Origin of the sequence: Lentzea sp. NPDC051208 (genome assembly GCF_040682435.1) — a bacterium.
GTDB classification, from domain to species: domain Bacteria; phylum Actinomycetota; class Actinomycetes; order Mycobacteriales; family Pseudonocardiaceae; genus Lentzea; species Lentzea kristufekii.
Map to the genome: position 1 here is coordinate 1 of NZ_JBFBAW010000008.1, position 53,823 is coordinate 53,823.

The 53,823-nt window shown below is 70.2% G+C and carries 63 protein-coding genes and 1 pseudogene (1 of these 64 only partly in view); 34 read left to right on the forward strand and 30 right to left on the reverse strand.

All coding sequences use genetic code 11. The features are described 5' to 3' along the window. Positions 1-198: 198 nt before the first annotated feature. The 3 genes and pseudogenes from AB0M48_RS20320 to AB0M48_RS20330 form a co-directional block, all read right to left on the reverse strand. Positions 199-609 (reverse strand): annotated as a pseudogene (locus AB0M48_RS20320) (MgtC/SapB family protein); the annotation flags it as partial. 193 nt (positions 610-802) lie between these two features. Continuing rightward, entirely contained in the window at positions 803-1,390 is a 588-nt protein-coding gene (locus tag AB0M48_RS20325; protein ID WP_363844031.1) for an SMI1/KNR4 family protein, read from the reverse strand. An 8-nt stretch (positions 1,391-1,398) separates the two neighbouring features. After that, positions 1,399-2,223, reverse strand: a complete 825-nt coding sequence (locus AB0M48_RS20330) for an aldo/keto reductase (RefSeq protein ID WP_363844034.1) — start codon at positions 2,221-2,223, stop codon at positions 1,399-1,401. A gap of 30 nt (positions 2,224-2,253) precedes the next feature. Between AB0M48_RS20330 and AB0M48_RS20335 the strand changes: the two genes are divergently transcribed. Continuing rightward, positions 2,254-2,895 (forward strand): TVP38/TMEM64 family protein, encoded by a 642-nt coding sequence (locus tag AB0M48_RS20335; RefSeq protein ID WP_363844037.1) that lies wholly within the window; start codon positions 2,254-2,256, stop codon positions 2,893-2,895. Positions 2,896-2,965: 70 nt separating this feature from the next. On the opposite strand, the gene AB0M48_RS20340 is transcribed toward AB0M48_RS20335, so the two are convergent. Together AB0M48_RS20340 and AB0M48_RS20345 are read right to left on the reverse strand one after the other, a co-directional pair. Beyond that, complete coding sequence (locus AB0M48_RS20340; protein WP_030475310.1) at positions 2,966-3,310, reverse strand: RNA polymerase-binding protein RbpA; 345 nt, start codon at positions 3,308-3,310, stop codon at positions 2,966-2,968. A 238-nt stretch (positions 3,311-3,548) separates the two neighbouring features. After that, entirely contained in the window at positions 3,549-4,304 is a 756-nt protein-coding gene (locus AB0M48_RS20345; RefSeq protein ID WP_363844041.1) for a thymidine kinase, read from the reverse strand. Between the two features lie 622 nt (positions 4,305-4,926). Between AB0M48_RS20345 and AB0M48_RS20350 the strand changes: the two genes are divergently transcribed. Both AB0M48_RS20350 and AB0M48_RS20355 read left to right on the forward strand, forming a co-directional pair. Continuing rightward, a complete protein-coding gene (locus tag AB0M48_RS20350; protein ID WP_363844044.1) occupies positions 4,927-5,274 on the forward strand; it encodes a PadR family transcriptional regulator in 348 nt (115 codons plus the stop codon). After that, positions 5,271-6,161 (forward strand): hypothetical protein, encoded by an 891-nt coding sequence (locus AB0M48_RS20355; protein ID WP_363844047.1) that lies wholly within the window; start codon positions 5,271-5,273, stop codon positions 6,159-6,161. Before AB0M48_RS20350 ends, AB0M48_RS20355 begins: the two co-directional genes overlap by 4 nt. On the opposite strand, the gene AB0M48_RS20360 is transcribed toward AB0M48_RS20355, so the two are convergent. Further along, positions 6,158-7,570 carry an MFS transporter gene (locus AB0M48_RS20360; RefSeq protein ID WP_363844050.1) on the reverse strand — a complete coding sequence of 471 codons (1,413 nt, stop codon included), beginning with the start codon at positions 7,568-7,570 and terminating at the stop codon, positions 6,158-6,160. The two genes, AB0M48_RS20355 and AB0M48_RS20360, sit on opposite strands and share 4 nt — an antisense overlap. Before the next feature lie 54 nt (positions 7,571-7,624). After that, on the reverse strand, positions 7,625-8,386 hold the full coding sequence (locus tag AB0M48_RS20365; RefSeq protein WP_363844053.1) for a glycerophosphodiester phosphodiesterase: 762 nt from the start codon (positions 8,384-8,386) through the stop codon (positions 7,625-7,627). 296 nt (positions 8,387-8,682) lie between these two features. On the opposite strand from AB0M48_RS20365, the gene AB0M48_RS20370 reads away from it, so the two are divergent. The 3 genes from AB0M48_RS20370 to AB0M48_RS20380 all read left to right on the forward strand — a co-directional run bounded on the left by AB0M48_RS20370 (position 8,683) and on the right by AB0M48_RS20380 (position 11,769). Then, a complete protein-coding gene (locus AB0M48_RS20370) occupies positions 8,683-9,024 on the forward strand; it encodes a hypothetical protein (RefSeq protein WP_030466128.1) in 342 nt (113 codons plus the stop codon). A 72-nt stretch (positions 9,025-9,096) separates the two neighbouring features. Further along, a complete protein-coding gene (locus AB0M48_RS20375) occupies positions 9,097-11,097 on the forward strand; it encodes an EAL domain-containing protein (protein ID WP_363844056.1) in 2,001 nt (666 codons plus the stop codon). Between the two features lie 15 nt (positions 11,098-11,112). Then, positions 11,113-11,769, forward strand: a complete 657-nt coding sequence (locus tag AB0M48_RS20380; protein WP_363844059.1) for a VOC family protein — start codon at positions 11,113-11,115, stop codon at positions 11,767-11,769. 4 nt (positions 11,770-11,773) lie between these two features. Here AB0M48_RS20380 and AB0M48_RS20385 read toward each other — a convergent pair whose 3' ends face one another. Then, a complete protein-coding gene (locus AB0M48_RS20385; RefSeq protein WP_363845145.1) occupies positions 11,774-12,238 on the reverse strand; it encodes a PPOX class F420-dependent oxidoreductase in 465 nt (154 codons plus the stop codon). Positions 12,239-12,248: 10 nt separating this feature from the next. Between AB0M48_RS20385 and AB0M48_RS20390 the strand changes: the two genes are divergently transcribed. Next, the gene (locus AB0M48_RS20390) at positions 12,249-13,094 is read left to right on the forward strand and encodes an alpha/beta hydrolase (RefSeq protein ID WP_363844062.1); all 846 of its coding nucleotides are present in this window, start codon (positions 12,249-12,251) and stop codon (positions 13,092-13,094) included. On the opposite strand, the gene AB0M48_RS20395 is transcribed toward AB0M48_RS20390, so the two are convergent. The 3 genes from AB0M48_RS20395 to AB0M48_RS20405 form a co-directional block, all read right to left on the reverse strand. Beyond that, positions 13,091-14,293: a GGDEF domain-containing protein gene (locus AB0M48_RS20395; RefSeq protein WP_363844065.1), complete on the reverse strand. Its 1,203-nt coding sequence runs from the start codon at positions 14,291-14,293 to the stop codon at positions 13,091-13,093. The genes AB0M48_RS20390 and AB0M48_RS20395 overlap by 4 nt on opposite strands. Positions 14,294-14,509: 216 nt before the next feature. Next, positions 14,510-15,769, reverse strand: coding sequence for an MFS transporter (locus tag AB0M48_RS20400; protein WP_363844068.1), 1,260 nt, complete (start codon positions 15,767-15,769; stop codon positions 14,510-14,512). Between the two features lie 3 nt (positions 15,770-15,772). Then, positions 15,773-17,272, reverse strand: a complete 1,500-nt coding sequence (locus AB0M48_RS20405; RefSeq protein WP_363844071.1) for a carboxylesterase family protein — start codon at positions 17,270-17,272, stop codon at positions 15,773-15,775. Positions 17,273-17,410: 138 nt separating this feature from the next. Between AB0M48_RS20405 and AB0M48_RS20410 the strand changes: the two genes are divergently transcribed. From AB0M48_RS20410 to AB0M48_RS20420, 3 genes are read left to right on the forward strand one after another with little or no spacing between them, the layout of a single operon-like run. Continuing rightward, positions 17,411-18,082 (forward strand): HAD family phosphatase, encoded by a 672-nt coding sequence (locus AB0M48_RS20410; protein WP_363844074.1) that lies wholly within the window; start codon positions 17,411-17,413, stop codon positions 18,080-18,082. Then, positions 18,079-19,083, forward strand: a complete 1,005-nt coding sequence (locus tag AB0M48_RS20415; protein ID WP_363844077.1) for a phosphotransferase family protein — start codon at positions 18,079-18,081, stop codon at positions 19,081-19,083. The genes AB0M48_RS20410 and AB0M48_RS20415 overlap by 4 nt, the downstream gene beginning before the upstream one ends. Beyond that, positions 19,083-20,294 carry an acyl-CoA dehydrogenase family protein gene (locus AB0M48_RS20420; RefSeq protein ID WP_363844080.1) on the forward strand — a complete coding sequence of 404 codons (1,212 nt, stop codon included), beginning with the start codon at positions 19,083-19,085 and terminating at the stop codon, positions 20,292-20,294. Before AB0M48_RS20415 ends, AB0M48_RS20420 begins: the two co-directional genes overlap by 1 nt. 115 nt (positions 20,295-20,409) lie before the next feature. Here AB0M48_RS20420 and AB0M48_RS20425 read toward each other — a convergent pair whose 3' ends face one another. The 3 genes from AB0M48_RS20425 to AB0M48_RS20435 are packed head-to-tail and all read right to left on the reverse strand — an operon-like array spanning position 20,410 to position 22,011. Further along, positions 20,410-20,772, reverse strand: a complete 363-nt coding sequence (locus AB0M48_RS20425) for a VOC family protein (RefSeq protein ID WP_363844083.1) — start codon at positions 20,770-20,772, stop codon at positions 20,410-20,412. Between the two features lie 40 nt (positions 20,773-20,812). Next, positions 20,813-21,526 carry a poly-gamma-glutamate hydrolase family protein gene (locus AB0M48_RS20430; RefSeq protein WP_363844086.1) on the reverse strand — a complete coding sequence of 238 codons (714 nt, stop codon included), beginning with the start codon at positions 21,524-21,526 and terminating at the stop codon, positions 20,813-20,815. Positions 21,527-21,579: 53 nt separating this feature from the next. Beyond that, positions 21,580-22,011 carry an Hsp20/alpha crystallin family protein gene (locus AB0M48_RS20435; protein WP_363844089.1) on the reverse strand — a complete coding sequence of 144 codons (432 nt, stop codon included), beginning with the start codon at positions 22,009-22,011 and terminating at the stop codon, positions 21,580-21,582. Positions 22,012-22,115: 104 nt separating this feature from the next. Between AB0M48_RS20435 and AB0M48_RS20440 the strand changes: the two genes are divergently transcribed. Then, on the forward strand, positions 22,116-22,664 hold the full coding sequence (locus AB0M48_RS20440) for an HSP18 transcriptional regulator (RefSeq protein ID WP_363844092.1): 549 nt from the start codon (positions 22,116-22,118) through the stop codon (positions 22,662-22,664). Here the strand turns inward: AB0M48_RS20440 and AB0M48_RS20445 are convergent. Next, entirely contained in the window at positions 22,638-23,486 is an 849-nt protein-coding gene (locus AB0M48_RS20445; RefSeq protein ID WP_363844095.1) for an LD-carboxypeptidase, read from the reverse strand. The genes AB0M48_RS20440 and AB0M48_RS20445 overlap by 27 nt on opposite strands. Then, the gene (locus tag AB0M48_RS20450; protein ID WP_363844098.1) at positions 23,483-25,369 is read right to left on the reverse strand and encodes a prolyl oligopeptidase family serine peptidase; all 1,887 of its coding nucleotides are present in this window, start codon (positions 25,367-25,369) and stop codon (positions 23,483-23,485) included. The genes AB0M48_RS20445 and AB0M48_RS20450 overlap by 4 nt, the downstream gene beginning before the upstream one ends. A gap of 78 nt (positions 25,370-25,447) precedes the next feature. Here AB0M48_RS20450 and AB0M48_RS20455 point away from each other — a divergent pair, with 78 nt between their 5' ends. The 6 genes from AB0M48_RS20455 to AB0M48_RS20480 all read left to right on the forward strand — a co-directional run bounded on the left by AB0M48_RS20455 (position 25,448) and on the right by AB0M48_RS20480 (position 29,235). Further along, entirely contained in the window at positions 25,448-26,014 is a 567-nt protein-coding gene (locus tag AB0M48_RS20455; RefSeq protein WP_266038803.1) for a DUF3090 domain-containing protein, read from the forward strand. Between the two features lies 1 nt (position 26,015). Next, positions 26,016-26,801 carry an SCO1664 family protein gene (locus tag AB0M48_RS20460; RefSeq protein ID WP_363844102.1) on the forward strand — a complete coding sequence of 262 codons (786 nt, stop codon included), beginning with the start codon at positions 26,016-26,018 and terminating at the stop codon, positions 26,799-26,801. A gap of 97 nt (positions 26,802-26,898) precedes the next feature. Continuing rightward, positions 26,899-27,129, forward strand: a complete 231-nt coding sequence (locus AB0M48_RS20465) for a hypothetical protein (RefSeq protein ID WP_363844105.1) — start codon at positions 26,899-26,901, stop codon at positions 27,127-27,129. A 152-nt stretch (positions 27,130-27,281) separates the two neighbouring features. Further along, entirely contained in the window at positions 27,282-27,710 is a 429-nt protein-coding gene (locus AB0M48_RS20470) for a hypothetical protein (protein WP_363844108.1), read from the forward strand. A gap of 5 nt (positions 27,711-27,715) precedes the next feature. Further along, positions 27,716-28,417, forward strand: coding sequence for a fructosamine kinase family protein (locus AB0M48_RS20475; RefSeq protein WP_363844111.1), 702 nt, complete (start codon positions 27,716-27,718; stop codon positions 28,415-28,417). 11 nt (positions 28,418-28,428) lie between these two features. Next, positions 28,429-29,235 (forward strand): DUF3097 domain-containing protein, encoded by an 807-nt coding sequence (locus tag AB0M48_RS20480; RefSeq protein WP_363844114.1) that lies wholly within the window; start codon positions 28,429-28,431, stop codon positions 29,233-29,235. A 24-nt stretch (positions 29,236-29,259) separates the two neighbouring features. On the opposite strand, the gene AB0M48_RS20485 is transcribed toward AB0M48_RS20480, so the two are convergent. Continuing rightward, complete coding sequence (locus AB0M48_RS20485) at positions 29,260-29,676, reverse strand: DUF3592 domain-containing protein (protein ID WP_363844117.1); 417 nt, start codon at positions 29,674-29,676, stop codon at positions 29,260-29,262. Between the two features lie 109 nt (positions 29,677-29,785). On the opposite strand from AB0M48_RS20485, the gene AB0M48_RS20490 reads away from it, so the two are divergent. From AB0M48_RS20490 to AB0M48_RS20510, 5 genes are all read left to right on the forward strand, one after another. Further along, a complete protein-coding gene (locus tag AB0M48_RS20490; protein WP_363844120.1) occupies positions 29,786-30,211 on the forward strand; it encodes an NfeD family protein in 426 nt (141 codons plus the stop codon). 26 nt (positions 30,212-30,237) lie between these two features. Next, on the forward strand, positions 30,238-31,461 hold the full coding sequence (locus AB0M48_RS20495) for an SPFH domain-containing protein (RefSeq protein WP_363844123.1): 1,224 nt from the start codon (positions 30,238-30,240) through the stop codon (positions 31,459-31,461). Between the two features lie 179 nt (positions 31,462-31,640). Then, positions 31,641-32,063 (forward strand): YciI family protein, encoded by a 423-nt coding sequence (locus AB0M48_RS20500; protein ID WP_363844126.1) that lies wholly within the window; start codon positions 31,641-31,643, stop codon positions 32,061-32,063. Positions 32,064-32,078: 15 nt separating this feature from the next. Further along, the gene (locus AB0M48_RS20505) at positions 32,079-33,362 is read left to right on the forward strand and encodes an RNA polymerase sigma factor (RefSeq protein ID WP_363844129.1); all 1,284 of its coding nucleotides are present in this window, start codon (positions 32,079-32,081) and stop codon (positions 33,360-33,362) included. Between the two features lie 75 nt (positions 33,363-33,437). Then, entirely contained in the window at positions 33,438-34,514 is a 1,077-nt protein-coding gene (locus AB0M48_RS20510) for a hypothetical protein (RefSeq protein ID WP_363844132.1), read from the forward strand. A gap of 36 nt (positions 34,515-34,550) precedes the next feature. Here the strand turns inward: AB0M48_RS20510 and AB0M48_RS20515 are convergent, their stop codons facing one another. Next, positions 34,551-35,975 (reverse strand): amidase, encoded by a 1,425-nt coding sequence (locus tag AB0M48_RS20515; RefSeq protein ID WP_363844135.1) that lies wholly within the window; start codon positions 35,973-35,975, stop codon positions 34,551-34,553. Between the two features lie 50 nt (positions 35,976-36,025). Between AB0M48_RS20515 and AB0M48_RS20520 the strand changes: the two genes are divergently transcribed. After that, entirely contained in the window at positions 36,026-36,538 is a 513-nt protein-coding gene (locus AB0M48_RS20520; protein WP_363844138.1) for a hypothetical protein, read from the forward strand. After that, entirely contained in the window at positions 36,535-36,663 is a 129-nt protein-coding gene (locus tag AB0M48_RS20525) for a hypothetical protein (RefSeq protein WP_363844141.1), read from the forward strand. Before AB0M48_RS20520 ends, AB0M48_RS20525 begins: the two co-directional genes overlap by 4 nt. On the opposite strand, the gene AB0M48_RS20530 is transcribed toward AB0M48_RS20525, so the two are convergent. Next, on the reverse strand, positions 36,660-37,157 hold the full coding sequence (locus tag AB0M48_RS20530) for a CGNR zinc finger domain-containing protein (protein WP_363844143.1): 498 nt from the start codon (positions 37,155-37,157) through the stop codon (positions 36,660-36,662). The genes AB0M48_RS20525 and AB0M48_RS20530 overlap by 4 nt on opposite strands. A gap of 25 nt (positions 37,158-37,182) precedes the next feature. On the opposite strand from AB0M48_RS20530, the gene AB0M48_RS20535 reads away from it, so the two are divergent. Further along, entirely contained in the window at positions 37,183-37,389 is a 207-nt protein-coding gene (locus AB0M48_RS20535) for a hypothetical protein (protein ID WP_363844146.1), read from the forward strand. After that, positions 37,376-37,990 (forward strand): TetR/AcrR family transcriptional regulator, encoded by a 615-nt coding sequence (locus AB0M48_RS20540; protein WP_363844148.1) that lies wholly within the window; start codon positions 37,376-37,378, stop codon positions 37,988-37,990. The genes AB0M48_RS20535 and AB0M48_RS20540 overlap by 14 nt, the downstream gene beginning before the upstream one ends. Positions 37,991-38,257: 267 nt before the next feature. Here the strand turns inward: AB0M48_RS20540 and AB0M48_RS20545 are convergent, their stop codons facing one another. After that, complete coding sequence (locus AB0M48_RS20545; RefSeq protein WP_363844151.1) at positions 38,258-38,785, reverse strand: AAA family ATPase; 528 nt, start codon at positions 38,783-38,785, stop codon at positions 38,258-38,260. 10 nt (positions 38,786-38,795) lie between these two features. Then, complete coding sequence (locus AB0M48_RS20550; RefSeq protein ID WP_363844154.1) at positions 38,796-39,659, reverse strand: sucrase ferredoxin; 864 nt, start codon at positions 39,657-39,659, stop codon at positions 38,796-38,798. A gap of 109 nt (positions 39,660-39,768) precedes the next feature. Here AB0M48_RS20550 and AB0M48_RS20555 point away from each other — a divergent pair, with 109 nt between their 5' ends. Next, the gene (locus tag AB0M48_RS20555; protein ID WP_363844157.1) at positions 39,769-40,140 is read left to right on the forward strand and encodes a DoxX family protein; all 372 of its coding nucleotides are present in this window, start codon (positions 39,769-39,771) and stop codon (positions 40,138-40,140) included. A 4-nt stretch (positions 40,141-40,144) separates the two neighbouring features. Here AB0M48_RS20555 and AB0M48_RS20560 read toward each other — a convergent pair whose 3' ends face one another. Both AB0M48_RS20560 and AB0M48_RS20565 read right to left on the reverse strand, forming a co-directional pair. Then, the gene (locus AB0M48_RS20560; RefSeq protein ID WP_363844160.1) at positions 40,145-40,468 is read right to left on the reverse strand and encodes a hypothetical protein; all 324 of its coding nucleotides are present in this window, start codon (positions 40,466-40,468) and stop codon (positions 40,145-40,147) included. Next, positions 40,465-41,052, reverse strand: a complete 588-nt coding sequence (locus tag AB0M48_RS20565) for a PadR family transcriptional regulator (protein ID WP_363844163.1) — start codon at positions 41,050-41,052, stop codon at positions 40,465-40,467. The genes AB0M48_RS20560 and AB0M48_RS20565 overlap by 4 nt, the downstream gene beginning before the upstream one ends. A gap of 42 nt (positions 41,053-41,094) precedes the next feature. Here AB0M48_RS20565 and AB0M48_RS20570 point away from each other — a divergent pair, with 42 nt between their 5' ends. Together AB0M48_RS20570 and AB0M48_RS20575 are read left to right on the forward strand one after the other, a co-directional pair. Next, entirely contained in the window at positions 41,095-41,793 is a 699-nt protein-coding gene (locus AB0M48_RS20570) for an SDR family oxidoreductase (RefSeq protein WP_363844166.1), read from the forward strand. Between the two features lie 57 nt (positions 41,794-41,850). After that, positions 41,851-42,480 carry a 50S ribosomal protein L11 methyltransferase gene (locus tag AB0M48_RS20575; protein WP_363844169.1) on the forward strand — a complete coding sequence of 210 codons (630 nt, stop codon included), beginning with the start codon at positions 41,851-41,853 and terminating at the stop codon, positions 42,478-42,480. A gap of 22 nt (positions 42,481-42,502) precedes the next feature. Here the strand turns inward: AB0M48_RS20575 and AB0M48_RS20580 are convergent, their stop codons facing one another. Genes AB0M48_RS20580 through AB0M48_RS20590 form a run of 3 tightly spaced genes read right to left on the reverse strand, consistent with a single transcriptional unit; the run spans position 42,503 to position 44,712 of the window. After that, the gene (locus AB0M48_RS20580) at positions 42,503-42,865 is read right to left on the reverse strand and encodes a VOC family protein (protein WP_363844172.1); all 363 of its coding nucleotides are present in this window, start codon (positions 42,863-42,865) and stop codon (positions 42,503-42,505) included. Positions 42,866-42,874: 9 nt separating this feature from the next. Then, positions 42,875-43,624 (reverse strand): ZIP family zinc transporter, encoded by a 750-nt coding sequence (locus AB0M48_RS20585; RefSeq protein ID WP_363844175.1) that lies wholly within the window; start codon positions 43,622-43,624, stop codon positions 42,875-42,877. 2 nt (positions 43,625-43,626) lie between these two features. Beyond that, a complete protein-coding gene (locus tag AB0M48_RS20590; protein ID WP_363844178.1) occupies positions 43,627-44,712 on the reverse strand; it encodes an epoxide hydrolase family protein in 1,086 nt (361 codons plus the stop codon). 52 nt (positions 44,713-44,764) lie between these two features. Here AB0M48_RS20590 and AB0M48_RS20595 point away from each other — a divergent pair, with 52 nt between their 5' ends. Continuing rightward, positions 44,765-45,709 (forward strand): YafY family protein, encoded by a 945-nt coding sequence (locus AB0M48_RS20595; protein WP_363844181.1) that lies wholly within the window; start codon positions 44,765-44,767, stop codon positions 45,707-45,709. A 2-nt stretch (positions 45,710-45,711) separates the two neighbouring features. Further along, positions 45,712-45,978 carry a hypothetical protein gene (locus AB0M48_RS20600; RefSeq protein ID WP_363844184.1) on the forward strand — a complete coding sequence of 89 codons (267 nt, stop codon included), beginning with the start codon at positions 45,712-45,714 and terminating at the stop codon, positions 45,976-45,978. On the opposite strand, the gene AB0M48_RS20605 is transcribed toward AB0M48_RS20600, so the two are convergent. Further along, positions 45,890-48,817: a hypothetical protein gene (locus tag AB0M48_RS20605; RefSeq protein WP_363844187.1), complete on the reverse strand. Its 2,928-nt coding sequence runs from the start codon at positions 48,815-48,817 to the stop codon at positions 45,890-45,892. The two genes, AB0M48_RS20600 and AB0M48_RS20605, sit on opposite strands and share 89 nt — an antisense overlap. 30 nt (positions 48,818-48,847) lie before the next feature. Beyond that, positions 48,848-49,399, reverse strand: a complete 552-nt coding sequence (locus AB0M48_RS20610) for a cadmium resistance transporter (protein WP_363844190.1) — start codon at positions 49,397-49,399, stop codon at positions 48,848-48,850. A gap of 93 nt (positions 49,400-49,492) precedes the next feature. On the opposite strand from AB0M48_RS20610, the gene AB0M48_RS20615 reads away from it, so the two are divergent. Next, on the forward strand, positions 49,493-50,359 hold the full coding sequence (locus tag AB0M48_RS20615; protein ID WP_363844193.1) for an SDR family NAD(P)-dependent oxidoreductase: 867 nt from the start codon (positions 49,493-49,495) through the stop codon (positions 50,357-50,359). A 10-nt stretch (positions 50,360-50,369) separates the two neighbouring features. Next, positions 50,370-50,930 (forward strand): TetR/AcrR family transcriptional regulator, encoded by a 561-nt coding sequence (locus AB0M48_RS20620; protein ID WP_363844196.1) that lies wholly within the window; start codon positions 50,370-50,372, stop codon positions 50,928-50,930. Here AB0M48_RS20620 and AB0M48_RS20625 read toward each other — a convergent pair. Further along, positions 50,919-51,713, reverse strand: a complete 795-nt coding sequence (locus AB0M48_RS20625; protein ID WP_363844199.1) for an LLM class flavin-dependent oxidoreductase — start codon at positions 51,711-51,713, stop codon at positions 50,919-50,921. The genes AB0M48_RS20620 and AB0M48_RS20625 overlap by 12 nt on opposite strands. 65 nt (positions 51,714-51,778) lie before the next feature. After that, complete coding sequence (locus tag AB0M48_RS20630) at positions 51,779-52,273, reverse strand: DinB family protein (RefSeq protein WP_363844202.1); 495 nt, start codon at positions 52,271-52,273, stop codon at positions 51,779-51,781. 782 nt (positions 52,274-53,055) lie between these two features. Between AB0M48_RS20630 and AB0M48_RS20635 the strand changes: the two genes are divergently transcribed. Then, positions 53,056-53,823, forward strand: partial view of a tyrosine-type recombinase/integrase gene (locus tag AB0M48_RS20635; RefSeq protein ID WP_363844205.1) — the 5' portion only. The gene runs 210 nt beyond the window's last position; only the first 768 of its 978 coding nucleotides appear in the window; its start codon is at positions 53,056-53,058; its stop codon lies beyond the right edge, outside the window.

Sequence of the window (53,823 nt, forward strand, 5' to 3'; positions counted from 1 at the left end):
CCAGGTCCAAGTACTTCCCACAACGACCTCAACAACAGCTGCTACCCACCCGCCAAACACAAGCAGCCCCAGAGCCGCTTAAGTTCCAGGCATTGCCCGTACAACCAGTACGAGGACGTGGGGGAGGCACCACGACACACCCGTCTGACCACGAATACACCGGCACCGTTCTGAGCCACGCCACTAGCCCTCGTCGTCCTTGCGGTCGACGGCCCGGCCCAGCTCCCGCAGGCCGACGTTGACCGCGATGATCGCCACGGTGCCGGCCGCGGCCACGGCGTGCAGGCCGGCACCGGCCAGCGAGCCCACCGCGGCCGCGCACCAGAGCGTGGCCGCGGTGTTCAGCCCGCGCACCGACAGCCCGTCGCGCAGGATCACGCCCGCGCCGAGGAACCCGATGCCGGACACCACCTGTGCGGCGACGCGCGTGGGGTCGCCCTGGCCGTCGAAGCCCTGCGCGGACAGCAGGACGAACAACGCGGCACCCACGGCCACGAGGGCGTTGGTCCGCAGGCCTGCCATGCGAGAGCGGTACTGACGCTCGAAACCGATCAACGCGCCGAGGCCCATGCTCTCGGCGATGCGCAGTGTCATGTCGAAGACGTGCATCGTGTGACTCCCCTTAAGTGCAGGGGGTGTGCGTCACACGCCAGAACTGAAGCGTGCGAGGTGGGTTGACCTGCGCGGGCTACTGTCGCCTGGCATGTGTCGCTCACCTCGCTTCCTTGTGTCTGGTTGATGAGACCGGGGACCAACGGTACCGAACCGGCCGTGAGTCCGGGGTGAGAGTGGGACGCGCGTCTCATTCCCAGTGGAAGTCGTTGTGCTCGAACACGATGCGGTGTCTGGTCTCGCCGCGCAGCGCGCCCGACGCCTCGGCGAACATCGCGGTCACGCCGGACCACAGCGGATCGCTGTCCGCGCCGCTGTACCTGCCCCACTCCATCACGCACCCGTGCCGCGGCCCGCCGCGCAGGTCCACGAACAGCTCGTACCCGGAACCGTCCGCGGCGACCGGCAGCCACGCGGGCAGCCAGAGGTCCACACAGGGCGTTCCGGCGGGCTCCCGCAGTGCGGCGGCCTCGTAGTCCTTCTCCTCGCCGAGCGTGGCGAACGCGATGCCGCTGATCGCCCTCATCATCAGCGTCCGCAGGTGCAACGCCCGGTCGAGGCCGTGCGGCTGCCACGTGGGCGGGACGAGCGGCCAGCGCGAGTACGTCACGCCGATGCCGCCGAACCGCCGCCACCACGCGGACAGCTCGGGCGGCAGCGCGTACCCGATGGACTCCTCCGCGTCCGCGACGTCCCCGGCGGACGACGGCGGGAGCAGGGCGGCGTGCAGCGCCGGGGCGCGTTCGCCGATCCAGCCCTCGATGTCGGTCCAGCTCACCCGCGGAACTAAAGCACGGCGAGCGGCGAAGGCCCAGCAGGAGGAGGGAAGGCGCGGTCGAGCTCGGCGAGGTCCTCAGGGGACAGCCGGAGTTCCAGCGCTCGCGCGTTCTCCCGGACGTGGTCCGGCGAGCCCGCCTTGGGGATCGCGTTCACGTGCGGCAGTCGCAGCACCCAGGCGAGCGCGATCTGGGCGGGGGTGGCGCCGTGCCGTGCCGCGACCGACGCCAGCGCGGGGGAGTTCAGCAGCCTGCCCTGCTCGACGGGGGAGTAGGCCATGACCGGGATGCCGGTGGAGGCGTGCCACGGCAGCAGGTCGTGCTCGGGACCGCGGCGGGTGAGGTTGTAGAGGATCTGGTTGGTCTGGCACCGGCCCGGCAACGCCGTGAGCTCGCGCATGTCGTCCAGGTCGAGGTTGCTGACGCCCCAGTGCCGGATCTTGCCCGCGTCCAGCAGCGCCGAGAACCCCTCCAGGGTCTCCTCGAGCGGCACCGCGCCACGCCAGTGCAGCAGGTAGAGGTCGAGCCGGTCGGTGCCGAGACGGCGCAGCGACGCCTCGCACGCGCGCACGGTCGCGGCGGCGGACGCGTGGGACGGCAGCACCTTCGACACCAGGAACACCTCGTCACGCCGGCCCGCGACGGCCTCGCCCACGAGCGTCTCGGACGCGCCCGAGCCGTACATCTCGGCCGTGTCGATCAGGGTCAGGCCGAGGTCGAGGCCGGTCCGCAGCGCGGCGATCTCGGCGGAGCGCCTGCCGGGGTCCTCGGCCATCATCCAGGTGCCCATGCCGAGTGCGGGGACGGTCTCGCCGGAGGGGAGCAGCACGGTCATGCGTTCCAGCTTGCCGGGTACGTTGGTCTGATGCGACGTGCGGGCCTGATGGTGTTGGTGCTGCTCGTCGTGGCCCTGGCGATCACCGCCCAGCTCGTGGACCTGCCCGACGGCGCGGAGCTCCGTGCCCTGGTCGGCCGCGCGGGGCACGCGGCGCCGGTCGTGTTCGTGGCCGTGTGCGCGCTCGGCACGGCGGTGTTCTTCCCGAAACCGGTCCTCGCCACGGCGGCGGGGCTGTTGTTCGGCGTGGGGTGGGGGAGCGCGCTCGCCGTCGCGGGGTTCACGGCGGGCGCGATGATCGCGTTCGCGATCTCCCGCAAGCTAGGCCGTGCCGCGGTCGAGCGCCGGCTCGGGGAACGGCTGGCGGTGCTTGAACGGGTCTTCGAGCGCAGGGGGGTCGAGGCGACGCTCGTGATCAGGTTGTTGCCGATCCTGCCGTTCGCCCTCGCGAACTACGGCGCGGGCGTGACGTCGGTGCGCGGCCGGGACTTCGCACTCGGCACGGCGCTCGGGCTGGTGCCCTCGACGATCCTCGCCGCGGTGCTGGGCGACGCCCTGAGCGATCTCGGCTCACCGCGCTCGATCGTCGCGTTGTCGATCTGGGCCGTGCTGGCGGCAGTGGGCGTGTGGTGGGGCAGGAAATTGATCACAGGGGCCGTACGGGCCTCCTAGACGCCCGTACGAGGTGCGCAAAAAGCCGCCCCGGCGGGAGACCGGGACGGCTTGACGCGTCTGGTGTGGATCAGGCCGTGCGGGTGCGGCGTCCGCGAAGCTCTTCGAGGCGCTCGTCGAGCAGCTCCTCGAGTTCGGGGATCGACCGGCGCTCCAGGAGCATGTCCCAGTGCGTACGCGGCGGCTTGACCTTCTTGATCTCCGGCTCGACCCCGTCGATGATCTTCGACTCGGTGCCGTGGAGACGGCATTCCCAGGTCGGCGGCAACTCGGCGTCGTCGGAGAACGGGACCTCGAAGTCGTGTCCCTTCGGGCAGGCGTACCGCGCTGCCCGGCGCGGAGCGAGATCGTGGTTGCGGTCGGTCTCGTAGCTGACTGCTCCGAGCCGGCTTCCACGCAAAACGCGGTCGGCCATGGCGGTGTCCTTTCGCTCGGCTCAGGGCCGGGGCCCAGGCTTCTTGCTCACCGTGTGCAACGCCCGGATTGCTCCGTTTGTTTCCGGTTCGCTCTCATGGTCGCCCACAGTGACGTCGTTCACTCGTCAACGAAGGCTTCCTACTAATGGATGCGATCGCCACAGGATCGTGACGCGTTATCAAGCTCCTGCGCTCATGCATCACTCTAATGGCCCAGTGGACCCGGTGGGTAGTCGCCTAGGCCAACCGAAGCTGACCACTTTGTGCGACGTCAGGGCCCAGGTCGCCCAACCTAAAGTGACGCCTGCAGAGCACTTGATAACGGACAGTAGTTTCCGTGGCGTCGGTTACATCGTTGCTCTCCGTACCCGATCGGTGCTGTTCCGTGTCCGACGCCGTATCGGCGACCAGAACCGTGTCGCCGGCACGAATCACTCGTCCGGCCCGCACCCGCGCGTTGAACCGTCCCGGCACCCCGCACCAGCACAGCACCTCGACCTGAATCGCCTTCAGCTCGTCGGCGAGTTCGAACAGCCGCTGCGACCCCGGGAACATCTCGCCGCGGAAGTCCGTGGCGAGCCCGAAGCAGTACACGTCGACCTGGACGTCGTCCGCGAGCTCCGCCAGCTGCTCCACCTGATCGGGTGACAGGAACTGCGCCTCGTCGACGATCAGGTAGTCCACGCGCCGGCCCTCGGCCCACTCCGCCCGCACCATCTGGCGGAGATCGTCGTCGCTGATCTCCGCGGCCTCGCGGGTGATGCCGATGCGGCTGGAGATCTGAGGCTTGCCCGAACGGTCGTGCCGCACCAGCAGCAGCCCGCGCCGGCCCTGGCGCGAGTTGTTGTGGTCGATCTGGAGCGCGAGCGTCGACTTGCCGCAGTCCATGGGACCGAAGAAGAACTTGAGGTGCCCGACCACCGGCGTCGAGCGCCGGGAACCAGCGACAGGTACAGCGGAGAGGGCGTCTGTCGGATCGGGAAGGGCGTCCACGGCGGGTCACCCTAGTGCCTGGATCCCGATCATGAGGAATCCCCACGGTCTGCCTCCCTCCTGCCTCCGGTGATTCGAGTGCGACCTGCTGTTTCGGGACGACATAGCCGCTGCGGGGGACGCTCAAACATCACCTCGACTCGGATCACTCGATAGTTTCAGTGTTGACTGAGGGACGATCCTTCGGTGAGTGGTGAGGACTCGGTGGGGGAGAACGACGCATCGATGAGGGGGGAGCCGGCCCCGCCTCGCGTTGTCGCGGAGGAGACGGGGCGTGCGGTGAGGTGGGGGAGCGGTGTGACTCGGCCAAGGCGCCGCGCATCGCGAGGTGGCTTGGCCGAGGGGAGTGCGCGGGCCGAGGGGAGTGCGCGGGCCGAGGGGAGTGCGCGGGCCGAGGGACGTCTCCGGGTCCCGGCGCGGCCGCCGAATCTCATGCCACCGTCGGCCACGCCGACAAGCCGTCGGCCACGGCCGCCCAACCCGCAGTCCGGCCGCCAGCTACATGGCCGAATCCCCCACCACGCCTCCTCGACCAACTCGATAACTTCAGTGTTGCCTGAAGTCAACCCATCCGTGTTGATCCGCTTCCCGATATAGCTCGCGCCGCGATATATTCAACGACATGAGTGGTCGGATCATGTCCGAGCAGACGTTCCTGGTGCTCACCGCGCTGGCGGAGGAGCCGCTGCACGGCTACGCGATCGTGCAGGCGGTGGAACAGCTGTCCGAGGGACGGATGGTGTTGCGGGTCGGCACGCTGTACGGCGTGCTGGACCGCCTGGTGGCGGACGGGTTCGCCGAGCGCGACCGGGAGGAGGTGCACCAGGGGAGGCTGCGGCGCTACTACAAGCTCACCGACTCCGGTGTGCGGGCGTTGCAGGCGGAGGTCGCGCGGCTGAGCGCCAACGTGCGTGCGGCGAGTGCGGTGCTGAAGGGGAGGGGAGTCCAGGCGTGGGCGGGTCGGGCATGAGGAATCTGGAGCGGCGGTACCGGACGCTGCTGAAGGTGTTGCCGCGGTGGTACCGGCGGGACCGCGAGGAGGAGATGGTCGGGATCTTCCTGGCCGAGCGGGACGACGACCTCGACCTGGAGCACAGCTGGCCGGGGTGGGGGGAGACGTGGGCGGTGCTCGGGCTCGCGGTGCGCACGCACCTGGCGGCGGGGGCGGCGCTCACGAGTGTGCCGGCGAAGGTGGTGTGGCGCGGCGAGGTCGTGCGGGCGCTGGGGATGCTTGGGTTGTTGCTGGGCCTGTACTACGCGACGTCGGCGGTCGTGCAGGTCTTCACGCTGTTCGGTGGGCCGTATGCCGCGGGGGTGGCTTGGTGGCGTGTGGTGGAGCTGGCGTCGTTCGTGGCTTTTCCGGCGTTGCTGAGCGGGCGGCGGACGCTCGCGAAGGTGGCGGCGGGGGCGCCGGCGTTGCTGTCGGCGGTGGCGCTGGGGCAGCCTGGGCCTGCCGCACTGATGTGGACGGTGTTCCAGCTGCCTTCGCTGGTGACGTTCGCGTGTCTGTGCCTGGGTTTCCACCGGGACGCGCCGGTCCCGCCGGCACGCAGGTTGCTGTGGTGGGGTGGGGGAGCGGTGGTGCTCGGGGTGGTCGGCGGCGTTGCGGCTGGGACCGGGTTGTTGGTGCTCGGCCTGGTCACGGCGGGAGCGCGTGTCTTCGCGTTCGTGCGGGGTGACGCGGTGTTCGGGCGGGCGTTGTCGTTGTTCGCGTTGCTGCAGCTGGTTCCGCTGGTGTTGCTCGCCGTCGCGTGGGACGAGGTCGTGATCTCGCGGACCGTGCTGGCGGCACTGCTCGTGCTGACGGTGGTGTTGCCGGTGCGGCGCCGCCCGAAAGCGGCGCCGCAGGTGATCTAGACGAGTGCGGGTTCGTTGTTGCCCACGGCTTTGATGGCGCGGCGGACGGGCACGAAGATCAGCAGGACGAAGCCGGCGACGAAGAAGATGATCAGGGCGAGGATGGCGGGCCGCAGGCTGCCGGTGGCCTGGCCGACGCCGGCGAAGACCAGCGGGCCGAGCCAGCTGGTGGAGCGCTCGCCGACCTCGTAGAGCGAGAAGTACTGGGCTTCGCGGCCGGGCGGGATCATCTGGCTGAACAGGCTGCGGGACAGGGCGTTGGTGCCGCCGAGCACGATGCCGATGCCCGCGGCGACGAGGTAGAACGACGTCTCGTCGCCGGCGTCGACGAAGAACGCCGCGGTGATCACGGCGATCCACACGACGAGTGAGCCGAGGATCGTCTTCTTGGCGCCGACCCGCTTGGCCACGAAGCCGTGCAGCACGCCGCCGATGAACGCCACGAACTGCACGATGAGGATCACCGTGATCAGCGTCTGCTGGTCGAACTTGAGCTCGACGCTGCCGTACTGGGCGCTGACGTTGGCGACGGTGGCGATGCCGTCGGTGTAGATCAGGTAGGTGCCGAGGAACGCGAGGGTGAGCGGGAAGGCCTTGGCCTGCCTCAACGTCGTGCCGAGTTCCTTGAAGCCGGCGGAGATCACCGAGGCGCCCTGCTCGCCGCCGTGCGGGCGCTGGTGCTCGGTGAGGGCGCGCAGCGGGATGATCGTGAAGGCGGCCCACCAGATGCCGGAGATGACGAACGCGATGCGGGCGGCGTCGCCGGAGCTGATGCCGAGGGAGTCGGCGGACAGGGTGATGCCGAGCTGGATCGCGAGGGCGACACCGCCGCCGAGGTAGCCGAACGCCCAGCCGCGGCTGGAGACGGCGTCGCGTTCGTCGGGTGTGGCGATCTCGGGCAGGAAGGCGTAGTAGACGACGACGCTGGCGCCGTAGCAGATGTTCGCGATGATGAAGAGGCCGACGCCGAGCTTCCAGTTGGTGCCTTCGACGGTCGCGAGCGCGATGGTGGCCGCGGAGCCGGTGAAGGCGAAGAAGCCGAGCATCTTCTTCTTGTTCTGGGTCCGGTCGGCGATGGCGCCCATGACGGGCAGCACGATGACCTGGACGACGGTCGCGATGGAGAGCAGGTAGCCCCACAGCGAGCCGGAGGGGAACTGCAGGCCGAGGATCGTGACGTCGCAGTGGTCGAAGGCGTTGTCGCCGGCGCACGGGTTGGCCCCGTTGAGCGCGCTGTCGGCCTTGGCCGCGTTGGTCGCGATGCTCGTGAGGTAGAGCGAGAGGAAGACGGTGATCACGGACGTGGGGAACACGGAGTTCGCCACGTCGTACCAGACCCAGCCGCGTTGTTCTTTCTTGCGGCGCCCGGCGTTGTTGGCGTCGGCGGCGTCGTCGCCCTTGACCTTCATGTCGGCGGACTGTACTTGTCCGCCGACACGTCCAATGATCGACTGTCCAAGCTGTTACCAGCTGTTGCGCGACTGGAGAACTTCGCGCAGGACGTCCGGCCTGTCGGTGACGAGTCCGTCGACGCCGAGGTCGAGCAGGGCGCGCATGTCGGCTTCGTCGTCGATGGTCCAGACGTGGACTTCGAGCGACCTGCGGTGGGCGGCCTGGACGAAGCGGCGGTCGACGATCTGCAGGCGTCCCTGGTTGACGGGGACCTGGGCGACCTGGCCGCGGACGGCGAGTCCGGCGAGGGGGATGCGTCCGGCGGCCCAGAGCGCGCCGGCGGAGCGGGGTCCCATGGAGGTGAGCAGGTCGGGTCCGGCGAGCCTGCGCAGGCGGGCGAGGCGGTTGTCGGAGAAGCTGGCGAGGCAGACGCGGTGCAGTGACTTGGCTTTGCGCAGCAGGGTGATGATGGGTTCGACGGCGTTCTCGGACTTGACGTCGATGTTGAAGAACGTGTCGGGGAGTTCTTCGAGGACGTCGGCGAGGCGGGCGATGGGTTCGCGGCCGCCGACGCGGGCGCGCTGGACCTCGGTCCAGGGCAGTTCGGAGACGGTGCCCTGGGCGTCGGTGGTGCGGTCGAGGGTGTGGTCGTGGTGGACGACGACCTGTCCGTCGCTGGTGGCGTGGACGTCGGTCTCGATGTAGCGGTAGCCCTCCTGCACGGCCCGGCGGAAGGAGCTCAGCGAGTTCTCCATGCCGGTGAGGTCGTCGACGTGCCAGCCGCGGTGGGCGAAGGCGCGGGGGCGCGGGCCTGTGAGGTAGGGATGTGTCACGTGCTGGAGTGTGCCTTCCGGCGATGGCTCCGGGGTGGACGGTGGGTGGCGTCACACTTTCTTCTTGATCTCTATTGCTTCAGTGTTGACCGAAATCAAACATTCCGATCTTCGGGTTCCAGCACAACCACTGATCAAAACCCGCAAAAGACCGGAGGAATCCAACGGAAGTTGATCAAACCCCACCCGAAAGCGACACGAACGGCCCTGCGGGTACTGTCCGGTTCCCTACGAAGGTCGGGCTTTCTGGCGCGTCGCTGGAGACCACCCACCACCATTCGCTACCGTCGCGCGCCATGGAGCGCTCCATGGAGGCGGATGAGCCCAGGCACTGTGCGTGGTGCGGGAGGCGGTTGCCCGGGAGCGGGCGGATCGGCCGGCCGCGGCGGTACTGCGCACAGCCGTGTCGTCAGCGCGCGTACGAGCGCAGGGCGGCGTTGCAGCGGGGTGGGTTGCCGGAGGACGCGGTGGTGCTGAGCACGGCCGAGTTGGCGGATCTGCAGGACAGGTTGTTCCAGCTGCGGTGTGCCGCGGAGGATGTGGTGACGGCGGCGCAGGACGGGGCCGAGAACGACGAGCTGAGGAAGCTGGCCGCGGAGCTGGTGGAGTCGGCGAAGGGTTTGGAGCGGCTGAGATAGCCGTTCGCACATCAGCGAACTGACCGGCGTAGCGGGTTGCTTACGTCCGGTGATCGGACGATCATGACGCGCGTGACCTCCTACTGCCGCACGGTGCTGGACCGAGCGGGTGTCGGCTATGCCGTGACGGATTCGCGCGGGAACCTGTTGTGGTGCAACCGCGCCTTGGGTGCTGTGCTGGGGGTTCCGGTCGAGCAGGCGTACGGGCGGTCGTTGCCCGCGCTGCTCCCGGGGGTGCCCGAGGTGCCCGCTCCGGTGCGGGAAGTGCTGGTGCCGGGGCCGAAGTGGCTCGAGGTGCGGTGCTCGAGGCTGGGTGACGACCTGATGTACGAGGTCGTGGACGTGTCGGCGTGGCGTGATCGTGAGTTGACGGTGACGCAGGAGGCGGACGCGTTGCGCCGGGCTCAGGCGCTGGGGCGGATGGGGACGTGGGAGTGGTCGATCCGCGAGGACCGGGTGACGTGGTCGGACACGTTGCTGGAGATGTTCGGGTTCGCGGCGGGGACGGCGTTCGACTTCGAGATGTACTCGCGGCTGGTGCATCCGGACGATCTGCCGATGATCGAGGAGACGCTGGACGCGGCGCTGAAGACGGGGTCGGTGTTCACGTACACGCATCGGATGTTGCGGCCGGACGGCAAGGAGCGGGTGTTCGAGTGCTTCGGTGAGGTCGTCGTGGGGGATGACGGCACTCCGTTGCGGGCGTTGGGGACGGCGCACGACGTGACGCAGTCGTCGCGGGTGCATGACGAGCTCGTGCGGATGGCGGAGCAGGATCCGTTGACGGGTCTGCCGAATCGCCGGGCGTTGACGCGTGCGCTGGAGCAGGAGCTGGCGAACAACGGTTCTGGTGCGTTGCTGGTGCTGGATCTGGACAACTTCAAGGACGTCAACGATCTGCGTGGTCATGCGGTGGGTGACCGGGTGATGCGGATGCTGGCGAGTGCGTTGCAGTCCCGTTTGGGTGACAGGTTGATCGCTCGTCTGGGTGGTGATGAGTTCGCGGTGGTGTTGCCGGGGGCGTCGCCGAAGGACGCGTCGGAGGTGGCCGACGGGTTGCGGGACGCGGTGGCGGGTTTTCCTCTGGCGGGGATCGGGACGCCGGCGCGGATCACGGTGAGCACGGGGCTGGCGGAGTTCGGGCCGGGTGATTCGTGGGAGTTGGTGCTGGCGAACGCGGATCTGGCGTTGTACGCGTCGAAGGCGGCGGGCCGGGACCGGGTGACGGTGTACGAGCCGAACCACTATGCGGACACGGTGAAGCGGGTCAGTGTGCTGGACCGGTTGCGGGCGGCGCTGGCGGGTGGCGGTCTGGCGTTGTACGGCATGCCGATGGTGGAGTTGGCGACGGGGCGGACGCTGGGGCATGAGTTGTTGCTGCGTCTGGAGGACGGGCAGGAGCCGTATCTGGGTCCGGCGGACTTCTTGCCGGTGGCGGAGCGGTCGAACCTGATCCTGGAGGTGGACCGGTGGGTGCTGACGACGGCGATCGACGCGTTGGTGGCGCAGCCGGATCCGGAGTTGCGGTTCAACGTGAACGTGTCGGGGCGGACGTTGGAGGACCCGGATTTCGGGAACTTCGTGCTGGACAAGCTGGGGTCGGCGGGGGTGGCTCCTGGCCGGTTGGGTCTGGAGATCACGGAGACGGCGGCGGTGACGAATCTGGACGCCGCGGTGACGCTGGCGACGCAGCTGCGCAGTTTCGGGTGCCGGATCACGCTGGACGACTTCGGGTCGGGTTTCGGGTCGTTCGTGCACCTGAAGCATCTGCCGATCACGGGGATCAAGATCGATGGTGAGTTCGTGAAGGGCATCGAGACCAACGACGCGGACGCGGTGCTGGTGTCGGGGATCGTGCAGATCGCGAACGGGCTGGGGTTGTCGTCGGTGGCGGAGTGGGTGGAGCGGCCGTCGCAGGTGGACGCTCTGCGCAAGCTGGGTGTGCGGGTGGGGCAGGGTTTCCACCTGGGCAGGCCGGTGCCGTTGCGTGACGTGGTGAGTGCGGAGCGCATGCCGCCGAATGGCGCATTGTCGTCTCAGGTGGTCGGAGCAGAGGATGGTGCGCGCTCCTGATTCCCGCCCGATGGGATGCCTGTGTCGTCTTGTGGTCTTCGTCGTCTTGAGTTGAGTGTTGCCGAGCCTGAGTTGTCGGTGGATTTCTTCGCCGGTGTGCTCGGGTGGACGGTGATCGCGGAACCGGGTGGGTCGTTCTCGGGCTGGGTGGGTGATCGGCTGGCGGCTCAGGTCGTTGCGGGGGAACGTGGTTGGCACTTGTTCTTCGGTGGTGACGAGCCGCGTGGGCTGACGGACGATTCCTCTGTGGACGCTGGCCGGGTGTTGCACGGTCCGTGGGCGCCGCCGCCGCGCAATGGTGAACCGTGCTGGGTGGAGTACTTGACGAGTACGCCGGAGGAGAGCGACGGGTACTGGAAGCGTGAGCTCGGCTGGGAGACCGCGGCCGGGGACCGGGGTCTGGGGTTGTACACGTCGTCGCGGCACGGTGATCCGCGGCCGGTGGCGGGCAGCATGTCCTCGAGTTTCGCGGGGTTCGCCGGTTGGAGCGTGTACTTCGCGGTCGACGACGTCGAGGCGGCGTGTGCGCGGGTGTCCGAGTTGGGCGGTGAGGTGAGCGTGGGGCCGTCGCGGCTGCAGATCGGGGTGATCGCGTCGATCGAGGGCCCGCACGGCGGCTCGTGCGGGTTGCTGGAGAAGCCGGCGGGCTGGGGCGGGGCGTGGTCCGGCTAGCGGGTCACTGGTCCAGTTCGGGTGGGAAGCCGCCGGTGGCGATGGGGCCCCAGCTGTCGATGGTGATCCGGATGAGGGATTTGCCCTGGCGGAGCATGGCGGCGCGGTATTCGTCCCAGTCGGGGTGTTCGCCTGCGATGCAGCGGTAGTACTCGACGAAGTCGTCGAGTGCGTCGGGGAGGTCGAGGACTTCGGCGGTGCCGTCGATCTGGACGTAGGCGTCGTTCCAGTCGTCGGAGAGCACGCACATCGTGACGGAGGGGTTGCGGCGGGCGTTGCGGACCTTGGCGCGCTGCGGGTAGGTCGCGATGACGATGCGGCCCTGGGTGTCGACGCCGCAGGCGACGGGGGAGACCTGCACGCCGTCGGTGGACGAGCGGCGGGTGATGAGGACGCCGTGGTGGCGGGTGGAGAGGAACTCGAGCAGCTGCGGCCGGTCGACGAGGTCGGCCGTGGCGATCTTCGGCATGATGTGCAGCATGGCACGCTTCACCTCGTTCGACGGCACGGAACTCGCCTATCGGGAAATGGGTGAGGGGGTTCCGCTCGTGGTCCTGGCGGGTGGTCCGGGCAGGGCGTCGGAGTACTTGGAGACGCTGGGTGGTCTGGACGCGTCGCGGCGGTTGGTGGTGCTGGACAACCGGGGGACGGGGTCCTCGGACGAGCCGGCGGATCCGTTCACGTATCGGCGGGACATGCTGGTGCGGGACGTGGAGATGCTGCGGCGGCATCTGGGGTTGGACGTGGTGGACGTGCTGGGGCATTCCGCCGGTGCGGGGATCGCGATGGGGTATGCCGCGGACTTCCCTGGTCGGGTCGGGAAGCTGGTGCTGCTGACGCCGGCGTTGCGCAGTGTGGGGTTGTCGCCGGAGCAGAGCGACTGGGACGTGTTCCTGGCGGCGCGGGCGGGTGAGCCGTGGTTCGAGGCGGCGACGTCGGCGCTGGCGCGCAACGCGGCGGGGGACGACTCGGTGGAGAACCGGGTGGCGGCGTCGCCGTTGCTGTACGCGCGGTGGGACGAGCGGGCGCGGGCGCACGCGAACGCCGAGCTGGGGCAGTGGAAGTACGAGGTGGCGCTGGGGTACAACGCCGAGGGCGCGTTCGTGCCGGGGGTGTTGCGGCGGGCGTTGACGGAGTTCGACCACCCGGTGCTGGTGTACGCGTGTTCGGAGGACCCGATCTCGCCGGTGCGGCGGTGTGTGCAGCTGGCGGAGTTGTTCCCGGACGTGACGTTGTACGTGCACGAGGGTGTGGGGCACTACCCGTGGGTGGAGGACCCGGATCGGGTGTCGGCGCGGATCGCGGCGTTCCTGGACGGGGTTTAGAAGACCTGGGCGGTGGCGACGCGGTCGCGGCCGTTGCTCTTGGCCTGGTAGAGCGCTTCGTCGGCGGCGAGCAGCAGGGGGCTGAGCTCGGTGGCGGTGTCGGGGTAGACGGCCGCGCCGACGGAGGCGGTCAGGCCGGCGACGACCTGGCTCTCGCCGAGGCGGTCGAGGACGACGATGTGCAGGCTCGCGATCTCGAAGCGGATGCGTTCGGCGGTGGCGCGGACCTCGCCGTTGCTGACGCCGGGCAGCAGGACGGCGAACTCCTCGCCGCCGAACCGGCCGACGAGGTCGTAGGAGCGCACGGAGTGTTTCAGGGCGTCGGCGACGGCGCGGAGCACTCGGTCGCCGGCGAGGTGGCCGTAGGTGTCGTTGATGAGCTTGAAGTGGTCGAGGTCGATGATCAGGACGCCGACGGTGGAGGTCAGGCGGCGGGCGCGTTGCAGTTCGCGTTCGGCGACGTCGTGCCAGAACGTGGCGTCGACCAGGCCGGTCTTGGAGTCGGTGCGGGCGGCGACGCGGAACTGGGGCAGCAGCAGGCCCATGTGCAGGGCCAGGACTGTGAGCAGCAGCATCGGGGTGAGCCAGGGCCGCCAGTTGAGGATGATGGCGACGCCGGAGCCGAGGCCGACGGAGGCGAGCACGATGAGCACGTCGGAGGCGTTGCCCAGGGCGGTGCGGACGGGGTTCTGCCGGTTGGTGAAGTAGATCGCGGTGACGACCAGCGCGTAGTTGATGAACCAGTACAGGAAGCCGGCCGTAACCAGTGCTAGCAGGCCGAGTGGGCCGTCGACGTCGACGGCGCGGTCGGGGAACCATCCGAGGACGAGTTGCGCGGCGGCACTGCCCAGGACGACAGTGGCCGCGGAGAAGACCTTGCGGAACAGGACCGCCCGCCGCTTGTAGACCCGGAACCACGAGTGCGTGTAGCTGATGACGATCAGCGCCACGAGGAGTGGCATCGGTAGTACGAGCACGCCCGCGAACAGCCACACGGACTGCATGTGGGCGTGTGGCGATCCTTCGGCGCCGATTTCGCGGATCCGTTCGATTCCCCGTGCCGCTTCGAGGTGCAGTACCGCACCGCCGGCGAGCAGCAGGAACCAGGTCGGGTTCAAGGCCTCGGCAGGGGTACGCCATGCGGTGGCGAGCGTGACGAGGGTCGCCGAAACAACCACCGTCGCGACATAGGCCAGCACCACAGGAGGAAGCGACCATAACTTCCACCGGCGCGGGTCGAGCCAAGGCACGCTGCCACCCCCACACCACCGTCCAGGAACCAACCACTGTAGCTACCGGGTCACGCAAAGTCGTGGCTCCATGTGGGGGACCTCACCGTGAGTAGTCCTCACAGTTCGTGCCCTCAATTCCCTTCGCAGTTGACGCACAACGAACACCCATAGGAGCAGTCATGATCAACCGTGTTTCCGCCGCCGGCCGTCCCGTTCGTCCGACCGACTGGAACCGTCCGACGGACTGGAACCGTCCGACCGACTGGCGTCGCTGAGCCGCCACAGGGTCGCCGCACCGCACGCCGCGAGCACTCCGAGTGCTCCGGCGGCGGCGACGACCAGGTGGGCGGCGACGGTCTCGGCCGCCAGCCCCGCCAGCGCCACGCCCAGTCCCTGGGACACGCGCAGCGCGGTGACGGCCAGGCCGAACGCCTGTCCTCGTGAGGAGTCCGGTACGGCGCGCACGAACCGTGTGTTCGCCACCAGGTGGTAGGCGCTGGCCGCGCCGGACAGCGCGAACATTCCCACGCTGACGACCAGGCCCGGCCGCAGTGCGGCCGGGACGAGTACCGCGCACGCGGCGATGGCCAGCCACGGCATCACCCGCAGCTGTAGCCGATCGTTGAGGTGCGCCACGACGAGCATGCCCGCGGCCGCGCCCGCGGCGTAGGCGCCGAAGAGCAGGCCGACTCCGGCCGGCCCGGCGCCCAGTGACGCGGCGTAGGGCACCGCGAGGGCCTCGCCGACGATGTAGAAGCCCGAGACGCAGGCGAGCGCGACCAGTGCGCGCAGCCGCCGGTCACCCCACACCAGCCTCGTGCCGCCGACGAGGTCCGTCGGCCACGCCCGCACGTGCGCGCGTGCCGGTGCGGGCCTGTCGAGCAGGTACGTCCCTGCCAGCAGTGCGGAGATGCCGAAGGTCAGCGCGTCGGCGACGAGCACCGGTCCTGGGCCGAGCCAGGCGACCAGGGCGCCGCCGGTGAGGAATCCGGCGACCTGCGCGGCCTGGGTCAGGGTGCTGAGCACGGCCTGTCCCAGCGGGTAGCGCTCGTCGGGAAGGATGTGCGGCAGCAGTGCCGCCCGTGCCGCTCCGTGCGGTGCCCCGGCGAACTGCACGAGCACCACCAGCGCCGCCAGTGCCCACAGGGGCAGTCCCGGCACGGCCATGACCAGCAGCAGCGCGGCCCGGACCAGGTCGGCGGCGACCATGACCCGTTTGCGGGCGAACCGGTCGGCGAGCCCCGAGAGCAGGGGCCCGCCGAGCAGGTCGGGCAGGAACGTCAGCGCGTAGGTCATCGCGGTGAGGCCGGCGCTGGCGGTGCGGTCGTAGACGTGCACCGTCAGCGCGACCCTGGCGAACTGGTCTCCGGCCACCGACACCACGTGCGCCACGAGCAGGGCGCGGAACTCGCGATCGCGGGCGAGGTCGCGGTAGCCGGGCATGCGCTACAGGATGGACGACCAGAACCCGCACTGGTGATCTCGGGAGAAATCGGCGGGCCCGATCTTGCCTGCCGCGAGCGACTGCACGTCGGCCCGCCATCCCGGCTGCCCGGTGCGGGCGAAGCGGCCCCACGCGGTGATCATGTAGTCCGACAGCTCCCGCTGGCCCGCCGTGAGCGGCACGCCGAAGTCGAACAGCAGCGGCAGCTCCGAGGCGTGGAACGCGCCGTAGCCACCGGGGAACGGCGGCATGCCGGGAAGGAACATCGGCACGTCCCGGTCGGCGAACTCGTACCCCGACACCCGCGCGTGCCTGCCCAATTCGCGGCGTGTCACCTGCGAGGTGCACGACCACGACTTGTCGGTCAGCAGGCGGGCGATCTCGTCACGGGCGTCGCCGTTGCCGTTGACCGGGTACCGCGCCGCGACCTCGTCCGCGTCCGGGCCGAACAAGGACGTCAGCGTCGCGGCGTACGCCTGCTCGGGGATGGGCTGCGGGAAGGCCAGCGGTGCGAACAGCGTCATCTCGTCGTGCGTCGTGCCCACCATCGTCGGCACCCGGTGCATGCGGCCGGTGCGCTGGGCCACGACCGGGTCCACCGGCAGCAGCGCCGTGTCGTAGGCGGGGGAGGAGAACGTGTCGTGCACCGCCAGCAGCTTCTCCACCGGTTGTGCCCGCAGGCACGCGAGATCGGCGCAGCCGGCCGTGCCCACCCCGAGCCGTTCCACCTCGGCGCGCGGCTTCCACAGGTGCTCGAACGTGCCGGGCCGGGTGGAGGAGGGCGAGTCGACCCCGCACGGCCCGGACTGGATGATCGCCTTGGCGAACAACCCCGCGGCCCGTGGTGAGGCGAGCTGGGCGCAGATGCTCAACCCGCCCGCCGACTCGCCGAACACCGTGACGTTGCCGGCGTCGCCGCCGAAGGCCCGCGCGTTGCGCTGCACCCACCGCAGGGCCGCCTGCTGGTCGGCGAGCCCGAACGTGCCCGAGCCGGGCAGGCCGGGGTGGCCGAAGAACCCGAACACGCCCAGCCGGTAGTTCACCGTGACGACCACGGCGTCGTTGCGCGACGCCAGCCACCGCGCGTCGTACATCGACGCGCCACCGCTGGTGAACGAACCGCCGTGGATCCACACCATCACCGGCCGCCGCTTGTGCGCGTTGCCGGTCGGCGTGGTGACGTTCAAATACAGGCAGTCCTCGGTCTGGGACGGCGGGGAGCCCAGTCCCGCGCCCTGCGCGCACATCGGCGCGGGTGTCGTCGCGTCCCGCACGCCCTGCCACGGCGTCACCGGCTGCGGGTCGCGCCACCGGTTCTGCCCGACCGGGGCGGCGGCGAACGGAATGCTCCCGAACGTCCGCACCTGCTCGGACACCGTGCCGCGCACGGCGCCCTTGTCCGTGCGGACCACCTGAGCGTCGCCTCCGGCCGTCGCCGCAGGCGTCTGGATGACGGTGAACGTCATCGCGGCGGCCAGTGCCACCGTTGCGATCTTTGCCATCAGAACCCCCTTCGGACTCGAACGTATCGAGGTCCGGCAGGCGCGGGAACCGCACGAAGACCACATGTCGGGCCATCGAAAGGCGGACACGGCGATCACCTGTTGCCGACATACCGACCGGTCGGTACCCTCCGAGTCGTGGGTGACACAACAGGCAATGACCTCCCCGGCGTGAAGCGGCCCGAGGTCGACGCGCTGATCTTCGACTGGGGCGGCGTCCTGACCGTCTCCGTGCCCGAGTTCGTCGGCGCCTGGCTGCATGCCGAGGCCATCGACCGCGACGTCTACGGCCGCATCATGCGCGACTGGCTGGGCCGCGACGCGCTCCCGGGCAACCCCGTGTACCGCCTGGAGACCGGTGAGCTCACGGTGCCCGAGTTCGAACGGCTGCTCGCGGCCGAGCTGATCACCACCAGCGGCGCGGGCATCGACGAGAACGGGCTGCTCAAGCGCATGTTCGGCGGCGCCACCCCGGACCCGGCGATGGTCGCGCTCGTCCGCAAGGCCCGCGCCGCCGGCCTGCACACCGCGCTGCTGTCCAACAGCTGGGGCGAGGGCTACCCGAAGGACCTGCTGCTCGAACTGTTCGACACCGTCGTGATCAGCGGCCGGATCGGCCTGCGCAAACCCGACGAGCGCATCTACCACCACACCCTCGAGCAGGTCGGCGTCCCCGCCGAGCGATCGGTGTTCTTCGACGACGCGCCCGTCAACGTCGAAGCCGCCCAGGCCGTCGGCATGCACGCCCTCCGCCACACCGGTGCGGAGAGCACCCGCGCCCACCTCGCCACCCTCGGAGTGAACCTGTGACCGACCTTCCCGGCCTCGACCTGCAGGCGCTGGCCACGCACCTGGGCACGGGCCCGCTCACCGGCGAGCTGTTCCGCGGCGGCCGCTCCAACCTCACCTACCGCATCAGCGACGGCACCCGCACCTGGGTCCTGCGCCGCCCGCCACTGGGGCACGTCCTCGCCACCGCCCACGACATGGCCCGCGAGTTCCGCGTCATCTCCGCGCTCGCCGACACCTCCGTGCCCGTGCCCGGCGCCCACCAGCTGGTCGAGGACACCTCCGTCATCGGCGCGCCCTTCTACCTCATGCAGGAGATGCCCGGCGCCGCCCTGCGCGAACGCGGCCAGTGCCCGTGGCTCACCCCCTCCGACGCCCGCACCCTGTCCGAACGCCTCGTCGACGTGCTCGCCGACCTGCACTCCGTCGACCCCGCCTCCGTCGGCCTGCAGGACTTCGGCCGCCCGGAGGGGTTCATGGCCCGGCAGGTCAAGCGGTGGGGCAAGCAGCTCGACGCCTCCCGCAGCCGTGAGCTGCCCGGCATCGACGAACTGCGCGACAAGCTCGCCGACACCGTCCCGGACTCGCCGCGCGCCGCGATCATCCACGGCGACTACCGCCTCGACAACGCCCTGGTCACCCAGGAGCCGCTGGCCATCAGCGCCGTCCTGGACTGGGAGATGGCCACCCTCGGCGACCCGCTCGCCGACCTCGGCCTGCTCTACGTCTACTGGGCCGGCCTGGGCGTCGACAACGACCCCATCACCGGCAGCGTGCCGTCCCTGCCCGGGTTCCTGACCGCCGACGAACTCGTCGCCCGCTACACCGCCCGCACCGGCACCGACACCTCCGGCCTGGGCTGGTACATCGCCTTCGGCTACTTCAAGCTCGCCGTCATCGTCGAAGGCATCCACTTCCGCTTCGCCAGTGGCAAGACCGTCGGCGCCGGCTTCGAAAAGCTCGGCGCGTTCACCGTTCCCCTCGTGCGGCAGGGACTCGCCGCCGCCCACAAGGAGCTCTAATGGACTTCGCCTACGACGCCAAGACCGAGGAACTGCGCACCAAGCTCCTCGCGTTCATGGACTCCCACGTCTACCCGGCCGAAGCGGTCCTCGAACAGCAGCTGCACGACGCCGCCGACCCGTGGGAACGCCAGCCGATCCTCGAGGAGCTCAAGGCCGAGGCCCGCCGCCAGGGCCTGTGGAACCTCTTCCTGCCGGATCCCGAGCACGGCGCGGGCCTGACGAACCTGCAGTACGCGCCGCTGGCCGAGATCACCGGCCGCAGCCCTCACCTCGCCCCCGAGGCGCTCAACTGCGCGGCCCCGGACACCGGGAACATGGAGGTGCTGACCATGTTCGGCACCGTCGAGCAGAAGAAGCAGTGGCTGCAGCCCCTACTCGACGGTGAGATCCGCTCCGCGTTCTGCATGACCGAACCCGAGGTCGCCTCCTCCGACGCGACCAACATCGCCACCCGCATCGAACGCGACGGCGACGACTACGTCATCAACGGCCGCAAGTGGTGGTCCTCCGGCGCGATGAACCCCAACTGCGCCATCTTCATCGTGATGGGCAAGACCGACCCCGACGCCGAACGTCACCGCCAGCAGGCGATGATCCTCGTCCCGCGCGACACCCCCGGCGTCACCGTCAAACGCGCCATGCACGTCTTCGGCTACGGCGACCACGCCCACGGCGGGCACGCCGAGATCGAGTTCGTGGACGTCCGCGTCCCCGCCTCCAACCTCATCGCGGGGGAGGGCGAGGGCTTCGCCATCGCGCAGGCCCGCCTGGGCCCCGGCCGCATCCACCACTGCATGCGCCTGATCGGCATGGCCGAACGCGCCCTCGAGCTGATGTGCCGCCGCGCCTCGTCCCGTGTCGCGTTCGGCAGGCCCATCGCCGCCCAGGGCGTCGTGCACGAGTGGATCGCCGAGTCGCGCGTGCGCATCGAACAGGCCCGGCTGCTCGTGCTCAAGACCGCGTGGCTGATGGACACCGTCGGCAACAAGGGCGCCCACACCGAGATCCAGGCCATCAAGATCGGTGTCCCGTCGATGACCGAATGGGTCCTCGACAAGGCCATCCAGGTCCACGGCGGCGCCGGCGTCAGCCAGGACTTCCCGCTCGCCGAACTGTGGGCCGCCACCCGCACCCTGCGGCTGGCCGACGGGCCCGACGAGGTGCACCGCATGTCGCTGGCGAAGAGGGAACTCAGGAAGTACGTGTAGACGCAGGGAGATCACGCCAGACCGGCCGACACGCCGGCGATCATGGCGATGCTCGACGACACCCCGGCACGCTCTTCGCCGGGGTGTCACCCGTGTCCGAGGTGGCCCGGTGCCTCTAGTCCACGAACAGGCAGAACGGGTGCCCGTCGGGATCGAGGAGCACCCGCACGGTGTCCTGCGGCTGGGTCTCGGCGAGCACCGCTCCGCACGCCACCGCGTGCCGCACCGCCGCGTCGAGGTCGTCGACCCGCACGTCGAGGTGCTGCGACGCCGTCTGCTCACCCGGCACACTCGGCCACACCGGCCGGCGGAAGTGCCGCTCGCGCTCGAAGCCGAGCGAAAGCCCGCCCTCGACGCGCACCAGTGCCCAGCCGTCGTCCGCCGTCTCGACCGTGGCGCCGAGCAGCCGCGCGTAGAACGCGGCGAGCTCCCGGGGCTGCGACGTGCCGACCGTGACCGAGGTGAGGGAGAGGCGCACGCCGCTCACGCTAGTGGTGCGGCCGTCCGTTGTTGAGCGTTCAGTTGTTCAGCGCCTCACGCGCCGCCAGCGCCGCCCGGCAGGCGTGCACGAAGTCCCAGAACACCTCGGTCGTCGTGTGCCGCCGCCCCGGCCGCGAGTTCTCCCCGAACATCGCCGAACGCAGGGGAGTCGTCAGCTCCAGCTGCCCGCCTTGGCGCCCGCGGGTGCGGTTCGCGATGTTCGCCCGGTCGTAGCCGCCCAGGATCGGGTGGTCCACCGCGTCGATCGTGTGGAAACCCGCCCGCCGCAGCCGCGTCAGCAGCTCCAGGCGCAGCAACGCGTCCCGGCCGCCGACCAGCACCGCCCGGTCGTGGTCCTCCAGGCCCGCCGCGGCCGCGGTGCAGCCGTGCAGGCCCAGCGCGTGCGAGGCACCGGACACCAGCTGCCGCGCCACCCGGTCGTCGCAGTGCGACGACGTCACGTGCAGCTCGTCGTTGGAGGCCGTGCGCAGGCCCTCGAACATCCAGTAGTCGTGGGTCTGCCCGATCGGCACCCGCGTGGAGGGGTGGTAGCCCGCGATCGCGAGGCACAGTTCCGAGGTGCCGACCTCGATGCCACCGCCGTGCGGGGCGAGTACGACCGACGGGGTCCGGGGCCGGTGCCGCTTGAAGCGACGCCGGTAATCCACCCGTTCCACCAGTCGGGGATCTGCGTAAAGGTCGGAATTGGACGCGTAGACGTCCAGCGCCGCCCACTGAGGCTGCGGTCTCATGGCGGGCGGAAGCCTACCGGGCGTCACCCGGACGGCCGCCGCCCGCCAGTGCATCAGGCGTCGATCTGGCGCGGCGAGTCCTCACCCGCGGAGATCGCGATCTTGCGGGGCTTCGCGCGTTCCGCGATCGGAATCCGCAGCGTCAGCACACCCGCGTCGTACTTGGCGTCGATGTGGTCGGTGTCCAGGGAGTCACCCAGGAACAGCTGCCGCGAGAACACGCCCAGCGGCCGTTCCGACACCTGCATCTCGACGTCCTTGCCCACCGGCCGGCGCTCCGCCTTCACGGTCAGCACGTTGCGCTCGACGTCGAGGTCGATCGCGTCCGCCGGCACGCCCGGCAGGTCGAACGCCACCACGAACTCGTCGCCGTCGCGGTAGGCGTCCATCGGCATCGCCGTCGGCCGCGACCACGTCCCCGCGGACCCCAGCACCTGCTGCGTCAGCCGGTCCAGCTCACGGAACGGGTCAGTGCGCATCAACATCTGACACCTCCAGTCATCACTCGTAGGACTGTCAATGCGCTGCCCCACCGTTGTAGCATGTCGTCGAAACGATGACAAGTCCCCTGCGTCATCGGGAGGATGACATGACGAACGACTACGACGCGGTCCGGTCCGCGGCCGCCGCGCCCGGTGACGCCACCGAGGTCCTCGCGGCGTTGATGCTGCTCAGGCAGCTGCGTGACGAACTGTCCGGTTGGGAGCCCCAGCTCATCGAGGCCGCGCGGGCGCTGGGCACGAGCTGGGCCGACCTCGCCCCGGCCCTCGGTGTCGCCAGCCGCCAGGCCGCCGAGAAGCGCTACCTGCGCGTGCGCCGCACCGGCGAGGGCGGCACCGGTGACGAACGCGTGCAGGCCGAACGCGACCGGCGCGCGGGAGACAGGGCCGTCACCGCGTGGGCGCAGCAGAACGCCGCCGTGCTGCGGAACCTGGCCGCCCAGGTGGGACCGCACGACCCCGCCGTGCAACAGGCGCTCGCCGGCGAGGACGCGGCCGGCCTGCTCGGCCCGCTGGCGCAGGCCGGGCCCGGGCTGCGCGACGGGCAGCCCGGCCTCGCGCAGCAGATCGCCGACATCGGCCGGCACACCGACCAGCTGCGGGCCGATGCGCTAGAGCAGCGTCAGCCTCGCGGCTGAGGCGTCCAGTTCCGCGCTCACCCCCAGGGGCAACGACCACGAGCCCGCGCAGTGCCCGAACCCGAAATCACCCAGGATCGGCACCCCCAGCCCGGACAGCCGGTCCGCCAGCACCGCGGAGACGTCACCGCAGTCCGTCCACGACCCCAGCACGATGCCTGACACCGGCTCGAACCAGCCCGCCCGCAGCAGCTGCGTCAGGATCCGGTCCAGCCGGTAGGGCTCCTCACCGATGTCCTCCAGCAACGCGATCGCCCCCGGTGCCGGGGGCGCCCACCGCGGCCCGCCGACCGAGGCCGCCAGCAATGCCGCGTTCCCGCCCGTGAGCACGCCACGCGCCGTACCGGCCACCACCGGCGTTCCCGCCGTCCACGACCGCGTGCCCGCGAACAGCACCTCGCGCAGCCGTGCCTGCGCCAGCGGATCGTCGACGAAGTCCGAGGTGCCCGGCATCGGCCCGAACACCGTGGGCTGACCCACCGCGTTGAGCTCGGCGTGCAGCACCGTCACGTCCGACGAACCCACGAACACCCGCGGCGGCAGGTCCTTCCACGGCACCAGGTCCGTCATCCGCAGACACCCGTAGCCGCCGCGCACGCTGAACACCGCCGCCACGTCCGAGCACCACGCCGACACGAACTCCGCCGCCCGCGCCTCGTCGGACCCCGCCAGGTACGGCAACGACCACGGCCGCACCACCGGGGCGGTGACCTCCAGGCCCCACGACCGCAGCACCTGCGCGCCCGCGGCGATCCTCGAAGCCGGGGCCGGGCCGGCCGGGGACACCAGCGCGACCCGATCCCCGGCGCACAGCCGACTCACTCCGACAGGTCCAGCACCGGCACACCCGGAGGCACGAACCCGAACACCTGCCCGTAGAACGACAGCTCCGCCTCCAGCGCCGTCTTGATGTTCTCGGCCATCCGGAACCCGTGCTGCTCACCCTCGAACCGCAGGTACGCGTGCGGAATGCCCGACCCGGCCAGGTCCGCGGCGAACCGGTCGGCCTGCTCCGGCGGGCAGATCTCGTCCTCCAGGCCCTGCAACAGCAGCACCGGCCCCGACACCTGACGCGCCTTCGTCGACGGCGACCGGTCCCGGTAGCGGTCCGCGGCCTCCGGCAGCGTCCCGACCAGGCCCTCGACGTAGCGCGACTCGAAGTCGTGCGTCTCGCCGCCCTGCGACGTCCACCCCGCCAGGTCCAGGATCGGGAACGCGACCATGCCGCACCGGTAGACGTCCGTGGACGTCAGCGACGCCGCCGACGTCCAGCCGCCCGCCGAACCGCCCCGGATCCCCAGCCGCTTCGGGTCCGCCGTGCCCTCCGCGGCCAGCTGCTGGGCGACGAACGCGCAGTCCTGCACGTCCACCACACCCCACTGCTCGCGCAGCCGCTCGCGGAACGCCCGCCCGTAGCCGGTCGACCCGCCGTAGTTCACCGCCACCACACCGATGCCGCGGCTGGTCAGGTACGCGATGTCGATGTCGAGCTTGGGCAGCGCACGCCCCGTCGGCCCGCCGTGCACGTGCACCACGTACGGCGGCAACTCACCCTCGGGTCCCGCGAAGTCCGGGTTCGACGGGGCGTACACGTACGCCGGGATCTCACCGAACATCCGCTCGACCGGCACCGGCAGGTACGCGGCCTCAGGGGACTCCTGCCCGCCGGTGAGGTAGGTCAGCTCACCGTTGGACAGGTCCAGGCGCACCACGGCGAAGTCCGACGTCGGCCCCGCCGCCGCGCAGACCACCACACCGTCGCGCACCGACAGGTCCGGTACCCACGTCGGCAGGTCGGTCTGCACGTCGGTCACCGTCGCGGACCGCTCGTCGAGCACCGCCAGCTGCCCCGAGCGCACCACCAGGTACCGGCCCGGCGAGAGCGTCGCGAACCAGCGGTTGCCCAGCCGCCACATCGGCCCGCCCAGCTCCTCCTCGCACGGCGCCAGGTTCTTGCGCGTGCCGTCGGGGGAGACGCGGAACAGGTTCCACCAGCCGTCCGGGTCGGTCAGCGCCAGCAGGTCCTCGCCCTCCCACTCGAACTGGCACACCGCCTCCGTCGTCGACCCCGCGACCACCGCGTGGGTGGACGAACCGACCTCGGCCACGCACAGCTCGGTGCCGTCCCACGGCATCTGCGGGTGGTTCCAGCCGATCCACGCGAACCGCGTGCCGTCCGGGCTGATCTTCGGGCCGGTCATGAAGTGGTGCGACGCGCCCAGCACGCGGACCTCGCCCGCCGGGGTGATCGCCACCAGGTCGCGGCGCACGTCGGTGCGCGCGTCACCGGTGACGGTCTCCCGCACGCACCACACCTCGCCGTCCGGGCCCGCCGACAGGTCGGAGTAGCGCACCCCGTGGTGCCGCTGCGGCGCCTCGGTCAGCGGCTTGGGCTCGGGAGAGTCCGGGTCGAACACGTACACGCGCTGGTCGGCCCAATGCGTGAACGCCACCCTGTCCGGCGCCAGCACCACGAACGGCCGGCCGCCGTACTCGTGCACCCGGTTGCGGGCGTTCCACGGCGCGGGCAGCACCTCCACGCCGTCGCGCACCAACGCCACCCTGCCGCCCTCGGCAGGCCGGCTCTCCGCCCACCACACCTGCTCGCCGTGCAGGTCGGCCCACTGGAACCCACCGCCCGGTTTCGAGGTGTCGCCGGCGCTGATCGGCGAGGTCCAGGTCCCGTACGAAGCGATCTTCACCACAGCCCGACCCTATACGCGGAGTGTTTGGTGGGGGAGGACCTGCCGACGATCTCCGCGTGGCCTAGGGTCGTATCTGCCATGGCTCGCGTCATTCACGTATTCCGCGCACCCGACCGGTTCATCGCAGGAACCGTCGGGCAGCCCGGCGACCGCACCTTCTACCTGCAGGCCTCCGAGCAGAGCAGGTTGATCAGCGTCGCCCTGGAAAAGCAGCAGGTCCAGGTCCTCGCCGAGCGCATCGGCTCGTTGCTCGAGGAGGTGCATCGCCGCTTCGGCACCGACGTGCCCGACGACGCCCCGCCCGACGACCTCGACACCCAGCCCCTCGACGTGCCCGTCGAGGAGGAGTTCCGCGTCGGCACCATGGGGCTGGGCTGGGACGCCGAGTCCAAGGCGGTCGTCATCGAACTCCTCGCGGTCTCCGAGGAGGAGGTCGACGAGGCCGTCGTGCTCGACGACACCGAGGAAGGCCCCGACGCCGTGCGGGTCTTCCTGTCCCCGTCCGCCGCCCGCGCCTTCGCCGAACGCGCCGACCGCGTCGTCAACGCCGGCCGCAAGCCCTGCCCGCTGTGCAACGAACCGCTCGACGCGGACGGCCACATCTGCCCCCGGCAGAACGGCTACCGCCGCACCGAAGAAGACTGACGTGGACACCTCGGCGGCCCTGCGGTTGCTCGAACACGGCCGCATCGAGGTCGAAGGCCGCCTGGTCGACGCCTCCAACGCCACCTTGTTCTGCAAGATCTCGCTGGACGGCGTCGACGCCCAGTGCGTCTACAAACCCGTGCGAGGCGAACGGCCGCTGTGGGACTTCCCCGACGGCACGCTCGCCGGCCGCGAGGTGGCCACCTACCTGATCTCCGCCGCGTCCTTCGGCGTCGTGCCGCCCACCGTGCTGCGCCCCGGCCCGTTCGGCACCGGCATGGTCCAGCTGTGGATCGAGACCCGCGAAGAGGACGAACTCGTCGACATCATCGGCGTCGACGACGTCAAACCCGGCTGGATCCCCGTCTTCCACGCCCACGACCGCTTCGGCGACCCGGCCGTCCTCGTGCACGCCGACCACCCGCGCATCGCCGAGATGTCCGCCTTCGACGTCGTCGTCAACAACGCCGACCGCAAGGGCGGCCACGTCCTGCACGCCCTCGACGGCGCCGTGTACGGCGTCGACCACGGCATCTGCCTGCACACCGAACCCAAACTCCGCACCGTGCTGTGGGGCTGGGCCCGCGAACCCCTCCCCGAACACGTCGTCGAGTCGCTGCGCCGGCTGAGATCCGAGCTCGACGGAACCCTGGGGGAGTCGCTGCACGACCACCTCACCCGCGCCGAAGTCCGCGCCGTCGCCGAACGGGTCGACAAGCTGCTGGCCGCCGGTGTCTACCCCGAACCGTCCGGCGACTGGCCCGCCATCCCCTGGCCCGCGTTCTAGGCCGCCCGCCCGGCGACACCACCGTGATCCGTTCGCCCCGCGTCACTGCGCTCGGCGACCATGCAGTTGATCAACCCGCCCAAACCCCGCCCCGGCCGTGCTCGTCGGCCGCGCCAAGGCGTGGTCGTTCACCGACCAGGACACCGGCCGCGTCGCCTGCACCACCGCGCGGCGCGAAGCGGTCCTGCGGGCGTTCGCGCAGTACGTGCCCGCCACGATGATCGTCTTCGACGTCGACCTCGGTCACACCGACCCGCAGCTCGTCATCCCCGTCGGCGGCACCGTCGAGGTCGACGGCCCGGCGCGCACGATCACCGTCACCTACTGACGGTGGCGGTCATCGGTGAACTATTCCCTGCCCATTGACATCTTCCAATTGAGACAGCCCTGGGGTTTGACGGCGGATCATCGTGCCCCTATCTTCTGGGAGGCGTTCTGACCTGCATAAACATCAAATCATGAATGCGGGACACGGGTGACATGACCTATTTCGAACGAATCGTCGTGGTGGGTGCCGCCGATCTGGGCGCCTGGGCGGCCACATGCCTCGCACGCCGGTTCGGACCCGTTCACCTGATCGGACCCGGTCCCGAGACGCTGGCCGACATCGGCGTCCGGCGCTACCCGCACGCGGTCGTGCGCGACCTCGACCTCGACACCCCCGCCGTCATCGTCGACAACGACGGCGGACGGCTGCAGCGCCTGGTGTGCGACCGGCTGCTCATCGCCGGGTGGCCCGTGCCGTTGCTGCCGGTCAACCGGTGGGTCCTCGGCGGCAAGGTCGTCGTCGCCGGCGACGGGGCGGACCTGCGGCTGCTCTCGACGTGCTTCGACGCCAACGGACTGTGGCGACCGGCGCTGGCCGCCTACCAGGCCCGCCGCGAAACGGGAGCGAACTCGCTAATCTGAGCGGAGTGATCGACGACGAGGACAGAACCCGGCTGATCCGACGTTTCGGCGCCGATGTGACGGGGTGGATCGACGCGCTGCCCGACCTGGTCGCCACGCTCACCGCCCGCTGGGGCCTCACGCTCTTGCGGCACATGCCCGGCGGCACCGGCACCACGTTCCTGTGCACCAACGCCGTCCTCAAACTCACCCCGGACCACGACATCGCCGTGCACGAGGCACGGGCGCTGACCGCCTGGGCCCACACGCCCGCCATGGTCGACCTCCTCGACGCCGACCTCACCCGTGGCGCGCTGCTGCTGCAGCCGATCCGGCCCGGCACCCCCGCCACCGACCCGGCGAAGGTCGTCCCGCACCTGCACGAGGCGAAGCCCGCGGGGTTCCCGCCGCTCACAGCCCGCGTCGACTTCCTGTTCGAGACCGTGCTCACCCGCCGCACCGGCACCTACTACGCCACCGAACACCACCGCGCCCGCAAACTCGCCGGCGACAACGTCAAACCCGTGCTGCTGCACGGCGACATGCACCCCGGCAACGTCCTGCAAGGCCCGGACGGACCGGTCGCGATCGACCCGCGCGCCTGCATCGGCGACCCGGCGATCGACTGGCTCGACTTCGTGCACGGCGGACACGACCTGCACGGCGCCGACGTGGATCTCGACCGCGTCCACGAGTGGCTCACCGCCTTCAAACCGTTCTACGGCTAACCTTGCGAGCCGTGCGTTCCCACGACTACGGCCGCGACATCCTCTCGACCCCCAAGCGCAAGAAGGTCCCCGAGATCGCCGCCGAACCCGGCCTCGTCGTCGAGGACCCCGCCAGCGGCTTCTGCGGGGCCGTCGTGAAGTTCGAGTACGGCCAGGTCGTCCTGGAGGACCGCCACGGCCGCCACCGGCTGTTCCCGCTGCGCCCCGCAGGGTTCCTCGTCGACGGACACCCCGTCACCCTGGTCAAGCCCGCACCGCAGCCGGCCAAGCCCAAGATCACCGCGTCCGGCTCGGTCAAGGTCGAGGGTCTGCGCGCGCAGACCGCCAAGGCCAGCCGCATCTGGGTCGAGGGCAAGCACGACGCCGAGCTCGTCGAACGCGTCTGGGGTCACGACCTGCGCGTCGAAGGCATCGTCGTGGAACCCCTGCACGGCGTCGACGAACTCCCGCAGCGCATCGCCGAGTTCGGCACCGCGCCCCACCGCCGCCTCGGCGTCCTGGTCGACCACCTCGTCGCCGACTCCAAGGAACAGCGCGTCGTCGATCAGATCCGCGACGACAACGTGCTGGTCACCGGTCACCCCTACGTCGACATCTGGCAGGCCGTGAAGCCCCAGGCCGTCAAGATCAAGGCTTGGCCGGTCGTGCCGCGCGGCGTCGACTGGAAGACCGGCGTGTGCGCGCAACTGGGGTGGGGCGAGACGTGGGAGGGCTGGCAGCGCGTCCTCGGCGCGGTCTCCAGCTACCGCGACATCGAGTCCGACCTGCTCGGCGCCGTCGAACGGCTCATCGACTTCGTCACCGTCCCCCAGAACTGACCATCCCCCAGGACTGAACACGTCTCAGTCGGAGCGGCGCTGCGGAGTCCACGCGATCACGCTCGTGCCGAGCGCGCCGACCGCCAGGACGCCCAGCATCACGCCCAGCACCCAGAACACCTGGTCGTTGTCGGCCAGCGCGGAGTCCACGACCCGGCCGTCACGCAGGTCGTAGCGCACGGTCACGCGTGTTCCGGGCTGGTGCGCGGACCCGTTCTCCGACAGCGTCTCGACCTGCTTCGAGCCGTCGGGCAGCGCGTACTCGACCTTCACCGAGACGCTCTTGCCGGACTTCAGCCGCTCCAGCACCGTCGCCTCGGAACTGGCCCAGGACCGCTGCTCAGCCGAGGACTGCAGCACGATCACCAGCCCCACGACCGCGCCCGCGAGCACGAGCCCGGACACGAACCGGCCCCTGCGGGACTTCACCGACTTCGCCATCACGCCTCCTTCGCCCAGATCATCTGCCGTTGATCGATTTCGTTACGGTCCGGGGCCCAGCACGGTGAATCTCGGACCCCGGTGCTCCCCGTTGGTGTATGCATGGGCCATGGCCGCCCTGATCTGGCTGATCGTCGGGATACTGCTCGTCGTCGCCGAGGTTCTCTCCGGTGACTTCGTGCTGGTCATGCTCGGCACCGCCGCGCTGGCCGCGGCAGGGGCGTCGGCACTGGGTGCCGCCGACCTGGTGAGCGTGCTCGTCTTCGCGGCGTCGTCGGTGGGCCTGATCGTCGCGGCCCGGCCGCTGCTCAAGAAGCGGCTGCAGCTCGGCTCCGGCATCCGGATGCACCACGAGGCACTGCTGGGCGCCAGGGCCGTCGCGGTGACGAAGGTCGACGAGCACGGCGGGCAGGTCAAGATCGGCGGCGACACCTGGAGCGCGCGCACCCTCGACGGGTCCGTGGTCGAAGAAGGCGAAGCCGTCACCGTTGTCGAGATCTCGGGCGCCGTCGCCGTGGTGATAGCCGCGGTGTGAGCGCCCGCAGGAGGGTGTGAACCGAGTTGGACCCGATCACCGCTGTGATCGCCGCCGTCATCGCGATCTTCGTGCTGACCATCGCCGTCAAATCCGTGCTGGTCATCCCGCAAGCGCAGGCCGCCGTCATCGAACGTCTCGGCCGCTACCGCAACACCGCGGCACCCGGCCTGAACATCATGGTCCCGTTCATCGACAAGGTGCGGGCCCGCATCGACCTGCGCGAGCAGGTCGTGTCGTTCCCGCCCCAGCCGGTGATCACCCAGGACAACCTGACCGTGTCCATCGACACCGTCGTGTACTTCCAGGTCACCGAACCGCGCTCCGCGGTGTACGAGATCTCCAACTACATCGTCGGTGTCGAGCAGCTCACCATCACGACGCTGCGCAACCTCGTCGGTGGCATGAGCCTCGAAGAGACGCTGACCTCGCGTGACCACATCAACGGTCAGCTGCGCGGGGTGCTCGACGAGGCCACCGGACGCTGGGGCCTGCGCGTCGCCCGCGTCGAGCTCAAGTCCATCGACCCGCCGCCCTCCATCCAGGACTCGATGGAGAAGCAGATGCGCGCCGACCGCGAGAAGCGCGCCATGATCCTCACCGCCGAGGGCCAGCGCGAGTCGTCGATCAAGACAGCGGAAGGCCAGAAGCAGTCGCAGATCCTCGCCGCCGAAGGTGGCAAGCAGGCCGCGATCCTGTCCGCGGAGGGTGAGCGGCAGTCGCAGATCCTGCGGGCGCAGGGTGAACGTGCCGCCCGCTACCTGCAGGCGCAGGGTCAGGCCAAGGCCATCGAGAAGGTGTTCGCCGCGATCAAGGCGGGCAAGCCCACGCCGGAGGTGCTGGCCTACCAGTACCTGCAGACGCTGCCGCAGATGGCGCAGGGCGACGCGAACAAGGTCTGGATGATCCCGTCCGACTACGGCAAGGCCCTCGAGGGGTTCGCCCGCATGCTGGGCGCGCCCGGTGACGACGGCGTGTTCCGCTACGAGCCCCCGGCCACCGAGGAGGGTGAGACCTCACGCCCGGAGGACGAGGACGAGTCGGTCGCCGCCTGGTTCGACCTCAAGTCCGACCCGAAGGTCGCCGAGGCCGTCGCCGCCGCGGAGGCGGTGGCCCGTCAGGAGGTGCCCGGTCCGCTCAGCGGCATGCCGCGCCCGGTCGCCGGCACCTCGCCGCTGCCCGAACTGGCCGGGTCCGACTTCGAGACCGAGCAGCCCCGGTCGCTGCACCAGCCGGGCGACCAGGTCTGACCGCACGGCACCGAGCGGCCCATCCCGATCACCGGGGTGGGCCGCTCAGTCGTCTCACCAGCACGAACAGAAACTTCTGAAAAATTCCGGGTCGTGTGTCGATCGAACACCCCGCCCGTTCGACCTGGGCGTGAAAGGGTCCACAACGGACCCGCACGAACCCACTGGGAGACACCGAAATGAAGTTCATGCTGATCTGGCGCGTGACCTCCGACGAGGCCTGGGGCAACCTCGGTGAGATCGACTTCGACCAGATGCTCGAGACCGTCGGCAAGTTCAACGAGGAGCTGATCGAGGCCGGGGTCCTGATCGCCGCCGAGGGTCTCGCCCCCGCCGAGGAGGGCGTCGTCGTCGACTTCTCCTCCGAGCCGCCCGTGGTCACCGACGGCCCGTACGGGGAGACCAAGGAGCTGTTCAACGGCTTCTACCTGATCAACGTCCCCACCATCCAGGACGCCATTGAGTGGGCCAAGCGCACGCCGATGACCGCGGCCGGGTTCAAGACCGAGATCCGCCGCGTGCCCACGATCGACGAGTTCCCGCAGGACAACGAGTGGATCAAGAAGGAACGGGCCTGGCGCGAGTCCACCGGCCAGCTCTGATCTATTTTGGGCAGCATGAGCGACCCCACGGGACGCAAGGCCGTAGCGGCGGTGTGGCGCATCGACTCCGCGAGGATCATCGGTGCGCTCACCCGCTACACCGGCGACTTCGCGCTGGCCGAGGACCTGGCGCAGGAGGCACTGGCCGAGGCGCTGGTGACCTGGCCGCGCGAGGGCGTGCCGAACAACCCGGCGGGCTGGCTGCTCACCGTGGGCCGGCGGCGGGCGATCGACGCGTTCCGCCGCCGCAGCGCCCGTGACGAGAAGTACGCCGCGATGGCGCACCACCTGCCCGAGGGTGGCGCGCTGACCGGCGCCGATCCCGGCCCCGCGCCCGACGACGTGCTGTGGGACCCGGACCAGATCGACGACGACACCCTCGCGCTGATGTTCACCTCATGTCACCCGGTGCTGTCCCGCGAGGCCGGGGTGGCGCTGACGTTGCGGGTGATCGGCGGTCTGACCAGCGACGAGATCGCCCGTGCGTTTCTGGTGCCCACGGCGACCGTGCAGGCCCGCATCACCCGCGCGAAGAAGACCCTCGGCGCGGCCGGTGTGCCGTTCGAGGTGCCGCCGGTGGCGCAGCGGCCCGCGCGCCTGGCGCAGGTCCTCAGCGTCGTGTACCTGATCTTCACCGAGGGCTCGTCGGCGAGTTCGGGTGACGAGGTCATCCGCTTCGACCTGGCCGGGGAGGCGCAGCGGCTCGCCCGGATCCTGTCGCGGCTGATGCCGGAGGAACCCGAGGTCCACAGCCTGCTCGCCCTGCTCGAGCTCACCGCCGCCCGCTTCCCCGCGCGCCGCGGCCCCGACGGGGAGACCGTGCTGCTGGAGGACCAGGACCGGCGCCGCTGGGACCGTTCCGCCATCGCCCGCGGCCGCGCCGCGCTCGCGAAGGCCGCCGACGCCGGTCGCGGGTACGGCTACTACGGGCTGCAGGCCGCGATCGCCGAGTGCCACGCGCTGGCGTCGTCGGTCGAGGACACGAACTGGGGCCGCATCGTCGCCCTCTACGACGGCCTGGGCCGCCTCGCCCCGTCGCCGGTCGTGGACCTCAACCGGGCCGTCGCCGTCTCCATGGCCCAGGGGCCCGCCGCCGCCCTGCCGATCGTCGACGCGCTGGCGTCGGCCGACGCGTTCAAGGACTCCCACCAGCTCCCGGGCGTGCGCGGAGAGTTGCTGCGCCGCCTCGGCCGTCTCGACGAGGCCCGCACCGAGCTTGAGCAGGCGATTCGATTGTGCGGCAATGAACGCGAACGGGCCGTGCTGACGCGGAAGCTGGCGGAACTGCAGTCCATCTGACCACCGAGGGTGAACCTTAAATCGTTAGGGCGACATCGGTAGCACTCGACCGGGTGACGCGGGAATGATGTTGCGATGGACTCGCTGCCCGACACCGTGGCCTCGGCGCTCGTCGAGGCCGACAGTGAGACCACCGACTGGCCGGCCCGCTGGCAGGCGCTGACCGCCGTGTCGGTCGAGCTGCAGTCGCTGCTCGTCACCGATCCCGGCCCCCGGCTGGTCGCGTTGATCGAGGAGATCGTCACCCAGCTCGCCGACGGCGTCGCGACCAGCAGGCGTCATCGCGTCGAACTCGCTGAGCTGGCCCACCGCGTCCTGACCATCCACGCCCGCGCGTGCGACCAGACCGGCGCCGACCCGGTGCGCCTGGCCGACTGGCTGCTCGACCTGCAGCTGCAGCACCCCGACGCGCCCGACGTCAGCCTCGCCGCCTACGCCGGCGCCCTGGACGACGAGGGTCTGGCCCGCTACCGGGAGCGGGCGGTGGCGTTGTTCGCACCGCTGCCGGTGATCGGGTTCGGCGAGACCGGCCGCTACGACCGCGCCCGCTGGGCGTTGCTGCGCGTCATGGAGGAGCTCGCCGAGTACACCGAGGACGTCGACCTGCAGCTGCTCGTGCTGTCCAAGGACCTCTCCTCGGGCTGGCACTACCTGCAGGTCGCGACCGTGCTGCGCGACAACGGCCGTTCGGACGAGGCACTGGAGTGGGTGGAACGCGGGTTGCGCGCGGTGGGCGGGCGCGGCGCGTCGTTGCGGCTGATCGACCTCGCGGTGGAGGAACACCTGCGCCGGGGCGCACCGCAACGCGCGCTGGAGGTCTGCAGGGAGGCGTTCTTCGCCCGGCCCAACCTCGACGTGTACCTCAAGATCCGGGCGCTGGTCGTGCACACCGACGAGTTGCCGCCGTTGCGCGCGGAACTGGTGCAGCACCTCGTGCAGGACGGCAGCCGCCTGGCCGTGGAGGTGTACCGGCGCATCGTGGAGGTCGAGCTCGCCCGGCGCGGGATCGAGGAGCACGACCTGGTCATGGACCTGCTGGAACAACTACGCGGCCTGCAGCCCGACGCGTTCGCCGACTACCTGGACCACATCAGGTCGCGGCACGTGGCGGACCGGGAACTGCTCGACGAGTTGTCCAAGCGCGGATTCTGACCGTTCCCGATTCGGATAGTCCGTTCTCGTAATATCCTAGTTCGCATGATCGAGGCCGGAGGGGATCCGGTCCGCCCACGGCCGGGCGCGCTCCAGCTGGGCGGACACCGACAGCAGCGTGCACTCGTCGTGCTGGCGGCCCACGAGCTGCACCGCCAGCGGCAGGCCCGCCGACGTGCGGCCGGCCGGAACCGAGGCGGCGGGGTTGCCGACGATGTTCCACAGCGGCAGGAACGTCGTGTAGTGCGAGGCCGCGAGCAGCGCCGTGACGACGTTGCGGCCGTCCCACTCGCCCACGCGGATCGGCGGGCGGGTCAGCACCGGGGTGAGCAGCACGTCGATCGAGGCGAACACCCGGTTCGCGTACGCGGTGAGCGCCGCGTCGTCCTTGGCCGCCCACCGCACGACACCGCGCGGCAGGCGCCGCCCCAGCTCGCCGACCGCGCGGGTGCGGGGCTCGAGCAGGTCCGGCAACTCCATGTCCGCGCGCGCCAGGTAGGCGTTGTGCACGTAGCGGGCGGCGAACTGCGTGGAGGCGGTGACGTCGCGCATCGGCGGATCGAGCCGCACGACGTCGTGACCGAGGTCGGTGAGCAGCGCGGCGGTGTCCTGCACGGCGTCGCGGACCTCGTCGGCGATCGGGATGCCCGGACCCCACGGCCGCAGCGACACCCCGATCCGCAGCCGGCCCGGATCCGTGCGCGCCGCCTGCGTGAAGCTCATGCGCGGCGGATGCGCCACGTGCGCGTCACCGGGGGCGGCGCCGTGGATCTGGTCGGCGACCAGCGCCCAGTCCAGCACCGTGCGGGTGATCGGCCCCGCCACCACCAGACCACCCCACACCTGCGGCTCCGGCGCCAGCGAGATCCGGCCGCGCTGGGGCTTGAGCCCGAACAGGCCCGTCACGGCCGACGGGATGCGGATCGACCCGGCGCCGTCCGTGCCGATCGCGGCCGCGGCCAGTCCCGCCGCCACCGCCGCGGCCGAACCGCCGCTGGACCCGCCGGGGGAGTGCGCGAGCGACCACGGGTTGCGCGTCGGCCCAGCCCACGAACTCTCGGTGAAGGGCCACAGGCCCAGCTCCGGCATGCGGGTGCGGCCGATGATCACCGCACCGGCCGCGCGCAGCCGCGTGACGATCGCGGAGTCCGCCGGCTGCGGGGTGCGCGCGGCGTTCGTGCCCTTGGTGGTGGGCAGGCCCGCCAGCGCGATGTCCTCCTTGACCGCGATCGGCACCCCCAGCAGCGGCAGGTCCTCGCCCGCGGACCGGCGCGCGTCGGCCTGCTCGGCCTCCGCGAGGGCCCGTTCGGCGAAGACCAGCCGGAACGCGTTGAGCCGCGGATCGATCCGCTCGATGCGGCGCAGGTGCTCGGCGAGCAGGTCGCGGGCGGTCACCTCACCGGACCGCACGGCGTGCGCCTGCCTGGCCACCCCGGCGGAACACAGCTCCGTCAGCTCCATGAACCGACCCTAAGCGCCCACAGCTGATCTACGGAATGGGAGTAGCGCACATGAGAGTCCTCGCGATCGCGGTCGCCGCACTCGTCGCCCTGAGCACCCTGGTGGCCCCGGCCCACGCCGCCGGAGCGCCGATCTACCGCTACGAGATCATCAACCGCGCCAACAGCTGGCTGACGGCGAACAACGGCACCCGCGTGCCCTACGACCAGAACCGCAAGTGGACCGACGGCTACCGCATGGACTGCTCCGGCTACGCCTCGATGGCCGCGCGCCTGGACAAGGTCCCGGACGCGCCCAACACCCAGGCGCTCATCACCACCACCTGGACGTCCCCCATCGCGATGAGCGAGCTCAAGCGCGGCGACCTGGTCATCGACGCCATCGGTGACGGCGACAACCGCCACGTCGTGATCTTCGACCGGTGGACCGACTCGACCAGGACCCGCTACTTCGCCTACGAGCAGCGCGGTGGCTGGGGCACCGACTGGCGCAGCCACACCTACGGGCTGGAGGCGAACTCCGAGTACAAGGCCCGCCGCCTGCTCAACGTCATCGACAAGTGAGCCGCGGCTGGTCCCGCACGGCGAACGCGGAAGGCGGTTGCGGCTCGTCGTGCCAGGTGACGATCTACGTGCAGCGCTTCGGTGACACCGACGAGGGAACCGGCACGGCGCGGGCGAGCCGCTAACCCACCCGGCTGCGGTGGTTCGCGACGGCGACGCGGTTGGCGCACTTGGTCGAGCAGAACCGCCGCCTGCCGTTGCGGCTGGTGTCCACGAACACCGTGTCGCAGCCGTCGCGGCCGCACGAGCCGATGCGCCCCGCGTCCTCGCAGAACAACGCCGCCATGCCCGCCGCCGTGTACGCCTTGAGCCGCACGTCGGTCGGCGCGTCCTCGCGGGCGTAGTGCAGGTGCGGGGCGCGTCCGTCGTGCGTGGAGATGTAGTGCGTGGTCGAGGACTGGGCCAGCAGGTCGTTGAGCAGCTCGACGGTGGGCGCGCGGAACACCTGGCGCAGCCGTTCGATCCAGTCTCGTACGTCACGTTCCTGCCGCGCGTCGAGCGAGCCCAGGGGCTTGTAGTCCGACGCTTTCAGCACGTCCAGCAGGTGCGTGGCCGGGTCGGCGTTGACCAGGGTCGCGGCGAGTTCGGCAGCCGTCCCGCCGTAAGGGTTGAAATGCACTAGACCATGACATCAGGCTTGGCTCATGATCGCCACCTGCCCCGCCTGCCGCTGGTCGTCCGACTCCGCCGTCTCCTCGCACGGCGCCGTCGCCTACGTGCGCTGCGTCTGCGGCCTGTTCCTCGTGCTCGAACGTGACGTCGTCATCGCTACCGCCGGGACCAGCACGTTCGCCCCGATTCACCACACCCGTGGTGATCTTGCTAGTGTCCCGGGCCGTGAGCCGTCGTGATCTGCTGTGCGACACCGCGATCCAGATTCTCGCGGTGGAAGGCGGCCGCGGCCTGACCCACCGCGCGATCGACCGCGAGGCCGGCGTGCCCATCGGCACCACCAAGAACTACTTCCCGACCCGCGAGGCCGTCCTCACCGCCTGCGCCGCCCGCATGACCTCGCTGCACCGCGCCGCCGTGCAACGCCTGCGCGAGACGACCCCGGCCGGCATCAGCGCCGGCGACGTCGCCGAGCTCTACCCGGCCCTGCTGCGCCGCGCGGTCGCCGACGACCCGACGCAGATGCTCGCGATGGTCGAGCTGTACCTGGAGGCGGTCCGCCGCCCCGGTGTGCGCGAGGCGCTGTCGGGCATGGTCCTCTCGAACGCCGAAGCCGCCGCCGCGCTGCAGCAGGCGGCCGGTCTGCCCTCGACGGTGCGCGACACGGGCCTGCTCGACGCCTACTTCCTCGGTGTGGCGATCTCGCTGCTCGCGCTGCCGGCGGAGACGCTGCAGACCGTCGGCCTGGACGACCCGTACGCGCTGGGCATCGGCGTGTTCTCCGCGACCGCGCCCAGCGCCGGACCGTCACCAGAACGGCGATCAGCAGGGTCGAGCTGATCGCCGCCGGCGTCGCGAGCGCCACCGCGGGCTGGGCCAGATCGAGGGGATGACCGCTTCTGTGCGCGACGATCGCCCAGATCACGACACCGCCCAGCACGGCCGCCCCGCGCCTCTTGTGTTCCTGCGCACCGGCTCCCGCCGGGCGTCCAGGCAGCGAGTGGTCAGCGCCGCGACGATGGCAGGACCGCGGTACCCCGGCGAAGATCAGCCCGCGCTAGGCGCCTGCGAGGTCGATCACGAACGACAGGGCCAGCATCGTGGCGCTCAACCTGGTTGGTGCGCCAGCGCCGCCCTGAGCGCGGCGTAGGTCTGTTCGACGTCACCGCCGGCCTCGATCACGGTGACGTGAGGAGTCAGGTAGGCGGTGATGCGGTCGTGGCCCTGCCGGATCACGTCCGCACCGCCGAGCGCTTCGACGACGTGGTCGATGTGGTGTTCCCGCCGCCGGTACCGGTCGATCGCCGTCTCGGGTGGGGCGAGCAGCACGAACTCGAGGTAGTCCGCGCCCGCGGATGCCGCCGCGGCGGCGAACTTGTCGCGTTCGCCGTGGCGCATGATCAGCTGCGGCATCACGACGTCGTGCCCTGAGGCCAGGTGGGTGGCCGCCATGGCCAGGGCGAGCGGGCGGACCAGGCCGACCGCGCCGTAGAAGTCCTCGCGCCAGCCCCCGACGAGCCGGACGATCTCGTCGGCGTCGAGGTCGAGCGTTCCGGGGTGGTCGGCGGCGTAGCGGGCGGCGATCGTGGACTTGCCGACGCCGGTGGGACCGTTGAGGTGGATCAGCCGGGGCACCGGGCCGAGGTTAGCGGGAGACCTTCGCCAGCTCGTCGATCGCGGTCGCCACCAGCGCGATCGCGATGTCCGGCGACTTGCCGCAGCTCGCGGGCCGCGGCGGCACAGGCTGCTCGGTCAGCGACACCCGCCACTCCCGCCCGTCGGCGTGCCGCACGGTCGCGGAGTCCGGGGTCTCGGCCACGACGGTGAGCACGTCGCGGGGTTCGCTGATCTTCTCGCGCACGGCGACCTCGGCGACCTGGCCTCGCGGGGTGAAGCAGGAGCGGCCCCGGCAGCGGTCGGCGACGATGCCCTCCGTGACGACGCGCTGGGCCAACTGGTGGTCGAGTCGTCCGTACAGGTGACCGGTGGGCAGCAGCACGCCGGTGGGCGCGAAGCGGTGGCCGCCGGTGTGGGTGCACTCCCACAGGTTCAGCGCGGTGGCGATCGGGCGGCCGTACAGCGCGCAGCACACGTCGCGTTTGCTGTTGGTGCAGACCAGCAGCAACGGGTCGCGGACCGGGGTGCCGAACGCGGTGGAGCGGCCCGCGCCCAGTGCCTCGAAGTCGAGCTCGAGGGCTTCCTCCGGCACGGCCAGGTCGGCCTGTTCCAGCCAGGAGGCGCCGGGTTTCGCCGAGGCCAGGTACAGCCGGCGGGTCGCGGGGACGTGGTCGTCGGCGTGCCTGCCGGGGCGGCGGATCAGCAGGATGCGCACACCCGTGCCGGCGGCGCGGCGTTGCAGTTCGGCGCCCAGTTCGGGGTCGAGGTGGCTCTCGGTCAGGGCGTCGCGCCCCCACGGGCCCGGCTGTTCCAGGCACAACCACGCCGTCGCGGTCGCGGCCGTGCCGGCCAGCGGTTCGCCCGCGAAGCCGGAGAGTGTCGAGCACCTCATCTGCACACTCTATACGGCCGATCGGGTGATGACTAAGGCGACCCTTAGTTGATCTGTGGGCTCGAGCATCGGTGGTTGACCTCCCAGGCGCGGGGCTAGGTTCTCGTCCATGAACGTCGCGGTGTGGATCGTGTCGGGTGTGCTGGCTGCCCTGTACCTGATGGCGGGCTTCACCAAGCTGGTCAAGACCAAACAGGACCTGCTGGCCGAACCGAGGATGTCCTGGGCGGAAGATTTCACGTCCGGGCAGGTCAAGGGCATCGGCGCGGTCGAAGTCGCCGGTGCGCTCGGGCTGGTGCTGCCGTGGCTGACCGGCGTCGCGCCGATCCTCACCCCGATCGCGGCGCTGGGCCTGGCACTGGTGCAGGTGGGTGCCGCGATCACACACATCCGGCGCGGTGAGAGCGCCACGGTGCCGATCAACCTCGTGCTGTGCGCGCTGGCCGTGTTCGTGGCGGTCGTGCGCTTCGGCCAGCTCTGATCGATCAGCTCTCGAGCCGCCGCACCCGTTCGCGCATCGACGCCTCGAGCTTCGCGCGGTAGCCGAGGAACAGCTTGTTCGCCAGGTACGGCGCCCAGTTGCCCTGCCTGGCGATGTTGTAGACGCGGTGGCGCAGGAGCGCGCCCTCGGGGTGCGGGTGCAACGTGTCCTCGCCGCGGTACCACCAGTCGCCCCAGTAGGCGATCACGCCCTGCTCACGGTCCACCAACCGGTGCGGCCCGGACTCTCCGGCGTCGGCGAACATCCGCGCGCGCACGTCCTGCAACGGCGCGTGCACCACGCCGGTCACTTCGAACAGCAGCCTCATCGGTGTCTGTCCTCCCAGTCGTCGTAGCCACCGACAGTGCCCTCGCGGGTGGCGGTGGCGAACCAGGACAGCCAGGCGCGTTCGGCGCGCAACACGGCCATCCGGTAGTCGAGTTCGATCCACGCGAGCTGCGGCAGTCCCATGCCGGCGAGCTTCTCCAGCAGCACCGCCAGCGCGGTGAGCTGCTCACCGACGGCGGCTTCGCGTTGCCGCACGAGCCGCAGCGCGTCGGCCGGGGGCAGCAGGCCGACCAGGGAGATCCCGGCCTCGAAGCGCGGGTACTCCCTGGCGGGCACGGCGATCAGTTCGCGCAGCCAGTCGTGCAGCTCCGCCGTGCCCGCGCCGGTGACGGCGTAGACGGTGCGTTCGGGGCGGTTGCCGGCCTTCTGCACGGCGGAGGCGGTGATCAGCTCGTGTTTGCGCAGTGACTCCACCACCGTGTACAGCGAGCCGTAGTTGAGCTTGATGACCTCCTCCTGGTGGCGTTCCCGCATGGTCTGCGCCATCTCGTAGGGGTGCATGGGCCGCTCCGACAACAGGGCCAGCACCGCGAGGGCCAGGGGGTTCGTGCGCTTGAACGTCATATCCGCTCCCGTATATCCGGTGCCGAGTATAGGCTGGGCGGCATGACTACGGTGATCACCGGGGGAAGCCGGGGTATCGGTGCCGCGACCGCGCGCAGGCTCGTGCGCGACGGGCATCGGGTCGTGATCAGCTACCGCCAGGCCGAGGACGAGGCACGTGCGCTGGAAGCCGAGCTCGGCGTGCTCGCTGTCCGGGCCGACACGGCGGACGAGGCCGATGTGGCGCGCCTGTTCGACGTGGCCGGCGACGACATCACCGGCGTGGTGAGCAACGCCGGCATCACCTCCCCGTCCGGGCCGCTCGCGGAGCTGCGCACCGAGGACCTGCGCCGCGTGGTGGACGTCAACCTCGTCGGCGCGATCTTCGTGGCCCGCGAGGCGGCCCGGCGGATGAGCCGCGGTTCGATCGTGAACGTCTCCTCGGGGGCGGCGACGCTGGGCAGTCCGGGGGAGTACGTGCACTACGCCGCCACCAAGGCCGCCGTGGACGCGCTGACGATCGGCCTGGCCAAGGAGCTCGCGCCGCGCGGGATCCGGGTCAACTGCGTGCAGCCCGGCACGATCCGCACCGACATCCACCACCTGTCCGGCGACCCCGGCCGCCCCGACCGCGTCGCCGCCCGGATCCCGCTGGGCAGGCCCGGTGAGGTCGACGAGATCGCGAACGCCATCGCGTGGCTGCTGTCGGACGAGGCCTCGTACACGACGGGCGCGATCCTGCGGGTGGCCGGCGGCATGTGAACCTGCGGCCTTTCGGCTCTGCGGGCGGTGTGCGCGCTGCCCCTAAGCTTCTCCGTCATGTCCGCGCCCACGCTCACCGACTTCGTGCTCGCCAACACGACGCTGGCCCCCGTGCCGCTGGTGCCCGAGGTGCTGCTGCACAGCGCGGCCGAGGCGATGGGCCTGTGGGAGCTGACCCGTCACGACCAGCCGCCGTTCTGGGCGTTCCCGTGGGCGGGCGGCCAGGCCTTGGCGCGGCACCTGCTCGACAACCCCGGGCTGGTGCGGGACAGGAAGGTGTTCGACCTCGCGTCGGGTTCCGGGCTGGTCGCGATCGCCGCGGCACTGGCCGGGGCGGACGTGGTGACCGCCAACGACATCGACCCGCTGGCGCTCGCCGCGGTGCAGCTCAACGCCGCCGCCAACGGCGTCACGGTGAGCGCGCTGGACGGTGACCAGCTCGACAGCGACGCGCACGGCGCCGACGTCGTGCTCGCCGGGGACGTGTTCTACGACGCGGAGATCACCGCGCTGGTGCTGCCGTTCCTGAGCAGGGCCGCGGCACGGGGCGCGGTGGTGCTGCTCGGGGACCCGGACCGCGCACACCTGCCGCGTGACCGGTTCACCGCGTGCGCCCGCTACGAGGTGCCGGTGCCGCTGACGCTGGAGAGCACCGAGACCCGCTCCGCCACGGTCTGGCGGGCCTAGCTCTTGACCCGCGGAACGGCGCCTAGTTGGTGACCAGGCAGAACGGGTGCCCGGCGGGGTCGGAGTAGACCCGGAACCCGACGTGCTTCGACGAGCCCTCGAGCAGCGTCGCCCCCAGGGCCAGCACGAGCGGCTCGGCGACGTCGAGATCGGTGACCATGACGTCGAGGTGGATCTGCTGGGGGTGTTCCTGGCCGGGCCAGCGCGGCGGTGAGTAGTCCTCGACGCGCTGGAACGACAGGCGCCGCCCGTTGGCCGTGACGAGCGTGGACCAGTCGCCGTCGGAGTCGGTGATCTCACCGCCGACGACCTGCCGGTAGAACTCGGCGAGCGCGCCGGGGTCCGGGCAGTCGACCACCACGTCGTAGAACTCTCCGATCACCACACCGCGAATCTAGCCCAGCCGCTCCACCACGAACGCCGTGAGGAACCCGGCGGTGGTGCACAGCCCGGTGTAGAGGCGGGCCCGCTCGTAGGCCTCGGGGATCATGGTGTCCGCGATCATGGCCAGGATCGCCCCTGCCGCGACCGCGGTGATCACGGCGATGAGCTGCGGTGGCGCGCCGTCGAGCAGCAGGTTCCCCAGGGCCGCGGACAGCCCGCTCGCCACGGCGATCGCACCCCACACCCCGAACACGTAACCGGGCCCGCGGCCGGCCTGCTTCATACCGGCGACGCTGGAGAGCCCTTCCGGGACGTTCGAGATGACCACCGCCGCCAGCATCGCCACCCCGACGCCGCCGCCGCTGAGCAGCGACACACCGAGCACGACCGACTCGGGCACGCCGTCGAGCAGCGCTCCCACGGCGATCGCGGTGCCGCTGCCGGCCTGGTCGGCCTCGGTGGGCTGGTTGCTGCTGCGCTTGCGGTGCCGTGCCCCGCGGCGCGCGAGCACCAGGTTCGCCAGCACGTACCCGACCGCGCCACCGAGGAACCCGGCGGAGGTGGCGAGCAGACCACCGGTCTTCTCCGCCTCGTCCATCAGCTCGAACGCCGCCGCCGCGGTCAGCACCCCGGCACCGAACGCCATCACCACGGCCACGACGTCGCGGGGCACGCGCAGGAACCAGGCGACGAGCGCGCCCGCCACGAGCGCGCCGCCACCGGCCAGTCCCCAGATCCCCGCCTCGATCCACTGCGGCATGACTACATCTTGGCGAAGAACACCTTCAGATCGCCCGCCAGCAGCTCCGGCGAGTCGTGCCCGGAGTAGTGCCCGCCGGTCTCGAACTCCGACCAGTGCACGAGGTTGCGGTGGTCGCGTTCGGCGAAGCGGCGGATGGTCTGGAAGTCGTCGGGGAAGATCGCGACACCCATCGGCACCGTCGTCGGCTCCGCCGGCTGCTCCTCGCGGTGCGCGTCCTCGAAGTACAGCCGCGCGCTGGACCCCGCGGTGCCGGTGAACCAGTAGATCGCCACGTTCGCGAGCAGGAAGTCCTTCGTCACGGCCGGCTCGCCCATCAGCTGCATCGTCCAGGCGAGCTGGCCGACGGGGGAGTCCGCGAGCGCGAACGCCACGTTCTGCGGCCGCGACTGCTGCAGCTTCGCGTAACCGGACATGGTCTCCCAGAAGTTCTGCAGCACCCCCAGACGCCGGAAGTCGTCCTCGGTCAGGCCCTCCATCTCGGCCGGGTCACCCGAGGGGAACGAGAAGATCTGCGTGACGTGCACACCCGCGACGTGCTCCGGGTCGGCCCGCCCGACCTGCGGCGCGATGATCGCCCCCGCGTCGTTGCCGTGCACCCCGTAACGCCGGTACCCCAGCCGCGCCATCAGTTCCGCGAACGCCGCGGCGATGCGCCCGGAGTGCCAGCCGATCTCCGTCGTGGGCCCGGAGAACCCGAAGCCCGGGATCGAGGGGATCACCAGGTGGTGGTCCTCGCGCAGGTGCTCGATCACGTCGACGAACTCCATGACCGAACCCGGCCAGCCGTGGATCAGCAGCAGCGGCAGCGCGTCCGGGTTCGGACTGGTCACGTGCAGGAAGTGAACGTTCGTACCGTCGATCTCGGTGACGAACTGCGGGAACGCGTTGAGCCGCGCCTCCACCGCCCGCCAGTCGAACTCCTCGGCCCAGTACCGGGCCATCTCCTGGACGTCCGCGACGTCGTCGCCGTAGCGCGACCCGGCCCCCGCGACCTGGTCGGTCCACCGCGTCCGCGCCAGACGAGCCCGCAACTCGTCGATGTCGGCGTCGTCGACCGCGATGTGGAATTCCCTGATCTCCGTCATAACCCGAGGCTAACGAGCGTTGCGGCCAGCTCCTGTCCTAAAGTGTCGGTCCATGTTGGAAACCTCGGCGCGCCTGCTGCGCCTGCTCGCTCTGCTGCAGTCACGCCGCGACTGGCAGGGCAGCGAACTGGCCGACGAACTGCAGATCAGCGCCCGCACCGTCCGCCGCGACGTCGACCGCCTGCGCGAACTCGGCTACCCGGTCAACGCCACCACCGGCTCGTTCGGCGGCTACCGCCTGGGCGCCGGCGCCGAACTTCCACCCCTGCTGCTCGACGACAACGAGGCCGTCGCCGTCGCCGCGGCCCTGCGCACCAACGCCGTCACCGGCCTCGAAGAGGTCTCCCTGCGCGCCCTGCTGAAACTGGAACAGGTCCTCCCGTCCCGCCTGCGCCACCGCGTCTCCGCCCTCGAACAGGTCGAATCCGTCCCCCGCGACTCCCCGGCACCCGCACTGGACCCCGAGCTGCTCTCGACACTCGCCGCGGCCTGCCGCGACAGCGACACCCTGCGCTTCGACTACCAGGCCCACGACGGCACCCCGACCCGCCGACGAGTCGAACCCCACCGCCTCGTCAACTGGGGCCGCCGCTGGTACCTCGTCGCCTGGGACGCCGACAAACAGGACTGGCGCAGCTTCCGCGTCGACCGCATCACCCCACCGCAGCCCCCGTTCGGCCCCCGCTTCACCCCACGCGACCTCGACGCCACCACCTACGTCGCCTCCCGCGTCACCCAGGCCGCCTGGCGCTTCCAGGCCCGAGTCCGCGTCCACGCACCGGCCGACGCCGTCGCCGCCCGCATCCACGCCGCCATCGGCACCGTCGAAGCCGTCGACGACACCACCTGCGAACTCGTGACGGGCTCCGACTCCGTCGAGACACTCGCCGTGTGGATCGGCATGCTCGGCTACGACTTCGAGGTCACCTCACCACCCGAGCTCGTGGCACACGTTCGCTCTCTTGCGGCCCGCTACGCCCGAGCCGTACAAGACTGAGCATGGCCATCACCGGACGGGACATCGAGCACCTGCTCTACACCGACACGCCCGACCCGATCCTGGTCCTGCACAACGGGGAGACGGAGATCGTGGCCGCCACCGACCTCGGCGGCCGATCCGGCGCCGTCGTGGTGTGCTCGCGCAGCGAGGTCCTGAGGTGGGTGGGGGAGCGCGACCTCACCGAACAGGACCTCGCGACTCTGGCGCAGGCGCTGACGGTGGCCATTCAAGACCCAGCTCAGCAGCAGCCGATCTGGCCCGCCTGATCAGGTCAGGCCGGCGTGAGAAGTCCGTGGTCGATGCCGCCGCGATCAGCTCGAGGAAGGGCTGTTTGTCCTCGAAACGTTCTCCGCGGTCGTACATCCGCAACCACGCCTCCACCAGTTCGGTCGGCTTGCCCGGGTAACCCGGCCCCAGGAGGTTCAGGAGCGAGAGGTCATCGCCGCCCTGCCCCAGCCTCTCGAGCAACGCTGAGACGAAGACGCCGCGACTCGTGTCCGCCGCCCGGAGGAGTGCGAGCGCGGGCAGGCAGTTGTCCGGCCGGGTCGCCGCCAGCGCGATCAACGCCGCTGTCACGTCGAGGCTGTACCGGGACGCCAGCGGGGTCACCATGTCCCGCAGGGTCAGCGCGACCTCGTCCAACGTCACGTACGGCTCCGACATCACCAGCCACTCCGCGTGCGGCTCACGGACCCGGACGTTGAGGCACACCGAGAAGTGCCGTTCCGCGTCGCGCTCCACCCAGAGCCACAGCACCACGCTCGCCCACTCGCTCGACGGCAGCCGCGACTTCCAGAACAGCGTCAGCCGCCGCCATCCGTCCACGCTCAGCCCCAGCTGGTCGGAATAGCACCTCCCACGCACCACCACCGCGAGGACCACGAGGTTCAACGAGTACTTCGCATCCCGCACCGAGTCAGGCAACGACACCGGCGCATACCCGCCACGCGACCCCCGCGACTCGTCCCGCGCGGCGAACAGCCGCGACACCAGGTCGAACAACCCGCCCCGGTCGCTGCGCTCCGCGAACTCCCGCAAGAAGTCCAGCACCGGCTTGCTCGACGTCAGCGCCGCGAACGACAGCACCGAGTACAACTCGGTGTCGTCCACGGTGGACTTCCTGCGCGAGCGGGCCTCGTCCTCCCTGCGCAGTTCCAGCAGCCTCTGCCACACGAACCTCGCCACCAGGTACTCGCCGAACGTCGCGTGCAGGAACTCGTAGGTCCGCAGCTTGGTCCTGTCCTCCCGGACGGCCTCCGTCCTCTGCATGAAGAAGAACCGCCCCAGCACCATCTCACCGGCGGACAGGGGAGTACGCGTCCCCTTCAACCGCTCCGGGGAATCGATGCCCAGCAACTCGCCCAGGTCCGCGGTCACCTCGTGCTCGGCGATCCACTGCACGCCCCGGTTGAACATCGCGAGCGCCACCACCGACAGCCGGTCCAGCTCGTAGGCGACGTCCTCGGCGAGATCGGCCTCAGTCCGATCGGTCCCGGTCTTGGTGACTTCTCGCTCGGCGAACCGGTCGAGCAGCCGCTCGTACAGCTGACTTCGGCTCAGGCCTTCATGATCACGCTGGAACGAGCTGTCCACCGCGTCGTACAGAGCCAGCATCAACAGCAGCAGCGGCTGGGAGGCGAGGTCGGGGTAACGCAGCACGGTCTCAGGCGGCAATGGGCGGTTGCCCGCGTTCCACACCTCCAGCCACGAACGGACCTGTGCCTCGTCGAACGGCATCAACCGCACCACCTGCGTGCCCTCAGGCAGCTCCAGCCCCGCACACACGCTCAGCCGGCTCGTCACGACGAACACCGCCGGCCGGCCCCTGTCTTCGAGCCGTTGCTGGAACTCGGCGATCGTCGTCAGGTACCGCGTCTGACTCACGCCGGTGGCCTGCAACAGCTCGTCGAACCCGTCCAGCACCACCAGCGGCAACGCGCCACCGGTCGCGCGGGAGAACTCCGCCCAGCTCACCGGCTCCTGCAGCAGGGTGCGCAAGCCGTGCTCGATCTGCTGCTCCAAGGTGCAGCCGGCGGGCGCGCACCGCAGCTCCACCCGAACCACGGCGAAGTCCGACGCCGGCAACCGCGCCGCCAGCATCTCGGTCAGCACCGACTTGCCCGATCCCGGATCACCCAGCACCAGCAGCGGAGCCGACAGAGCCTCCGGTGACGTCAGAAGACCGGCGAGGTAGGCGTAGAGATCGTCACGGACGGGCACGCCGTCCCACCACGCGAGCAGCGACGGCGCGGCAGCCCGGTCGACACCGGTGACGACCTGAAACCTCGGGTCGACGTAGGCCTCGGCCAAACTCGGGATCCGCACGCCGTCCGGCACGTCGGCCGACTTCACCAACGGCCGGCGCAACGCGCCCCCGTAGACACCCGCGAGCTCGGCGAACCGCACCTCCGGCCTCAGCTCCGTGGTGGTCTCGCGCAGCACGTCCTCCAGCCGCGCCAGCGCCTTGCGCACCGCCCGGCCGTCCTCGATCGCGAACCAGAACCGGATCTCGGGGAACTCGGCGGCGAGTTGCCCCAGCAGTTCCTGGTACCGCTCCAACGCACGAAGGGCGGCGGTGTCAACGGCCCTGCGCACCCGGCCGCGCTCGGTGTCGTTCAAGTCGTCCCAGCACGCCATGCTCGCGACCACCTCGCAGAGCACGACCGCGAGCAAGTCGTACCGACGTGCCAGAACGACCAGGTTCTCCTCGTACGAACGGCCGACCGACGGAAGCGGCAGTGGCTCCTCCCACGGGTTGTACCTGACAACGAGCTCCCGATCCTCCGCGGTGAGCTTGACGGGGACCTGTTGCTCGTCGAACGCCTCGAAGAACGCGGTCATCACCACCACGGCGTGCGCGGCATGCAACTGCTGTGTGCGGGTGTAGCGGCTCACGCCTCGGCGCTTGGTGGAGATCTTGGAGATCAGCTCGTTGCTGAGACGCAGGAAGTCAGGCTTCGCGTCGAACAGGTCCAGCACCTGCCACAGCCCCAGCGAACCCGCCAGCAGCGCGCCGCCCAGGACCTTGTCCATGGCGGCGATGACCGGGTGGTCGCGGCCGCCGAGGATCTTGACGGCCTCGTTGTAGCTGTAGGTCTTTCGCACCCGAAGGTGTCTACCCGACCGCGGGCACGCTCAGCCTGAGAACAACACCAAAAGACCAATCGCGACCAGCACGACCGGCAGGGCGACGTGGCCCCACCGGGCGAGAGCGCGGGCGACCACCTGACGGGAGGCCAGGAACCGGCCTGCCAGGCACCACACGCCGACCAGCAGCAAGAACACCACGACGTAGACCCACAGCGAGTCCGTCACGGCGAAGACCGGCACGTAGACGCCGATGTTGTCGCCGCCGTTGGCCAGGGTCACGCCGGCCATCGCCAGAACCCCGGGAGCGGCGTCCGGCTCCTCCTCGTCGTCCGCGCCGCGCCACAGGGACCACGCGGCCTTGAGGCCGAGCGCCAGGGGGATGAGACCCAGCCACGGGCGGAAGTGCGCGGGGAGCAGGGACGCGCCCAGCGCGCCGACCACGGCCAGCGCCAGGATGGCGGTGAAGCCCAGGTACTGGGCCGTCACCACCTGCCAGGCCGACTTCGCCCGCGCGAAGAACAGCGCGAGTAGCACCAAGTCGTCGACGTTCGTCACCGCGAACATGCCCGCCGCCTGACCGATCACTCCGAGATCCACAGCGGCATTCTCGCCCGCGTGAAACGGATAGCTAATCCGGAAGTGTGCTAGCGTCGTCGGTAAGCGGATCAGCTATCCGGATTGGGGAATGTCATGGCACGCAGAGCAGTGATCACCGCGGGGACCGGAGGCATCGGGCTGGAGACAGCCCTCGGACTCACCGAAGCCGGCTACGCCGTCACCGTTGTCGGCCGCAACCCCGAACGAGGCGCACGAGCCGTCGACAGCATCAACACCAGGGGAGGGGAGACGGCACGGTACCTGCAGGCCGACCTCTCCTCACTGGACGAAGTGCGCGCACTCGCCACACGCATCGCGGCCGAGGGAGAACTGGAAGTCCTCGTCAACAACGTCGGCGCCATGTTCCCCGACCACACCCGCATCGGCGGCGTCGAAGCCTCCTTCGTCGTCAACCACCTCTCGCCCTACCTGCTCACCGAAACCCTCCTCCCAGTGCTGACCGGCCGCGTCGTCAACGTCACCTCCGGCTCCGTCATCGCCGCCAAGAAGGTCTTCGACGACGCCGAACCACCCGGCGGCTACTACGGCTTCCACTGGTACGGGCGCGCCAAGCTCGCGAACCTCGCCTACACCCTCGACCTCGCCCAGCGGCAAACCACCGTGTCCGTACTCGCGGCCGACCCCGGCGGCGCGGCCACCGACATGACCGACGGCACCATGCGCACACCCAAAATCGTGTCACCAGGCCTGCGACTGCTGTGGCCACTCGTCCGCCGCACCTTCGAGCGAGCCACCTCCGGACCCGCCGCCACCGCCGCCCGGCCCTCGATCCTCGCCGCGACCGACGAGACACTCGCCACCGGCACCGTCATCGGCCCCCGCGCCACCCCGGTGACACCGAACCGCACCGCGGCCGACCCACGAGTCCAGCACGCCGTCCGCAGACTCAGCCAGAAGCACGCACCACTCGACCACGTTCCGGATGGCATATCCAATTAGTCTGGAACACATGACGCCGCAGCGAAAGGACGCCGCCCGCAACTGGGAGCACATCCTCACCGTCGCCAGAGAACTCGTCGACGAAGGCACCCCGCTGCAACTCAACGACGTCGCCCGCCGCGCAGGACTCGGCGTCGGCACGGTCTACCGGCACTTCCCGACCACCGAAGCACTCCTCGAAACCGTCGCCACCCCCTGCCTCGAAGCACTCGCCGGCTGCGGCGAACAAGGCCTCGCCCACGACGACCCCTGGACCGCCTTCGCCGACTTCCTCACCAAGGTCGTCGAAAGCCAGGTCACCGACCCCGCACTCGTCAAAGTCGCCGCCAGCGCCCAAGACGCCCTCCCGCGCACCACCGAACTCAAAGCACAGATCCTCGGCAACGGCACCGAACTGCTCGCCCGCGCACGCGACGCCGGAGCCGTCCGCCCCGACCTCGACGACGCAGACCTCATCCCGCTCATGTGCGGCATCGCCTACGCCACCTACGTCCACAGCGCCGGACCCGCCGAACGGCTCCCCACCGCACGCCGCTACCTCAACACACTGCTCCGCGGCCTACGCGCCTGAACGCGGGGGACCAGCCGCCACGAACGCCCGCAACTCATCAAGCCCCTGCGCACCACCATCGGTCAGCATCCACGTCACACCAGCGGCCTCGTACTCACCCGCCTCCGGTAACACGCCGCCACCCCACAACACGACATCACCATCAGCCGGACCACCCGACGCCACGAAATCCGCCTTCAACCGAGCGGCATCAGCGGGGGAGAGCACCACCAGGCCCTCGCGACCGAACGTCGCCGGCACCACACCCGCCGCATGCTCCGCCGCACGAAACGGCGACGACCGCGGCCAGATCCCACCCACCCAGATAGGCACCTCCACCGGCGCGAACCGCACCCCCGACACGTCGAACAACGCACCGTGATGCTCCACCTCGGCGCCCGACAACAACGCCCGCACCAACCCCACACCCTCCGACATCGCCTCCGCACGCGAACCGCGCTCGCCGAAGGGGGAGTAGTCCTGCGGCACACCCGCACCCACCCCGAGCACCAGCCGCCCACCCGACAACCGCTGCAACGTCGACGCCTCCAACGCCACCTTCCACGGACGCCGACGCCCCAGCGACGTCACCAACGGCCCCAGCAAGACCCTCGACGTCCGCGCCGCCACGGCACCCAACGTCACCCAGACATCCGAAACCACAGACTCACCCGGCACCACCACGTGGTCCCACAGGAAGAACCCGTCCCACCCCGCCGCCTCCGCCTCGACAGCGAGCGACACCAGCACGGACGGATCACCCAACGACGAACCGAACGACGGCACATAGATCCCATAGCGCATGACCCGAGTGTCGCAAGCACCCCCGACAAGATCATTTCAACGCGGGGGAGCAGCGCAAACAGGCCTCAACGCCCCTCGCCGGTCGCACCGTCGAGCTGCTCCCGCAAGATGTCGGCGTGCCCGGCATGCCGCGCAGTCTCCGTCACCAGGTGCACCAACACGTTGAACAACATCACATCCGGACGCGGCCACCACGGCACATGACCAGGCGAGTCCACCGCAAGCGCCGAGATCGTCGCATCCGAATGCGCCCACACGCGCCGATAGCGACCAACGACGTCCTCACGCGACTCCGACTCGTCCGCCCGCATGTCCGACCCACGCGCCGCCAGATCGTCCCACCGGGGCAACGGCTCAGGGAACGGCCGCCCGAACACCTCACCGAAGTACCGCGACTCCGACAACGCCAGATGCTTCACCAACCCCAGCAGGTTCGTCCCGGAAGCCGTGAGCGGACGCCGCACGTCCGCATCGGACAGGCCCTCCAGCTTCCACAGCATCACCTCGCGCAACTCACGCAGATCTCCGTGCAAATAGTCCTTGGCGAACTCATCGATCATGAGCGAGCACCCTGCCATCTATCGCCACGGTGACGTAAGGCCACGGGGCCGCCGGGAGCAACGGTCGCGGACACCGGCTGAGCGACGAGCCCGGGAAAACCAGCCAGAGCGACGCGCGCCTCCCAGGAGACGGCCCTGACAACGACAGCGGGCGCGGAAGCGGCTGCGCGACGCCCGAGAAAGCCGGTCCAGGTCGCAGACGGCGCAGAGGACGGCGGGAGAGCGGCTTCGGGCAGCCCAGATCCACGTTACTTGACATAATGTAGATTATCGGCGAAACGGCGACCTGCGAAGATCGCTTCAGAAGGGGCCGAAACGGCCGTGTTGGCGACGTCTGCAAGTCACAGCCAACGGGCAGGCCGGCTGCACTTGCAGACGCCACAACATCAGATCCACGGCGATGCCGGAGCGCGGTCGACACCGACGTGTCGTCAGTGAGACGTACGTAGCGAGGCGCCATTACGCTCACGATCCCCGACAAGTGACGCCACCTGGTCCAGCGCCGTCCCGGCCCGATCAGAACCCGGCGAAACGGACATTTCATGCATAATCGCCATTATCCAGCAAAGAACAGGTACTGAGAGGCGCACGCTCGCGCCGCCCGCGCACCAACCTCGCAGAACCTTCCCAGCGACGCGCTGCAACGCCGCCCCGCCGCCGGGACGACGATCCACGCCGAGCGCTGACCTGCGGTCGTGGAGTCCTCCGCCCTACCTCGTGCACGAGGGTCGAGCAGCACTCCCCTCCCCTGTGCCGTCGCCGTGTCCGGGATTGTCGGTGGTGTGCGGTACAAGATCCATATGCACGTGCTCGCCGCTCAGGACGCCTTCTTCCTCGCCCGCCGGACCCGCAAGGACTCGCCGCACACAACGGCCGCCTACCAGCGGGATCTCGCCGGCGTGAACACGCTCCTGGCCGAGACCCTCTCCTGCCCGGTCGAGGACCTCGTCGTCGCTCAGCTCACCGGGGCCAACCTCCGCAACGCTTTCGGGTTGTTCGCGGACACCCACGCCAAGAGCTCCGTGCTGCGGGCCTGGTCGACGTGGAACCAGTTCCTGACGTTCTGCGTGGCCGAGGACCTGATCGCCGGTAATCCGATGGGCGCCGTCGCTCGTCCGAAGACGCCTCCGCTGGTGCCGAAGCCGCTGCGGGGTGAGGACACGCCCGAGCAGTTGCTGACGGCCGCGGCGGAGGGGGCGCGCAAGGGTCGTGATCCGTGGCCGGAGCGGGATGTGCTGGTGATCGCGCTGGGGCTGGTGGCGGGGTTGCGCAGTGCTGAGATGCGGACGCTCACGCTGGCGAGCATCGTCGGGCGGGAGGGTGATCAGCGGTTGCACGTGAAGGGCAAGGGGAACCGGGATCGCAGTGTGCCGATCGAGCCGCCGATGGAGCGGATCGTGGATGCGTATCTGAAGAGTTGCCGGCAGCGGTTTCCTCAGGGGCGGTTCGACCGGGAGTCGGCGTTGCTGCGGGATCGGCATGGTGAGCCGATCGGCCGGGGTGGGCTGGAGTACCTGGTGAAGTCGTGTTTTCGGTGGGCGGGGTTGAAC

What these genes read in the sequence shown, in the direction of transcription:
- AB0M48_RS20560 (WP_363844160.1), bottom strand. Translation starts at nt 40,468, where the DNA reads ATGAGGCTGCTGTTCGAAGTGACCGGCGTGGTGCACGCGCCGTTGCAG.
- AB0M48_RS20335 (WP_363844037.1), top strand. Translation starts at nt 2,254, where the DNA reads ATGCGACGTGCGGGCCTGATGGTGTTGGTGCTGCTCGTCGTGGCCCTG.
- AB0M48_RS20520 (WP_363844138.1), top strand. Translation starts at nt 36,026, where the DNA reads ATGAGAGTCCTCGCGATCGCGGTCGCCGCACTCGTCGCCCTGAGCACC.
- AB0M48_RS20615 (WP_363844193.1), top strand. Translation starts at nt 49,493, where the DNA reads ATGGCACGCAGAGCAGTGATCACCGCGGGGACCGGAGGCATCGGGCTG.
- AB0M48_RS20505 (WP_363844129.1), top strand. Translation starts at nt 32,079, where the DNA reads ATGAGCGACCCCACGGGACGCAAGGCCGTAGCGGCGGTGTGGCGCATC.
- AB0M48_RS20625 (WP_363844199.1), bottom strand. Translation starts at nt 51,713, where the DNA reads ATGCGCTATGGGATCTATGTGCCGTCGTTCGGTTCGTCGTTGGGTGAT.
- AB0M48_RS20515 (WP_363844135.1), bottom strand. Translation starts at nt 35,975, where the DNA reads ATGGAGCTGACGGAGCTGTGTTCCGCCGGGGTGGCCAGGCAGGCGCAC.
- AB0M48_RS20385 (WP_363845145.1), bottom strand. Translation starts at nt 12,238, where the DNA reads ATGCCGAAGATCGCCACGGCCGACCTCGTCGACCGGCCGCAGCTGCTC.
- AB0M48_RS20550 (WP_363844154.1), bottom strand. Translation starts at nt 39,659, where the DNA reads ATGAGGTGCTCGACACTCTCCGGCTTCGCGGGCGAACCGCTGGCCGGC.
- AB0M48_RS20330 (WP_363844034.1), bottom strand. Translation starts at nt 2,223, where the DNA reads ATGACCGTGCTGCTCCCCTCCGGCGAGACCGTCCCCGCACTCGGCATG.
- AB0M48_RS20420 (WP_363844080.1), top strand. Translation starts at nt 19,083, where the DNA reads ATGGACTTCGCCTACGACGCCAAGACCGAGGAACTGCGCACCAAGCTC.
- AB0M48_RS20570 (WP_363844166.1), top strand. Translation starts at nt 41,095, where the DNA reads ATGACTACGGTGATCACCGGGGGAAGCCGGGGTATCGGTGCCGCGACC.
- AB0M48_RS20595 (WP_363844181.1), top strand. Translation starts at nt 44,765, where the DNA reads ATGTTGGAAACCTCGGCGCGCCTGCTGCGCCTGCTCGCTCTGCTGCAG.
- AB0M48_RS20620 (WP_363844196.1), top strand. Translation starts at nt 50,370, where the DNA reads ATGACGCCGCAGCGAAAGGACGCCGCCCGCAACTGGGAGCACATCCTC.
- AB0M48_RS20360 (WP_363844050.1), bottom strand. Translation starts at nt 7,570, where the DNA reads ATGAAGGTCAAGGGCGACGACGCCGCCGACGCCAACAACGCCGGGCGC.
- AB0M48_RS20555 (WP_363844157.1), top strand. Translation starts at nt 39,769, where the DNA reads ATGAACGTCGCGGTGTGGATCGTGTCGGGTGTGCTGGCTGCCCTGTAC.
- AB0M48_RS20575 (WP_363844169.1), top strand. Translation starts at nt 41,851, where the DNA reads ATGTCCGCGCCCACGCTCACCGACTTCGTGCTCGCCAACACGACGCTG.
- AB0M48_RS20400 (WP_363844068.1), bottom strand. Translation starts at nt 15,769, where the DNA reads ATGCCCGGCTACCGCGACCTCGCCCGCGATCGCGAGTTCCGCGCCCTG.
- AB0M48_RS20565 (WP_363844163.1), bottom strand. Translation starts at nt 41,052, where the DNA reads ATGACGTTCAAGCGCACGAACCCCCTGGCCCTCGCGGTGCTGGCCCTG.
- AB0M48_RS20600 (WP_363844184.1), top strand. Translation starts at nt 45,712, where the DNA reads ATGGCCATCACCGGACGGGACATCGAGCACCTGCTCTACACCGACACG.
- AB0M48_RS20455 (WP_266038803.1), top strand. Translation starts at nt 25,448, where the DNA reads ATGGCTCGCGTCATTCACGTATTCCGCGCACCCGACCGGTTCATCGCA.
- AB0M48_RS20630 (WP_363844202.1), bottom strand. Translation starts at nt 52,273, where the DNA reads ATGATCGATGAGTTCGCCAAGGACTATTTGCACGGAGATCTGCGTGAG.
- AB0M48_RS20435 (WP_363844089.1), bottom strand. Translation starts at nt 22,011, where the DNA reads ATGTTGATGCGCACTGACCCGTTCCGTGAGCTGGACCGGCTGACGCAG.
- AB0M48_RS20355 (WP_363844047.1), top strand. Translation starts at nt 5,271, where the DNA reads ATGAGGAATCTGGAGCGGCGGTACCGGACGCTGCTGAAGGTGTTGCCG.
- AB0M48_RS20470 (WP_363844108.1), top strand. Translation starts at nt 27,282, where the DNA reads ATGACCTATTTCGAACGAATCGTCGTGGTGGGTGCCGCCGATCTGGGC.
- AB0M48_RS20430 (WP_363844086.1), bottom strand. Translation starts at nt 21,526, where the DNA reads ATGAGACCGCAGCCTCAGTGGGCGGCGCTGGACGTCTACGCGTCCAAT.
- AB0M48_RS20585 (WP_363844175.1), bottom strand. Translation starts at nt 43,624, where the DNA reads ATGCCGCAGTGGATCGAGGCGGGGATCTGGGGACTGGCCGGTGGCGGC.
- AB0M48_RS20535 (WP_363844146.1), top strand. Translation starts at nt 37,183, where the DNA reads ATGATCGCCACCTGCCCCGCCTGCCGCTGGTCGTCCGACTCCGCCGTC.
- AB0M48_RS20405 (WP_363844071.1), bottom strand. Translation starts at nt 17,272, where the DNA reads ATGGCAAAGATCGCAACGGTGGCACTGGCCGCCGCGATGACGTTCACC.
- AB0M48_RS20390 (WP_363844062.1), top strand. Translation starts at nt 12,249, where the DNA reads ATGGCACGCTTCACCTCGTTCGACGGCACGGAACTCGCCTATCGGGAA.
- AB0M48_RS20370 (WP_030466128.1), top strand. Translation starts at nt 8,683, where the DNA reads ATGGAGCGCTCCATGGAGGCGGATGAGCCCAGGCACTGTGCGTGGTGC.
- AB0M48_RS20510 (WP_363844132.1), top strand. Translation starts at nt 33,438, where the DNA reads ATGGACTCGCTGCCCGACACCGTGGCCTCGGCGCTCGTCGAGGCCGAC.
- AB0M48_RS20380 (WP_363844059.1), top strand. Translation starts at nt 11,113, where the DNA reads ATGCCTGTGTCGTCTTGTGGTCTTCGTCGTCTTGAGTTGAGTGTTGCC.
- AB0M48_RS20340 (WP_030475310.1), bottom strand. Translation starts at nt 3,310, where the DNA reads ATGGCCGACCGCGTTTTGCGTGGAAGCCGGCTCGGAGCAGTCAGCTAC.
- AB0M48_RS20590 (WP_363844178.1), bottom strand. Translation starts at nt 44,712, where the DNA reads ATGACGGAGATCAGGGAATTCCACATCGCGGTCGACGACGCCGACATC.
- AB0M48_RS20440 (WP_363844092.1), top strand. Translation starts at nt 22,116, where the DNA reads ATGACGAACGACTACGACGCGGTCCGGTCCGCGGCCGCCGCGCCCGGT.
- AB0M48_RS20490 (WP_363844120.1), top strand. Translation starts at nt 29,786, where the DNA reads ATGGCCGCCCTGATCTGGCTGATCGTCGGGATACTGCTCGTCGTCGCC.
- AB0M48_RS20500 (WP_363844126.1), top strand. Translation starts at nt 31,641, where the DNA reads ATGAAGTTCATGCTGATCTGGCGCGTGACCTCCGACGAGGCCTGGGGC.
- AB0M48_RS20350 (WP_363844044.1), top strand. Translation starts at nt 4,927, where the DNA reads ATGAGTGGTCGGATCATGTCCGAGCAGACGTTCCTGGTGCTCACCGCG.
- AB0M48_RS20485 (WP_363844117.1), bottom strand. Translation starts at nt 29,676, where the DNA reads ATGGCGAAGTCGGTGAAGTCCCGCAGGGGCCGGTTCGTGTCCGGGCTC.